Raw genomic sequence first — 57,671 nt, 5'->3', positions numbered from 1 at the left:
GATATGTGATGAAGAATGCTGTTGTTGCTCTCCAACCAGTACCACAATAGAAGTAAATGTTACTTGTTGGTTCAATTCCTGCTTTTTCCCATGTTGGAGCAATTTGATCAGCAGATTTAACAGTACCGTTCTTGTTTAATAAGTAAGCTACATCAGCACTTGTCTTACTTGATTTAGCGTAAACAGCACCTTTTGGTTCACCCTTATCTTTGATGTATGAGTAACCACTAGTCTTACCAGTGAATTCTTTCCATGATCTAGTACTTGCTAATTTCAAATCTGGATCAGCTTTTTGAAGTTTCAACATTTGTTTAGGTGTCTTAACTTCGTATTGAGCATTTGCTGGAACTTTAGTACCGAACTTCTTGGCAGCTTTAACTGACTTAGCAGCACCCTTTTGAACTTTCAAATCAGTTTTCTTCCAGCCATTGTATCCACCGTCAACGATTTTGATGTTCTTAACACCAACCCAAAAGGCAGCGAAGGCTACACGTGAAGCAGCATTGATATCAGTTGAATAGACAATCAATGTAGTCTTACTTGTAACACCATTTTTCAATAATAACTTTCTGATTTGCTTTGCAGACAACAAGTTCCATTGGTTCTTTTCAGATTCAACAGAGTTTGTGTTTACATGGATAGCACCAGGAATATGTCCCTTTTTGAAAGTAGAATCATTTCCATATGATGCTTCGAAAATCTTGTAATCTTTAACATCAGTCTTATTATTAATAACCTCATTAACATAATGTGGACTGACGAAAACTCTAGGACCATCTGTCTGCTCAGTATCATCCTTTTGTGCGTAGTACGAATCAGCGGCGTTAACTGGCTTTGCATTCGCACCAAAAATGATCAAAGCGATTGATAAAAATAATGTCGATAAGATCAACATTAATTTAGAACGTTTATTCATTTCTCTTCCCCCAAGTTGATGGAAATAGCTTTCAAGACCATTTACATCGTATTTATGATAAACAATAAATGTTATTTTCAAAAAGTATTTTAAAAAACATTTATTGCCAACGCTTTCATTATATAAGTGTATTTACATCATTACAATGTGAATTCTTTAATTTAGTGAAAATGCGATTGTGATAAATGAAAAATCAGTTTGCAAATCCCGTTATTAAGGAATTTATACAAACTGATTTATTATTTTGTAATTAATATTTAATATTGAAAATCATTATTCATTCAAATGTAAATCTGCTAAATCATTTTTCAACCGTGAAATAGGAATCTGTCCAGGTGCAGACGCTTCTCCTGCCGTTGCAAAGGTAACACAAGAGCCAAGTAATTCACCAGAAATGCGTGATATTTTACCCAGGTCTCCCATCGACATTGTAATAATAGGAAGAGTTAATTTTTTATTTGCCTCGTTTGTTGCTTCAAGTAAGGTCAAGACATCTGTACTTGATTGTGGCATTACTGCCATTTTGGCAATATCTGCACCGATTTCTCCCATGGTACTTAACCTGTTGATAATCACGTCTTTATCAGGAGTTTTGGTAAATTCATGATTACTCATTATTGTGACAATACCTGACAATCTGGCATCATCAACGATTTGCTTTATCGATGATTCATCGTGAAAAAGTTCGACGTCAATTGCGTCCGTCTGCTTAAAATCGATAATATTTTGACAGATTTCAAAATAGGTCTCGTCACTTAATTCCACTTGACCACCTTCAGAACGGGTTCTGAAAGTTGTCAACAAAGGAATATCGTTCAGATCATCTCTTAACAATTTGGCAACGTCATGCAATTTTACTTTGTTTGTTACCTCATCGAAGAAATCAATTCTCCATTCGATCAGATCCGGTCCTGCTGAAACAGCTGCTTTTGCTTGTGACAAAATATCTTTTTCATTACGACCAGTAATCGGAACAGCAATTTTTGGAACTCCCTGTCCAAGAACTATTCTTCCTAAGTTAACGCCTGACTTAGCCATTGATTTCTCCTCTTTCTGGATACATTTTATGAAAATAATAAATCATGAATATACTCAACTGGCATATCTTCACCAGTCCATAATTTGAAAGCTTGTGCTCCCTGCTCAAGCATCATCCCTAATCCATTGAAAACATGTTTCACACCAGCTTGCTTTGCGACAGTCATTAGTTTAGTTGTCCTAGGTGCATAAACCGTATCAAAGACAATCATATCAGGCCTAAACCAAGTTGGGTCTTCTACCAAAGTCAAATCCTCCAATGGTTTCATGCCAACTCCAGTTGAATCACAGTAAATAATTGAATCAGCAATTTCTTTTCTAAAGTCTTCTTTATCATCGATATCATGAAGTGTTGCCTTACAGTTTGTCTTTTCATTGATCATTTCAACGTTACGTTTAGCATTTTCCCAAATAGAATCTTTAGCATTAAATATTGAAATTTCTTTAACACCATCTAGTGCAGCTTGTACAGCAATAGCCGTTCCCGCACCACCAGCTCCAGCAAGTGTCATTTTTTCACCAATAATATTCAGATTCTCATCCTTTAGAGCCTGCATAAATCCAGTTCCATCAGTTGTATAACCAGTCAGAACACCATTATCGTTGACAATGGTATTCACAGCACCAATCATCTCTGCTGCTGGATCAAGCTTATCTAGTAATGGAATCACCTTTTGCTTATTTGGCATTGAAACATTTGAGCCTCTCATGTCCAAAGTTCTAATCGCATTGATTGCATCAGGTAATTTATCATTGGTTACGTCAAATGCGAGATAAACATAATTTAAACCCAGTTTTGCAAAAGCATTATTGTGCATTGTTGGTGACATCGAATGCCGAATTGGATATGCCATAAGCCCTATTAAAATTGTGTGACCATCAATACGTTCTGTCATAATTATTACTCCTATATGTATATATTAGTTATTTAATTATATAAATTTGCTATGTCGTTATATTTTATCTATGATGAATTTGAGGTATAACATTATGAATTTACGACATTTGATTTTCTTTAGAGAACTGGCTAAAACACAACACATGTCAAAAGCCGCTGAAAATCTAGGCATTTCACAACCTTCTTTAAGTTATGCAATGGACAATCTTGAAAAACAATTAGGAGTCCCCTTGTTTAACCGTGAAGGCCGTAATATTAAGCTATCCCGTTTTGGTGAGATTTATCTACCATACATCAATAGCGGATTAGAGCAGATCGAACATGGTAATGCCATTTTGGAACAATCCCTCAACAAGGATGAGGGAAATATAAAATTAGGCTATAACAATTCTCTTGGGCATCAATTGATTCCAAGGCTTGTTGCCGGATTTAAACAAGATGACACAGCTCAAAAAATCTCTTTTGAACTCACTAAAGAGCACGCCAATGAACTGTTTGGAAGATTAGTGGCTGAGGAATTTGATTTTGGTTTGTCAACACGCTATAAGAAATCTGAAGATAAATCAATTACTGATCAATTGACTTTCACGCCATTGATTGAGCAAGAAATTAAAGTTGCCGTGCCGATAGACCATCCCTTAGCTGATCAAACTAGCGTTTCAGTTTCAGAAATCGCTAAGTATCCACAAATATACTTTTCAAAAAACAGTGAACTCCGTCAACTTATTGATAGCATCTTCAAAAAAGCAAAATCAACTCCTAATATCAAACTAGAAGTTGAAGATGAAGACGAAGCCATCGGATTCATCCAATACTACCAAGGAATTTCTCTGATCCCGAACATGCCCCAACTAGACCAAAAGCAGATCAAGCTAATTCCATTAAAGGATAATGACATTAAGTGTCAGTACTATTTGGTTTTGAAAAATAATACATTCTTAACACCAGCAGTTACGAGATTTAAGGATTTCATTATTGAATACTGCAAAGTAAATTATACCGATAAAAATAAAATATTATAAATCATTATTTTAAGTTCGTAACTTTTCGCTAAGTTGTGAACTTTTTTTATTGAAAATTAGCTAGACGCCAATCGCCGATTTATTTCGAGTATTCAAAATCACTACCACACTACATAAAACACCAATCACCGCTATTACACAGTCAAAAACCATGATTGATCTAACGCCGTTATTGTATAAGAACCCAGTTATAACCGGGATTGTGAAAGACGATAAACCACCAGCTGTGTAATAAATACCGGTGACCATCCCTTTTCGCTTAGGAAACAACTCACTCATGATAGTCAATCCAACTTGTAATACACCACCAGCAGCCGACGCACCAACCAAAAATGATCCAATCAAAATCACAGTTGGATTCAAAATTGCGGTCATAGTTGTCAAAGTAACGAATGAAATTACGGTACTTAACAACATAATATGAGTTCCTTTAAGCAGATGTCTACTTGTCAAAATCGTGGTAATTATCACTCCAACAATAGAGCCCATACTATAAATACTGACCAAATATCTGGCATGTGCAGTATTCATATTCAAAGCCTCTTGACCATATTTAGTCAACCACTGACTTACCAAATAAAATGTCGACATTGCAATGTAACCATAAACCGTTAAAGTCACAGCATTAACCTTTTCTACAACAGATAATTTAGATTTTGAATCTTTAAATTTTATACCAGAAACATCAACGTCAACAAACTTTGCTTTTCTAATGAATAAATAATTCAATGCCAAAACAGCAGCACAGAAAATAAACGAATATCCGTACCAGAGATTGAAAGCTTCCAAAATGGTAACAAAAATAGGCAAAATCAATTCCCCAATAGATGCAAAAGCCTTTATTAACACATTAGCAGTTGTCGCATTGGTCGGAAATGTCTCCATTAAAGCCGGATACGTTCCAGAATCCAAAAATGAATTTGCCATCCCTGCTAAAATACCAAAGAAGTATGCCACATAGACATTGGGACTCAGGACAATCCCGATAAAGAATGGAATATACGTCAAAATACCCATCCTCACAAATAATTTTCGACCATATTTATCTGAAAGTAATCCAGAAAAATATAAGACTAAAAGACGTCCAAATCCCAAGGATGAAATAACCATCGCAACTTTTGCATCAGAAACATGCCATTGATCCCCAAGGACATTCATATTCTGCGCCAAAATAACAATGGCCATACCATGTATCAAATAATTCAGATAAAGATGCCAACTAAACTTAACTCGCTCCGTTCGATCCAAAACCCCACCCCTTAATAAAATCCCCGATTGCTTTTTCTATTGTAAATTATGGTTAAATTCCTTGTAATTTTAGAGAAGAAAATAGTCTGATTATTAGAATGTCTTTTACAAACATTCTTAAAACTAGCTGTTAATAACAATTAATCGGATCCACAACTATTATCGTAGATTAAAATATCTTAACAATTAATTAGAACAGTGTGAACCTTTTATTGCAATTAATTTTCATTTGACGAAAAAAAAGTAACAAATCAAGAATAGTTGATTTGTTACTTTTTTTCTAAAGAGTGTCATATAAGGACCAACAAATTTGTGTTTTATAAGTACCTTTCTTATTTCTCCCATTCAATTTTAGAAGAACTCCGTCATCTTTACTCCAATGATCAGTGATTTGAGTTGATTTCTTTCCCGGTACAACCGAAGGACCAAAATCAATCATTGGACCACTTTCCAGAAAATCAATATTGCCGGCTTTATGTTTGAAAATTAAATCGGCATCTAATTGTTGATTAGTATTTCCATCTTTGGATAAAGCCACAGCTTCCGCATAAAGCTTCCAAGGATTCCCAGTAGATCGATTATCAATAACTTCAACCTTCCAACCCTTTTTACGTCTTACTAGTTCATCCTTATAACCTTCGTTTATCTGTTGAAAATATACTTCTTCGCTTACGTCTCCAAATCGCAAATCACGGCCGACGTTATATTCTAACTTTACCGTCCTCGAACGTTCTTTGGTTTGATTATCGACAGCGTAAATTTCTAAAATATTTTGACCTATTTCAAAATTTCCTTTGTCAATTTCGATGTATGCAGCTTTTCCACGTTCTAATCCTGTAATGGTCTTTAAATTAGTTTTACCTTTAATTTTGTAGTAAAGAGTTGTATCAGGCAATGCCGTTAAATCATTCTTATTAACATAAACTGCTATCTTTTGATTTTCCTTAATAGATTGTAAATCTTGAAAATTCTTTCCTTCAGCAGGATCAGTCTTAATGGTTAACGAATTTTGCACAATATCAAATTCATGGGTATCCCCGTCTAATATCAAATATTTGCTTTCAAACCTACCATGTGCTGATCCGATATTATTTCCTAGTGTCTGAGCATTAGCATGAATCCTAATTGTAGCTGTTTTAAGTTTTGAATTCAGATTTCTTTGAAGAACATAAGTTAATTTTGAATCTTTTTGATTAAAACTATCTTGACTTATAAACTCAGTTTCTCCACCCGCATATATTACTTCAGCTGACTGAAATTTCACTTGTGATGGTAGTGTAATTAACGATTTGATTTTTTCCCAATCCTTGGGTCCATTTTGATAATTCAGCTTATAATTAAACGTCAAATCGTCACCTTCGTAAACTGACTTAACCCCATCACTAATTACCTTATTCTGCGTATCGTCTCGTATACTCGGTTCCACATTACCTGATAAGAATGAAGGTACTGATTCAAATATTATCAAGTTATTTTCAAATTCATCTCCAGTGGAACCTGTGAATCCCCATCTTAGCCTATTTGAAGCTGGCGTTTTAAAATGGGCCAGATCCACCTTAAATTTATGCTCCATAAGACTTGAATTCGGATTGAGTTTACTACCATCAATGTTCTTATCATTGAATTCATATTTTAAATTTGCATGTTTACCGTCTTCCAAATTAGTCCATGTAATAGTCATATGATGCCACGTTCCATCGGTAAATTTTCCATAAAATTGACCTGGCTTACGAGGTGCCGACTCTAAATTATAATGTTTAAACAAAAATCCGAAATCTCGTTTCTCATACGTATATTTGTCATCGGGATATTCCATATCAATATGTTGATTAGGTTGTCCTGATAACTCGTAATCAAAACTATTTCCCGCTTTGATATTTGCGGGCACACCGCCACTACCCATACCTGTATATTTGCTACCACCTAAATCCGGAAAAGTATCGAATTCAATGGCAAAACTATTTTGAATTGCTGTATTTGCTATATCTTGTTCTGTAAGATTTTTTCCCTTTACATAATCATATCCCCAGACTCCAAGAGTTTGTCCAGTTCCAACTTCACCGGTACTATATTTTCTTCTCGAAATGGCTTTTTCTTCACGAGGATCATTTTGCAATACAAATGCCATTCCGTCACCAACTTGTCCATATCCACCATTTCCAAAATACAACCACATAGACAAAGTCTGAGGTCTTTTATTTGAACTCGAGATATCAATATAATTAGGTTCCAGCTTCTCCAGTTTGTCATCTGGATTTGAATCACTCCAAATGGCCCCAGTTTGTCTTGGTCCGTCAGTTACTTGTAATATACTTGATAAACTTCGTTGAACAGAATTTCCATCCAATATCTTGGCATTATTCTCAGGAAACTCTCCAAGTTTAAAATAATCAGCAATATTCAATCCCATGGGAGCGGTGCTCAAAGCATTTTGCAAGTCCCCATTACTTGAAATATTTTGATCTCCAGATTCACTACCATCTCGTACGATAACCGGCCGTTGAACCACATAGCCTGACTTCCGCGTATTATCTGCTTTAGAATTATTAGCAATTAATGCAAAACAAAAAAAACAAAAAACAGCTATCACGCTTCCTATAAAAAATACTTTATCCTTTCTATTCTTTTTCGTAGGTTTAATTGTTATTCACTCCCGAATTTGCGAGACTTTTTCAACTAATATTATAGCTTACATATTTACTAAAAAGTGAATTTAAATTCTTATATTACGTACTAGTATATACATCAAATTACATGAATCTGGTCATATTCGAACACAAAAAAATAGAGCCCTCACGGACTCTATTTTTTATTAATCTTTATAAAATGTATCTCTAACGGCATTTGTAACTGCTATCTTAACATGAGCATACGACAATCCACCTTGAATATATAGTGAATATGGTGGTCTGATTGGTCCATCAGAAGACAACTCTATTGTTGATCCTTCGGTGAAGCTCCCGGATGCCATGATTACTTCATCTTCATATCCATCTTGATGACTTGGGATTGGATCTACGAATGAATTCATTGGTGAATAATGTTGAATGGCGGCGCAGAACTTGATCATTGGATCTGGATCTCCAAACGAGACTGTTTGGACGATATCTGTTCTTGGTGCATCCCATTTTGGTGAGACGTTCATTCCCATTTCTTCACACAAGGCTGCAGTGAACACTGTCCCTTTCAATGCTTCTCCAGTTGTATGTGGTGCTAAGAAAAATCCTTGATAGAAGTCTCGCAAATATCCCCAAGTTGCTCCTTCGCCTTTTCCTGCTCCAGGAACTGTTAATCTTGATCCCGCGCCATTAATTAAATCTTCATGTCCTACGATATAAGCTCCACTTTTGACAATTCCTGCACCAGCATTTTTGTAAAGAGAGCCGGCCATGATATCTGCTCCATAAAATGTAGGTTCTTCTAATTCTGAAAATTCTCCGTAGCAGTTGTCGACAAAAATGATTGCATTTGGCAGGATGCCTTTGACAAACTTGATCATCTTGGCAATCTTTTCAACTGTAAAACTATCACGAACAGCATAGCCACGTGATCTTTGAATTGCGACTACCTTGATATTTTTATCAGCTTTCAAATCTTTTTCGGCAGTTTGATAATCTACTGAGCCGTCCTCCAACAATTCGGTAGCTTTAAAGTTGATTCCATAATCTGTCATTGTTCCTTGGTTATCACCTGCGATACCGATAACTTCTTGAATAGTATCGTAAGGTGTTCCTGTTAGGTAATACAAGGTATCTCCAGGTCTCAACATACTGAACAAAGCTGTAGAAATTGCATGTGTTCCTGAAGCAAATTGTGGACGAACTAGTGCATCGTCAGTTTTGAAATAACCTGCATAGATTTTCTCAATTTTGTCACGACCGATGTCATCATATCCATAACCAGTCGAAGGAACTAGATCTTCCTCACCTACTTGGTTCTCTCTAAATAGGTTCAATACTCGTTGCTGTGTATATAAAACTTGTTGATCGATCTCCTCAATTTTTGGTTGGATCATATCTTCGACTTTTGCTATTTTATCACTTAAATCCTTTGGTAAATCCTCTTTCCATGACAATGCCATGTATAAATTCCTCCTCAATTATTCAGGTAACACTTCTGCTTGAACCCGAATTTTTCCCTCTTTATCTTTATTCCAATAAACTCCTTGGATTTCTGGAACGAATCCTGGAAATTGTTCGATTGCTCCAACTAACACTTCAAAATACGACTGGTCTAACTTTTGCCATTTTTCGCCGGGCGCAACGATAAACACTCCTGGTGGATATGGTAACGCTCCTTCAAGTGCAGTGCGACCCACGATTTCATCCAAATTAACTAAGGTACTCTTATTTTTCATAAATAATTTATCCGCGTGTTCTGGAGAAAACTCGTAGTCTTGCATATCTGGTTTACTAAATAGCTTCTGTTGAAGTCTAAACGTACGATTGCTGGAATAATACTCGTGCATTTCCTGACACAATTGTTTCAAAGTATATCCAGCATAACGGTCTGGGTTAGATGCTGTTAACCGTGGCATCACTTTTGATAACGGAGCATCGTTCAAATAGTATTCTTCAAATTTCAAAAATGCGTTCAATAATGTATCCAATTCTTCGTCTGTATCACCTGGTACTAGCAAGAATAGTAATGAATTCAAATCATCCTTGGCACGGATGATTCTCTGTTCAGTTAAGTATTCTGCAACGACTGGACCAGGAATCCCTCGATCTTCATATTCAGCATTCTCGATATCTATTCCAGGCGTTATAACGGTCAGTTTGAGTGGATCCAACATTACTTGACCATCAGCCACCTTCTTGAATCCATGCCACTTATCAGTTGATTTTAAGTACCAGAGATCTGGATTCGTTGCCAATTCTTCAGTCGACATATTTTCGAATCCGTCTGGAACCAAAGGTTTGAATAACTTGGAGCGTTGTAACAGTTTCTTTCGCCATTCAATACCTTGTCGCAGCGTTTTATCCCACCACATTTTATTACCCTTACCACTAGTTAGAAAGGCGTTAACAGTAAGTGATGCGTATATAGGATATGAATAGCTCGACGTTACGAATTTTAGATACGCGTTGTTGAAATGCTTGTGGTCAATGTATCTATCCTGTCCTTTTAAGTGACTATCTTTTTTCAAAATTTGCGATGTCTGTGCTAATCCTGCTTGCTGTTTATGCAGTGATTGTGTAACCAAGATACCAGGGTCGTCCGGGCCGTAATCATATGAAAGTGGTGACAAGTGTTCCATGATAGGAAGAAATTGTTCAAATCCACCCCAGGCACAATCGAATAAGATGTAATCACATAATTTACCAATCTTATCGATGATCCACTTGGCGTTATAAAATACTCCATCATACGTTTCAAGTTGTAACACTGCCAATCTAAAAGGACGTTTCGCTTTGGCTTTTTCAGGATCGACCTTTGCAATTTCAGCCCGAAGTTTATCCTCATCTAAAAATTCTGGGTCCATCTCACCAATTAAACCTAGTGGATTCCTGTCAGTTGGAATATAAACTGGTTTAGCTCCACTCATGACCAAAGCGCTGTTATATAGTGATTTGTGATTATTTCTATCGAATAATACAAGATCCCCTTCAGTCAGGGCGGCGCTGGCGCAGATTGAGTTTGAACTTGTCGTTCCATTTGTACAGAAGTAAACTTTGTCGGCGTGATATGTCTCAGCTGCCTTTTGTTCAGCATCAAGTGGTGTGCCTTCGTGAGTCATCGTATCTCCGAGTTCAGCGACAGTATCACTGACATCGGCGTACATTAAATTCTTACCAAAGAAACGATTGAATATCACCCCAGCCGGATGTTTTTCATAATATTGTCCGTTATGATGCCCCGGTGTAGTAAAACTAATTGGCTTATCTTCCGCAAAATTAATTAAGTCCGTTAAAAATTTTGGTACTGCATCGTTTTCATAAATTTCAATTTGTCTTTCAATCTGAGTTTTAACTTCTGCTTCATCCAGATCCAAGTCGACCTCGATTACAGGAACGTTCAACCCAGATTCATCCAAAAGACTGTCAGATGTTGCTTTTGCATCTGCATCTTGCCTTGAATAAACAATAGCGGCTAACTCGGAAACTTCAATATTTTTAGCTAAATCTATTTCTTCCCACTCAGTTGGAAGAAATCTATTTACATCTTTTGTGTGTGCAATTTTCAGAAAATTCATACATTTCTCCTATTTTCTTCAATTATTTTCAAATAAAACTATGCAAACGACACATTATTCCCTACAATTGTTTTGGAAATAATTTAATTATTATGCAATACCAATTATGTTACAGCTTTGATTATATATATCTGTAGAGGTACTACACAAGTGAAAATCTATACTTCTTCAATTAGCCATAAGCCTCCAAATATGAAAATGCTGATTTAATCACTTTTTCATAAATATTGGGGGAATTAAATTGAACGAATTAGAACCAACAAAAAAGCACTATCTAAAGTGGCAAGTCATCGCACTGATCGACTTTGTTACTATTATTAGTTTTGAAAATATCTTTTATCCATTTCAAAATCAGGGATTATCTGTTGTAATTTCTTGGATCTTCCTATTATTCGCGTATGTTATTCCATACGAATTGATTGTTAGTCAATTGAGTTTAACTTTCGATAACCAAAGCGGTGGTCTTGCTTCATGGGTCCGTCGTAGTAGCAGTGACCGTCTTGGTTACTGGACTTCATGGATGTACTGGGTACAGAGTGTTCCCTACATCGTTGACGTTTCCAACTCCGTCATCGTTTCATTCAGTTGGATGTTCTTAGGTAACAACACGCTAGATAAGAGAATGTCGACATTCTGGTTTGGAATGCTAACTTTCGCTATTATTTTGATTTTTATCTTGCTAGAAAATGTTTTCAAAAATTCTCTAGAAATATTGTCACTTATCGGTGGTGGCGCAATGTTCATCATGTCTGTACTTTTCGTATTGTTAGCTGGTTATTCAGTTATGCACGGTACACACATTGCTACACAACCCTTCAACTGGGGAGCATTCATGCCAAACTTTAGTTTGAAATACTTCTCAACTACCGGATTATTGATTTTCGCCATGTCTGGTGCGGAACTTGCCGCTCCATACATCGTCCAAATGCGCGATCCAAAACACGAATTTCCAAAAGCAATGTGGTTATTGGCTCTAATGACTGCCTTCCTGACTATCTTCGGAACGCTGGCACTGGCAATGTTCTTCAACGCTAACCACATCCCACATGACTTCAAAATGAATGGTCCTTACTATGCCTTCAGTTTATTAGGCCAAAGCTTGGGATTAGGAAAAATCCTGATGTATATCTTTGCGGTCGTCCAAGCAGTATTCATGATGGCTCAATTAGCAGTCTTGCTTGATGCATCCAGTCGTGTCTTTGCCGGTGATGTTGCCGACAAGTTCATGCCAAAATGGATGACTAAGAAAAATAAAAATGGTCGTCCAATTCACAGTTATATGATGACTTCTGGATTGAGTTTATTCCTATTACTTTTAACAGGTACACTTCCAAACATCAATACGATTTATAACTGGTTACTTAACATCAACGGTATCATTTCACCTTATAAGACCGCTTGGGTATTCTTCGCCTTTGTCGCTGTACGTTGGCAAACGAAGAAATTCAAATCTGATTATGTCTTTATTAATAATCGAACCGGAGCTTTACTAGTCGGTGGATGGTGTTTAGTCTTTACCTTTGTCTGTGCAACTTTAGGATTCATTCCTCAAGAAGCCAGCTTTGGCACCAAAGCATTTGATCATCAATTACTATTAAATATTATTACCGTTATCGTACTATTTGGTTTAGGATTCGTAATGCCAATAATGCGTAGACGTGAATTGAAAAAAGAAGCAGCATAATAAATAAGCCTTGGGAAAATTCCCAAGGCTTTTTCTATTTTATAGGTAAACTGAAAACAAAATTGGATTCTAACTCTTGTATCTTCCAACCCTGCTCAGTACGAATATATTTGCAATTATACTTCGCACACTCTGTCATAGTTGTCTGCTTGCCATCAATTTTAGCCTGCCAAGTAACCTGATTATATGTAACCCCATCTGCCGTATCACCGTGCAAATTAATAACACACTGACCATTTAGGTGATAGACAAATTTGAAGTCGAGACCAGGATCATTGAACATCTGATAAATATTGTCCTTACCGTTTACTTCAGCATTCACAGTTGTTTCATGAACTACTCTAAAAACAGCATCGTCTGTAAAATCCATCGTTTGACCTTCAACGTCTCCATCATCCGCACACGTCGATAATCGATTCATGATTTCTTGTATTTCCATTTTATCTGACATTTCTTGTAAATTCATATTCTCATCCCCTCTTAATTATTATTACTTGTGCTACAATTTTAATACACGTTCATTACTATTTGATGTTTTAATAAACAATTTTGTTTATTTTAAAATTAAAATAAGTTATACTGTTGCGATACGTCAAAAAGGGATAAGCTCAACATAATAGCTGACTACCACTATCACCGATCGCGGTGGTATTTTTTTTGAACAAATATACTTTGAGGGAAGTACAAGGGGGTTAAAAATGCAACTCAAGAATAAAAGATCCATTTATATTTTGATATTTAGTAACTTTTTGATTTGTTTGGGGATTGGATTAGTTATACCAGTCACTCCATTCATTAAAAATGAATTTCACTATACAACTTCTGACATGGGGGTTATGACATCACTTTTCGCTTTAGCGCAGTTCGTGGCGTCACCTATCGTTGGTCGAATTTCTGATAAAATCGGTCGTCGCCCAGTTATAGTTGTGGGTCTATTCACATATGCCATTTCTGAAGTCATTTTTGCCTTGGCAACAACCTTACCCGTCTTCAATATTTCCCGTGTAATCGGAGGATTGTCGGCAGCTATGGTTATTCCAACATCAATGGCCTTGGCTTCTGATCTAACAACCTTAAAAGAGCGTGCTAAAGTTATCGGCTGGCTATCAGCTGCCTTTAGTGGTGGTTTGATTCTTGGACCCGGTATCGGTGGAATGCTTGCCAATATCGATTACAAGACACCATTCTGGTTCGCTGCCGGATTGGGACTACTCAGTGCGTTATTTACTCAATTCTTCTTGCATGATGCAGAAAAATCCGAAGATGAGAAATCAAGAGATTTACGTGGTAATGAAAAAGGATTGGCAGCTTATAAAGCTATCATGACCGCACCATTGGTAATCCTATTTACAATGATTTTAATATCATCATTTGGACTTCAAGGATTCGAAAGTATCTATAGTATTTACGTTAACCAAGTCTTCAATTTCAACATCGGTACAATTGCATTGGTGCTAACTTTAAACGGAATAATATCGTTGATTTTACAAGTCAGCCTCTTCAGCTGGTTAGTCAACCGACTAGGAGAAATCAGACTCATTGGAATCTGTTTTGCTCTAAGTGCAATTTCAGTAGGCTGGATACTGTTCGCAAAGTCACACGTAGAAGTAATCATCGCAACATTGATCGTATTTTCTTCATTCGACTTACTCAGACCAGCCATCACAACCTTATTGACAAAAGCAGGCAAAGCTAACCAACAAGGATTGATCAACGGTATGAACATGTCACTAACAAGTGTCGGTAACATCATCGGACCACTAATGTCAGGTGCCTTAATGGACTGGAATCCTCACTCACCATATACCGTTGTAGTAGTAATTTTGCTACTGTCATTTATTTTTACATTCATTGTAAGAAAGTTCCCAGTATTGGCAACCGAAAACTAGTAGCAGAAAATTATCTAATATGATAAAATACCATGATATACAAAACACCGCCGGGTGTCATTACACTGAAGTATCTCTACAATTCCGTTAGGCCATAGAAGGAATTGTGGGGGTACTTTATTTTTTTGGAGGTATTTATGAATTGGATTTATTTACTATTGGCAGGATTATTTGAAGTAGTGTGGGCAACGACCATGAAAATGAGTCATGGTTTCACCAAACTAAATTTCACCATTATGACTATTGTAGGAATGATTGTCAGTTTCGCATTGCTAGCTCAAGCAACCAAAACTCTGCCTTTAAGTTTAGCTTACCCGATTTGGACTGGTATTGGAGCCGTCGGTTCGATCATAGCTGGAGTGATATTATTTGGAGACAAGATTTCGTTGTTGACTTGGTTCTTTATTGTACTTCTGCTGATCAGTATTATCGGAATTAAGGCCAGTGCTTAGTTTTCCGTCTCCAGGACTGAGATCACTACCCTGATTTCCGTCTCCAGGACTGAGATCACTACCCTGCTGTGCGGGACGGTCCGAGCCTTGGTCTCGTACCTTGGTTTGAAGTCTTACCATGGACCGGTAAGTCTCCAAACTCACCCGGTGGTGTAATGGCTAAAGCCATAACGCCACTCTCACAGCTGGTCCGTGTTCTCAGTCCTTCCGACTAATTTATTAGGAAACTTGAAACTAGTGTAAAAAATTTCAAACATGAAAAAGAGTTGTATCCTTTGATTCAATTGAGGATACAACTCTTTTTTCGTATGCATTTATGAATATAAATAGGACGCGGACCAAATAACATTCATCGAAAACGTTACTATGTAGCACTCGAATTCAGAACAAATCCAGTCAGGTGGCGAAGCACCACGGGGAATACGCCGTGCAATTTATCTTAGATCGGCGATAGTCCGAGTTTAGATAAAGGTTGTAAAAAAAGACCGCATTTTGGCTTTTTTTCAAGCCATGGCGTGCCCACCCCGTGGAGCGAAGCCACCAGACGGAATAATACTTAAACTTATCTTTCTTCATAATACAAAATTGCATATTGAAAAACATAACCACTAAGTCTACTATTTTCAGCAATTACTATTTAGTGGGTGATTTTATGACACAAGCACATGCTAACAGAAACCTGTTGCTAGTCGCTTTTATGTGGGGAACTAGTTATACCTTTATCAAAATGGCAATTGCGGGAAATATGCCACCATCAGTTATTAATGGATTACGTGGACTTATTTCAGCAATTTTAGTATATATATTTTTTCATAAAGTCGTTAACGACATGACATTGGAAGAACTAGAGCTTGGATCGATCGCAGGCTTATTAAATTTCGTAGTTGTCCAATTACAGTCAACAGGTCTGCAATTCACAACTTCAAGTAATAGCTCGTTTATAACTGCCACATATGTCATCTTTCTCCCATTCTTTACCTGGATATTTTTTGGAAAAACACCACCGAAAAAAATATATGTTTCAATTGTCATTTGCATGATTGGAATGCTTTTTCTGACAAAAATAATCACTAATGGATTAGAGATCCATATCGGTGATACTTTAACAATTCTGACTGCAATAGTCTTCGCCGGTCAATTAGCATATTACAGTTTCACAATGCAAAAAGTTCGGCCACAAAATATCGCATTTTTATTAGGCGCAGTCCAAGCAGTATTAGCCCTAATATATTCAACGACAATCGATCTGCAAAGACTACCCCAAATAAATTGGCAACAATCAATCATCCCAGTAATAATCCTAGGAGTAGTAGCAACTTTTGCAGCACAAGTGTTGCAAGTTTCCAGCCAAAAGTACATCGATACCGTAACCGCAGGACTAATACTAATGACAGAATCCCTATTTGCCAGCATAATCTCAGTAATATTCGGCTTCGAACCAATGACAAAACAGTTAATAATAGGTGGAACCCTGATAATAATCTCCACACTAATAGCAGAATTCGACATAAGAGGTCTAATAACAAGATACATAGTAACGAAAAAAAGAGTTCATTTCAGAAAATGAAATGAACTCTTTTGCTTCAAAAAAATAACATATTTATCAATAAAAATAGGACGCATACCAAATAACATTCATCGAAAACGTTGCTATGTAGCACTCGAATTCAGAACAAACCCAGTCAGGTGGCGAAGCCCCACGGGGAAAAACGCCGTGCAATTTATCTTAGCTCGGCGATAGTCCGAGGTTAGATAAAGGTTGTAAAAAAAGACCGCATTTTGGCTTTTTTTCAACCCATGGCGTGGCCACCCCGTGGAGCGAAGCCACCAGACGGAAGGATAGCGTCTAAACCAATCCCTGAGCCAACATAGCTTTAGCAACCTTTTCGAAACCAGCAATGTTAGCCCCTGCTTGATAATCCTTGTCCAAGCCATATTCCTTATCAGCAGCATCAGACATCTCATAGATATTTTCCATAATACCCTTCAAACGAGTATCAACATCATCAAATGACCATGACAAACGTTCACTGTTTTGACTCATTTCAAGAGCAGAAACAGCGACACCACCAGCATTGGCAGCCTTGGCAGGACCATAAATAACTTTATTAGCCTTGTAGGCAGCGATAGCTTCGGTAGTACTTGGCATATTAGCACCTTCAGCAACATACTTAACGCCATCTTTAACGATAAGTTTGGCTTCATCGCCATCGATCTCATTTTGAGTTGCGCATGGTAAAGCAATATCGTAATCGATATCTAGGTCCCAAACTGAACCTTCTGAATACTTAGCTGTTGAAATCTTTTCAGCATATTCCTTGATACGTCCACGTTCAACCTCTTTAATTTGTTGAACTGTTGCAAGGTCGATACCATTTGGATCATAAACATAACCATTTGAATCAGACACCGTTACAACTTTGGCACCCTCTTCAGTAGCTTTCTTCAGAGCATAAATGGCAACGTTACCTGATCCTGAAATCTTAACTGTTTTGCCTTTTAGACTGTCATTCTGTCCCTTGATCAAGGCATTCAAGTAGTAAATCAAACCATAACCAGTTGCTTCAGTTCTGGCAAGACTTCCACCATATTCCAAACCTTTACCAGTTAAAATACCATTTTGTGATCCATTCAAACGTTTGTATTGGCCGTATAAGAAACCAATTTCACGTCCACCGACACCGATATCACCAGCTGGAACATCCAAATCTGGCCCAATATGTTTTTGTAGTTCTGTCATAAAGCTTTGGCAGAATCGCATGATTTCTGCATCTGACTTACCTTTGGGGTCGAAATCACTTCCACCTTTACCACCACCGATTGGTAGTCCAGTAAGACTATTCTTGAATATTTGTTCAAAACCTAAGAATTTAACGATACTCAAGTTAACACTGGGGTGTAATCTCAAGCCACCTTTGTAAGGTCCGATTGCTGAATTAAATTGTACACGGAATCCACGGTTTACTTTAAATGAACCATCATCTGCTTGCCATGGAACACGGAATTGAAATGCACGTTCTGGTTCAACTAATGAACCTAAAATATTTGCTTTGATGTATTCTGGATGTTTTGCAAGTACTGGTTTCAAACTGTCCAGAACTGTAAATGCAGCTTCTTGAAATTCTGGTTGATTAGGATCACGATGCTTGATCGTATCCTTCAAATCTTTAATATAACCTTCAACGTCTGCCATATAACTACCTACCTTATTCATAGTTAGATTCTTTCAAATCATTCAATAATCCAATGTTAAAACACTTTCATCAAATTAATCAAATAAGTGAATGAATTTATTATAGCACCATATTAAAAAATATGACTTTGTATTAGAAAAAAACTAATTTAAATATGAATGCTTTTTGACAATAATTGTTGACACGGTGTCACTTTTCGAATATAGTATCAACTAATGACACAGTGTCACTTTCTTGGGAGGTACTTATGGTTTCAACAACATTCGAAAACTTGAACAAAGATAAAAAGCAAAATATAACCAAAGCACTATTAACTGAATTCTCACACCATCCCCTATCTGGTAGTAAGGTATCAAGAATCGTTGCAGAATCTGGTATTGCCAGAGGTGCTTTCTATAAGTACTTCGACGATCTGAATGATGCATATATGTATGTTTACGGTCAAGCGATGACTGGCATTCATAGCGATTTCAAACGTGAGCCAGGAATTTCATATTCACCAGAAAAATATCGTGACGAATTAAAAAGTTTCGTAGATCAAGCAAGTAACAGTGAATATTTCGATTTAATAAAAATGCACATTACGACTAACGAAGACCTGATCGAACATAACAAAATAAGTAAAGATGAAGATATTATGTTCAAGGCACATCTAGACGCAAAAACTTGGGCAATCGCTGTTTTAACTCACGAAACAATTAAATTGATTTTATTACATCCCGAGTCAAAAAAAGAACTCTTGGACAGATTTTACCAAGCTGTCTGCGACTTAAGTATTAAGGAGAAAGAATAATGTTTTTAGCACTCAAAGAAATCAAACATGAAAAATTAAGATACAGCCTTATTATCGCAATGATTGTCTTGATCAGTTATTTGATTTTCGTTCTGACAAGCCTCGCACTTGGATTAGCAAACGAGAATACTGAGGCAATTGATTCTTGGAACGTCCGTAGCATTCTGTTGAATAAAGACTCAAACATCAGTTTAGGACAATCGACAATTACAAATGAGCAAGCAGATGACATCAATCTGACCAAAAAGGATGCATACGTTGGTTCTGCCTCAGTTGTTGCAAAATCTTCAGGTCATTCACAAATTTCTTCAACTTATTTGGGATTAGATAAAAATCAATTTATCGAAAATAACCTCAAATTATCCAGCGGTCATAAAGTTAGAAATGATAAACAAATTGTCGCTGATGAAAAGTTTAAAGATAGCGGTTATAAATTAGGTGACAAAGTTAAACTCGATTCTTCTTCGGGTAAATTTACAATTGTTGGTTTCACCAAAAACGCCAAACTAAATGTTGCCCCTGTGTTGTATGGAACATTATCTGGTTGGCAAACTCTTAAGGGAATGGGATCAACAATGAAGGCCAGTGCGGTCGTTTCTAAAAACACAAAAGTGGATAATTCCAATTCAAACTTGAAAACATACAGCATCAATACATTCATTGATAAACTACCTGGTTACACTGCTCAAAATTCAACTTTCACCTTTATGATTGCCTTTTTGATGATCATCTCACTGATAGTCATCGCGGTGTTCTTATACATTTTGACGATCCAAAAACTACCAAACTATGCAGTTTTACGTGCACAAGGAATCCCCGCAAACGTCTTAGTTAAGACAACGATTTTCCAATCGATAATTTTAGTTTTGGCAGGATTAATTATTGGAACTATCTTGACGGTGTTAACGGCGTTACTGATACCAACGAGCGTGCCAATGAATTTCAACTTCCCAATGCTCTCGCTTGTAGCGCTTGGACTAATAATAACTAGCATTCTAGGGGCAATAATTCCGGTCAGAACTATTCTTAAAGTAGACCCCGTAACTGTGATTGGAGGATAAATTATGACAGCAATCGAACTACACGACATCAATAAAGAATTCGGCAGTGGCTTGAGCCGTGTCAAAGTTTTAAACAACGTTAATTTCAAAGCGAATAAAGGCGAACTGGTATTGGTTCTTGGTCCATCGGGTTCCGGTAAAAGTACCTTCTTAACAATCACTGGCGGACTTCAAACTGCTACCTCTGGCGACGTTACCCTGGATCAGAATAATATCAGTAAAATTTCAAAACGTGATATGGAAAATTTTCGATTGAATAAAATCGGTTTCGTGTTGCAAGCTTATAATTTAGTACCCTATTTGACCGTCAAAGAGCAATTTAAATTAGTAGATAAGGTCAAAAAATCTCATAACCTGGATAACGAACAACTAATGACTTTGCTAAAAACTCTGGAAATCGATGACCTCATCAACAAATATCCGAGTGAGTTATCTGGTGGCCAGAACCAACGTGTTGCAATCGCCAGAGCACTCTACACCGACCCAGAAATAATCTTAGCCGATGAACCGACTGCATCCCTTGATACTGGACGTGTAGACGAAGTTGGCGAATTATTACAATCACTGGCTAAACAACAAAATAAAGCAGTCGTCGTTGTTACACATGATCTTCGATTAGAAAATTATGCCGATCGTATTTATGAAATCATGGATGGTAGCATGACCGAACGTGTAAATTAAAGAGAAACCATTGCGGTTTCTTTTTTTTATAATAATAGTGGACAAAGTCCACCAAATGATTATAATGGACTTTGTCCACTAAAAGGAGAAATTATGTTATCACTTGAAGAAATTGCCACCATTCGTTCTTTTAATAGGAAATACACAACCGTCTTAGGACTGTTGAACCGACAAGTTTTTGATACCACGCTGAGTTTTACAGAAGCACGAGTTCTTCAAAAAATTGCTGAAATACCAAACATCTCACCTAAAAACATTGCCAACAATTTGGGATTGGATCCCAGCTACACTAGTCGGATTTTGAAAAAGTTAAATAAGCTAGATTTGGTTAACATCGTTGCCTCTTCTGTCGACGCTAGGTCTAAAATACTTTCATTAACAGCCGATGGAGAAAATCAGGTCAAGATTTTGGATGAGGATTCAAATATTCAAATCGAAGACTTGATTGCTGATCTTAGTCCTGCTGAACAGACTGAGTTATACCAATCATTCTCAACAATCGAAAAGATTCTATTTAATAAGGAGCACTAATCCATGTGGGAAGTAAAACAATTTAAAGATTTAACCAAAGATGAAATTTTCCAAATGTACAAACTGAGATCTGAAGTATTCGTAGTTGAACAAGACCGATTGTACCAAGACGTTGACGACATTGATTTAACTGCTTACCACCTACTTAATCTAGAAGATAATATTTTGAAAGCTTACGCACGTATTTTTCCAGAAGATGATCACATATCTTTTGGTCGTGTGGTCGTATCTAAACAAAAACGTGGAACTGGAATGGGTGGAAAACTAGTTAAAAAAATACTCGTGACTATCAAAAATGAATTTCCAAATCAGAATATTGAGATTCATGCTGAGGACTATGTCCAACACTTCTATGAGAAATTCGGTTTCAAAAGAATTGGTGAAGTTATAACTTTCAATAATTCTCCTCATGTCAAAATGGTTCTAAAAAATCAGCCTGCTTTGAAACACTGATATCAAGCTATTCATTTATCTATACTGTAATGATTCCTATTTAATAACGATTAATATCTATTGAAATATTCACAAAAAGATATATCATTAAATATAGATACTCGAAAGGAGATTATTTATGTTTATTAACAAAGAAATACCCGACTTTAATGTCAAAGGTTATCAACAAGGTGAAATCAACGATTACACTAAAAAAGACTTGTTAGGAAAATGGTCAATCATTTTCTTCTACCCTGCAGACTTCTCATTTGTATGTCCTACTGAATTAAGCGACCTACAAGATGATTATGCAGAGTTCCAAAAATGCAACGCTGAGATTTATTCAGTTTCTGTTGATAGTCAATTTTCACATAAGGCATGGGCTGATGCTACTGATACCATCAAGAAGATCCAATACCCAATGCTTTCTGACCAAACTCATCAACTTTCAAATTACTTCGACTTACTTGACGACGAAAGTGGTCAAGCATACCGTGGTGTATTCATCGTAAATCCTGAAGGTATCATCAAATCATACACAATCAACGCAATGGGAATTGGTAGAAACGCCGATGAAATTCTCAGAACATTGCAAGCTGCACAATTTGTTGCCGAAAATGGCGATGACGTTTGTCCTGCAAACTGGCATCCTGGTGACAAAACAATCAAGCCTTCAACTGACTTGGTTGGTAAAATCTAATTTAATCCAAACAAAAACTCTGATGTTAATAAACATCAGAGTTTTTTTGTTAATTGGTAACTTTTTTCAATCAAATTAGCTAGTTCTGTTTTTGATTCGATTTCCTGAATATCGACCGTCAACCAATGTATCTTGTCAAAGTGTTGACCTTGCAAAATATATGGAACGGCTTCGATCAAATCCGATGCCACTGATGGATTGGCTTTTAAATCTACAAACAGTTTGTCATCTTTAACGTAAACTAAAGCAAATATCTTTTTACTATCTTTATGGCGAACGGCGTGAAATATCATTTTATTACGGGTAAATCCATTAAACGGTTCATCCACACTAACATCCCTGTCTTCACTGATAAACTTGATCAATTCTACTTCAGTTAATTCCATCCTCAAGCAACTCCTCGATAGCACTTATGACCTCAAGTCTAACCCACCTATGATTGAGTATTCAAGTTTACCAATCTTAGCAGCACCAACTTTATTGTGATCGTTTCCGTAATCCATTTGCCATAAATGATTGTCAGTTTGAATATGATTTTCTGTGCAATAGGAATTAAGCATTTTTAATCCGTGTACGATACCTTCCCCAGTGTTTTCCACATAAATACTGATATACTTTCCGCCGTCCTTTTTCATTACTGGGATAAAAACTTGTTTTGAGTCAACGATGGTTTCTTTCAGAATTCTAAACCCTGCATCTGCATATCCGCTTGGATTTGTGACTGGTAAATCTGTTAAGAATCCCGAATCGCCCGTATCCATAACTGCCAATGAATCAAGCTGCTTATAAAATTCAGCAAACAATTCAGCAATCTCCTCTTCGGTGCAAGAGACAGTTTGACGTGAACACCAAAAGAATTTATCAAAGTTTTTTGTAATCATAGGTTGATATAAAACTACGTTCTTATCAACAGGTTTCTGTTCCAAACGTTGATCAATGACTGTTTGAATGTGCTCTAATTCATGAATTTTAGTTGAAACCCTCTCTTGTGCGCCTAACAATTTATCTGAAGTGGTTTCTTGTGAATTCTTGATTTCTCTAATTTCTTCGACCGACATCCCCAGCTTTCTTAGTCCGAGAATAAACATTAAATCATACAGCTGGTTGTATTCATAGTACCGATAACTTGCGTCTGTTTTTTCCGCAGGCGAAAACAAACCTTGTTCATCATAATAAATCAGCGTTCTTCGAGTAGTACTGGCCAACTTTGCCATCTCACTTATCTTTAACATTTAAACTCTCCTTTCAAACTGTGACGTTTCGTTACATTACTAATATTATCATTTATTAATTGGATCTTACATTAATCATTTGAAACAACAACTTGTCCTAGTGGACGATTCTTCTCCATTACGTACTCATGAGCATCCTGAATCTGATCGAGCTTGAATACTTTGGCAATTGGAATTTGTAAATGATTCTTGTTGATCAAGTCAAACATTTCATTTACTAAATATTGATCAACGTTAGTCGAATCGTAAACTGTCGCAAATTTTCCGGCTAAGTTTGTGAATGGATCAAATTCCTTCCATATCCACTCACCATTTACCATTCCAACCAAACTGTAGAATCCACCTTGGTTTACGTGTGACAATGTATCGACAGAAGCTGATACACCAACTAAATCGATGGCATTATCATACCTTTTATCAGTTTGAAGCTTGCCATCTTTATCTAAGATCACATCATTGGCACCCATTTTTGTGAGTTCTGGTTCACGTGCAGATTGTCTAGTAGTGCTGCCAACTGTGAGTCCCATAGCTTTTGCTAACACTAACGCAGCCATGCCGACACCAGTTGTACCACCACGAACTAATAATGATTGTCCTTTAGCCAAGTGCATTGATTTCAAAGCACCAAATGCTGTATAAAATGTTTCAGGAATACTTGCCAGTTCAGTCCATGAGCCATCAAAATCGACTGGATAAACGAAGTTATTTGGAATCAATGCATATTCTTGATAACTTCCATCAAAGGCACGACCTAATCCACCATTGAATGAAACAACCTTTTGGCCTTTTTTCAGATTACTGTTTTCTGCTGGTTGATAAACTTCACCAACAGCTTCAACGCCAATTACTCGTGGAAACTTAACTGATGGAGAACCGCCTTCACGTGTCAACACTTCGTATCTATGAACTGTGAATGCATGAATTTGGATAACCGTCTCATCTTTAGTTGCTTCTGGAATTGGACGTTCCTTAATGTCTAAAACCTCTGGCCCACCGGCTTTTTCAATAACTACTGATTTCATATTTATTACCCCGCTTTATTTATTAACTGACACAAGCATAAACTGTACCGTAACGTAACAGTCAAGTTATTATCAAATAAATTATTATTGACTGTCACCAAACGTTATAGTTTACAATTAAATAGTCGTAGCAATTGGAAATATTTTTCCAATGTTAAAATGAAATTAACTTTAATTATAAGAAGGTAAATTATGGGAATTAGGCATAAGAACTATATTCCGGATAACATCGAAGTTCGCGGAGCAAATGCCAATAACTTGAAGAATCTTGACATTGACATCCCACTGAATTCATTCGTCGCTATCACCGGGGTTTCAGGTTCAGGTAAATCTTCATTAGCAATGGATACCATCTACTCTGAGGGGGCAAGAAAGTATCTTAATGCGTTATCAACATACACACGTCGTCGAATCACCCAAGTCGGTCGTTCAGATGTTCGTGAAATAAAAAATCTACCATCAACAATTGCATTAAGACAACGTCCTACTGTTCCTGGTGTGCGTTCGACTGTTGGTACCATGACTGAAAGTCTGAATATTTTGAGATTAATGTTTTCACGTCTAGCTTCAGTTGAATGTCCAAATGGGCATCGACTCGATCCTACTTTAAAAATTTCTGAAATGATGGACTTACCTGGTAATGACGATGAGATGGGTATGATAACTTGTCCTACTTGTGGGGTCAAATTCATGGTCTTCGGCGCTGAAGATTTCGCCTTTAACTCAACAGGTGCTTGTCCTGAGTGCGAAGGTACAGGAGTTACCAGAGTATTGGACCAAGCCAAAATAATTCCTGATGAGACTCTTTCTATTAAAGATGGAGCTATTCGTTCATGGCGTCTACCTGGTCGCTCGCTTCAACAATCACTAGCCGAAAAACTTGGAGTCAGAATTGACGTTCCATTCAAAGATTTGAATGATAAGGAAAAAGATATCATTCTCCATGGAAAAGGCGTTAAGCGTGAATTGATCGTGCCCACCTCCAGTGGTAAAGCCTTTAAACTAAATTCTCTATACGAAAATGCTTTTGCTGCCGTCGAGCACAGTTTAAAGACTGCCAAAAATGAAAATACTTTAAAACGTCTCTCGAGATTTTATGACATCAAACCCTGCCCAGTCTGTCATGGAAGCCGTTTTGATCCTAAACTATTCACTAACCAATTAGTTGGCAAAAACATAGCTGAAGTCAGTTCATTAACAATCAGTGAACTCCAAAAATTTGCTCAACAAATTCTGGATTGGTTACCTGATGAAATGCAGTCACTTGGCAAGAATTTAGTTAACGAATTACTTGATCTTCTTTCACCAATCGATGATTTGGGACTAAATTACCTTTCATTGAATAGAGCTGGTAATAGCCTTTCAACTGGTGAATTGCAACGTATCCAGCTTGCTAGAACAATTCGCAATCAAATGACCGGCGTTTTGTATGTGCTGGATGAACCAAGTGTCGGATTACATGCGGCCAATGTAAATGGGTTGATCAAAATTCTCAAAGAACTAGTCCGTTTAGGAAATTCATTGATTGTTGTTGATCACGATACCAGCATTATTGCTGCCGCCGACTACGTTATCGAAATCGGTCCCGATTCTGGTGCTGATGGTGGCCGCGTTATTACGGAAGGGACCGTTGACGAGATCAAGAAAAACACCAACTCAGTAATCGAACCTTACTTGACTGGTACCGGCAATATCATCAGTCACAAACCTTCCAAAGACATCTTTGAAAAAGGAGAAATCAGTGTTGGCATCAGTGACCGCTTTAATATTCACAACATGCATGCTAAATTCGCCAAAGAAAGACTTAATCTAGTTTCTGGTATGTCTGGATCAGGTAAAACTACTTTGATTTTCGACAGCCTTATTCCTGCCTTGAAGCATGAAATTGATGGCGATCCAATGCCAAGTTATGTCAATGAAATCGATTCGGGCAATATCAAAAATGTGGTCACAGTCGACTCAGTACCAATCGGTAAAAATGTCCGTTCAACTGTCGGTACCTACACAAAAGTTTTCGACGAGATTCGTAAATTATTTGCCAAAACAGACGCTGCCAAAGCTAAGCATTTTACTGCCAGTCATTTCTCCTACAACAACAAGGAAGGTGCCTGCCCTAACTGTGGTGGTACCGGTGTAATTACCCTTGATATCCAATACCTGCCGGATATGGTGGAAACTTGCCCTGTCTGTAACGGTGACCGTTTTAAGAAGGATATTCTTGAAATAAAATGGAATGGGAAAAACTTGGCAGAAATATTAGACATGTCAGTCAAAGAGGCAATTCCATTTTTCAAAGATGACACTCGTATCCATAACATCCTTGAAGTACTAGATAATATTGGACTAAGTTACTTAAAACTTGGTGAAAGCACCCCTACTCTGTCAGGTGGAGAAGCTCAGCGTTTAAAGCTAGTAACTTATATGAAGAGAAATCAAAAAAACCAATTATTTATTTTCGATGAACCAAGTGTCGGATTACATCCAAAAGATGTTTCAGTTTTGATCGATGTAATGGACCAATTGATTGAAAACCATGCGACAGTAATTGTCATCGAACATGATTTAGATTTAATTTCAAACGCTGATTACATTAATGACCTCGGCCCTGAAGGCGGAATAAACGGTGGAAAAATAATTGCCACTGGAACTCCTAAAGATATTTGTTACAATAAAGAAAGCGTTACCGGAAAATATTTGAACCAACATTTGAATCTTTTTGGGTTACTCTAAAAATATTGTTTTAAGGGGAGAGTACAATGAAAATTAATGCAAAATTAGCTATTGTTTCTACCGCATTGGCATTATTTAGTATCGGAATCACGACAAATAACGCTTCTGCAGCAGCTAAGGCTAAAAACATGGTTTCTGTGGAAAAAGAAATCAAGAAAGCTTCACCAAAACACCCGATCATTTTTTCACATCGTGGTAGTCCATATAATAGTCCCGAACATAGTTTTGCTGGTTATGACCATGCAATCAAAGATGGTAGCCAATTTATCGAACAAGATGTTTGGCTAAGTAAAGATGGAAAACTTTACGTAACTCATGACGATAATTTGAAACGTACAACTGGACACGACATCAACGTTTCCACTTCTACTTCAAAGCAATTAGATAAAGTTAAATTAAGAAACGGTGAACCAATTCACCAACTAAAGAATGTTTTCGATCACTATAAGAAAAACGTTCATTACATCATTGAAGCTAAGAAGAATGATGGTGACAATACTGATACTGAAAAAGCACTTGCTACACAATTAGATAAATCAAAGATGAACAACAACGTTATCGTCCAAGATACTGATGTTAATGGTATCGAATTGATGCACAGCTTCAAGAAACAAAAAGATGTTCCATTCTTATGGTTAATGGAAGCTAGTGGCGAGGATCAATATCTTCAAGAAATTAAAGGTGCTCCTAAGTACATCAAGTTCTTATCACTTGATGCTGAGCAAGCTACTCCTGCTATTATGAAGGCAATCAACAAGCGTGGTATGCTTTCTGATTTATGGACTATTAATACTTACAACGATACTTATAATGCTGTTAAGGTTGAAAAGACAGATAGTTTGTTTACTAATAATACCAAGGAAACGAAGCATTTGGTTGACGATTGGAAATAGTGTTTGTCGTTGACTGCCGTCTGGAGGTTCCGTACTGAGGGGTCGTCACGCCATGGGCAAGCCAATGAGCCTCAGTACGGTCTCATTTGCTTGCCTTCTTCTAATTCAGGCTATTCGCCTTCATAAGAAGAATCTCACGGCGTTTTACCCCGCTGTACTCCACCTCCAGACTAGATTGGTGAAAAATAAATTTCCAATCTAGTTTGGCTTCGTTAGGTATCTGCTCCTTCTTAATAGAAGTGAATTCATTAATACACACAAAAAAGGTTCAATTCAAAGTATTGAAAATACAATGAATTGAGCCTTTTTTTCTGCATTTTATTATCTACTATTCATAGTCGCCATCATTTTTCTTAAATTTGTCCCGATTCTTCTCGAAAAATTCTGCGTACACTTTTACTTCAGGTAATTCATACCACTTCTTTATTTTAACTGGCACGGAATCTAAATCGTAGATTTTTGCGTAATCTAATGATAATAGAAATGGTGAATGTGTGGCAATTATGAACTGACATTTGAAGAATCTTGCACTATCATTTATAAATTTTACTAGTTCTTGTTGTTTTGCTGGTGATAAGGAATTTTCTGGTTCATCTAATAGATAGAGTTGATTTTCTTTAATTCTTTCCGCGAAGAAATGCATTGCGCTTTCTCCATTTGATCTTTCAGTTACATTTTTCTGGAGGTGTTCGCGTGCATATCTTGATTGAGTTTTTCTTCTCATTTCGATGGTCTTCTTTAATTCATCATAATCATCTAAACTTCGAAATTTGAAGTCACCATATTTATGATCCAGATAATCTTCAAAAATTTCTTCTCGGCGATTATCAATTCCTTGATTCAAAGCACGTAAATTCAACATGTAATTAAAAATTTCATCACTGGTAATCATTGAAGAATTCTCAGGTAACAATTTATGTGCGGTATACGAACACATCCCTAAATAATTTTCAAAAAAGCGGGCACGATTGTATAAAGTCCCACGTTGCAAACGAAGTTTCTCAGCAATAATATTCAACAAAGTAGATTTACCAGATCCGTTATCACCATAAATTATCGTGACAGGTTCAAATTCAAAATGATTGATTTCCTTGTTGGGAAAAATTTGAAACGGATAATAATCAGAGGATGCTCGACTTTTAAGGAACCGAAAAAAATTCCATTCCCTATCTTCATCAGGCAAAGTAAAATCTTCTAAATAAATCATCAAGTCACCCCCAACAATAGTTGTTTTAATCATACCAAATGTGTTCCAAAAAAAACGAACCCAGCTCATAAATTAAATGAGTTAGATTCGCTAACTTGTTTTTAAATATTTAAGAAATAAGAATAGTAACCTCTCCATAAATAAAAAATGTGGAGTTTCAGTTACTACATTAACAAAATTGGACCACTATCTAGTCTGGAGGTGGAGTACTGCGGGGAGCCAGCCGTGAAATGTATCTTAGCTCGGCATGGGCCGAGGTTAGATACAGGTTGTAAAAGTAGACCGCGTTTTGGCTACCTTTTCAACCCATGGCGTTCCGCCCCCGCAGTACGTAACCTCCAGACGGCAGTCAAAAACTATTAAAAATCAGTAGTATCGGGATCCGTTGCAACTCCAGCCAATCCATGAAGTCCATCAATAACCTTCATATCTGCATCAGAAACTTCGAAATCAAAAATATCCGTATTTTCTTTAATTCTGTCGGCGTGAACTGACTTTGGAAGTGGTAAGAAGCCATGTTGTAATGACCAACGTAATACTAGTTGAGCAACAGACTTGCCATACTTAGCAGCCATATCTTTCAATTCTGGGACTTGGAAAATTTTACCTGTGCCAAGTGGGCTATATGCCTCACTCAACATCCCGTGTTCATTGTTATATGCAACAACATCTGGTTGTAAATCACTAGGATTCAAGAAGATTTGGTTGACCATTGGTGCGACTGTGGCTGTCTTCAAAATTTCATCCATGTGGTGTTGTCTGAAGTTTGAAATACCGATTGCTCGTGTCTTTCCTTCTTTTAACAACTCTTCCATCGCACGCCAAGTTTCGGCATTAACTTCTTTCCAGTTGTCACGGAACTTAACTGGATTTGGCCAGTGGATCAAATATAGATCAACATAATCTACACCTAATTCTGACAATGACTTATCCATGGCTTTCTTAGTTGATTCATAGCCATGATCATCGTTCCAAAGCTTGGTTGTTAAGAACAAGTCATCACGTTTGATACCTGATGCTTTGATTCCTTCACCAACGCTATCTTCGTTACCATATGCGGCAGCAGTATCAATGTGATGATATCCAGCTTCAATGGCTGATTTAACACTTTCCTTGGCAACTTCTCCATCTGGAGTTTGCCATGTACCGAATCCTACGATAGGAATTTCGACACCATTACTAAGCTTGTATGTATCAGTTAAACTGTTCAAATTTGTCATATTGTACTCCCTCTCAAAAGTTTACTCATTAATCATAACAAAATGCTTAAAATTTTAACAAAATTATGGCACGCTTTTCCTCATGACCAATCAAAAACTTTTGAAATTAATTGTTGTGGTTATATGCCAAAACAGTCAATGGAGCGAAAATCACAACTACTAATAATCCAAATAACAATACAAGTAAAGCTTCGTGTGTCAATGTTCCGGTCGCTAATATCTGACGGATTGCTGTAATGACGTAAGTGATTGGATTCATGTATGCCAAGAATCTCATTACGCTATTTAATGAATGAATGGGAATAAATGCATTTGATACGAAGGTCAAAACTAACATAATCATTAATGAAAAACTTTGTACGGTCGATGCGCTTTTTGATAGTAGGCCTAATAATGCGAAGATCCATGACATTGACCAACCTGTAAATACTGCTAATAACGCACAAACTAGAACGCTACCAAAACCTGTTTCTGGTCTCCAACCTATTAAGTATCCAGTTGCTAACGAGGCTGTTGCAGCAATCACTAATCGTAAAATATCAGCAAAAAGTTGTCCAGCTAATGGTGCAATGTGAGCCATTGGTAATGATTTGAATCTATCGTAAATACCTGAATCTAAATCTTCTCTAATTTGTGAACCTGAGCCTGATGCTGCCGACAACATTGCTTGCATCAATATTCCGGGTACGATGGTTGGTAAGTATGCTTTGACACTTCCTGAAATTGCTCCACCAAATAGGTAACCAAACATGATCATAAACAAAACTGGTTGAATGATTACGTCCATGAGTCTGTCGGGATCATGAATCGTCTTCAATAAATTGCGGTAAGCCATGGTACTTGTATTCATTATGATGTTTCCACTGTGTTTTTGTACGTCCATTTTTCTTTCTCCTACTAATTAATTTTTACCAACTGTTAAACTCATGAAGACATCATCTAAAGACGGCTCTTCAACGACTAGATGACTGGTTGAAATATTGTCCTCATCCAAAGCATTTAAAACGGCAACTAATTGATTCTTTTTATTTAAAATCAAATCAACTTTGTTATCAGTGACTTTAGGGTTCAAAGAAAATTGTTTATTCAACATATTTTCTACTTCCTGGATTTTTCCATCATCATCGACAACGAATTTCAACTTAGTACCACCAACGCATTGTTTCAGTTCTTCAGGTGTTCCAATTTTTACAAGTTTCCCATGATCGATAACAGCAATCCTATCTGCCAATTGATCAGCTTCATCCAAATATTGTGTAGTTAAAATAATTGTTGAACCTTGTTTTACAAGTTGACGAATGGTTTCCCACATTTGTAATCTGGTCCGTGGATCAAGCCCGGTAGTTGGCTCGTCCAAGAATATTAATGCTGGTCTCGTTATCAAACTGACTGCCAAATCAAGTCTGCGTCTCATACCTCCTGAGAAGTCTTTCAAATTCTTATCGGCAGAATTCTCTAATGAAAATTCACTTAATAGTTCTTCGGTACGTTGCTTTGATTGTGCTCTGGTCAATCCATTCAGCCTGGAAAAAATCATCAAATTCTCTCTGGCAGTGATATCTTCGTCAACAGATGCGTATTGACCAGTCAAACCAAACATCGATCTGGCGTCCTTACCTTCTTTGGCTGTGTCATGCCCAAAGATTTTGATAGTCCCTGAATCCTGTTTTAACAATGTGGTTATCATTCTTAAAGTAGTCGTTTTACCGGCACCATTAGGACCTAACAGGCCAAATACTTCACCAGGTTTTACATCGAAAGAAATATCATTGACGGCGATATTATCACCGAACTTCTTAGTTAAGTTTTTTATTTCAATTGCATTTTCATTTGTCATAAGTATTGCCTCTTACTCATAATTTTTAATCAGGCTACCTGATTAGTTTCGATTATAAGGGCACCTGATTAATTAATCAAGTACCCTGTCTTTATTTTTTCAAAACAATCAGTATAATGATTCTTGGAGGCTGATCTCATGCCAAATATAACTAAACAAAAAAATGCAACAAGTAAACTCATTGAATTCAATATGGTTCGTCATATTGCTGAAGATGCCACTCGATTAGGACATTCCGACTACGATGACAATCAACCATTATTCAAGGGTCAAGGTAAAATCCTATTAGCCCTTTCACAAGAAGATGGACTTTCCCAAAAAGAATTGGCTGACAGATTAAATTTAACCGCCCAATCCACGGCCGAATTTGTCGGTAAACTGGTCAAAAAAGGTTTCGTCACTAAGGAAAAATCTCAACAAGACAAACGAGTTGTGATTATTAAGATAACTGATTCAGGTAGAGAAAACGCGCAAACTGCTACGGCTGAAATTCCCGATTATATAAAATCTCTCACTGATGAAGAACTTGATCAGCTTTCAGCGTTATTCACCAAAATCAATGCCAACTTATATGAACAGATAAAAGCTACCAATCCTACTTGGTTCAGTAAATTCCACAAAACAGTCACCGACACGGTTCGTGATTGGTTTCTATAAACAAAAAGTGTCCTCTGAGAACAATTCTCAAAGGACACTTTTTTTACATAATATATTTTTACTTCTCGATCCCTTTTCCAGAATACTCATCGATCAGGATTTGTTTCAATTCTGCAATCAATGGTTCTTTTGGATTAGCGAAGGAGAATTGATCTGCGAATGCTAATTCTGATAAGTCTTCAAGTTTTGCATCAAATTGTTTTTTATCGATCCCGTTATCTTTAAGACTTAATTTAACCCCAACGGAATGTGCTAATTCAACAATTTTAGCAATCAAGGCTTCTTTTAATTCTTCATTTGTAGTTCCTTGTAATCCGATGTATCTAGCGATTTGCGCGTAATCTTCATCGGCTCTGAAATGCTCATATTTTGGCCACATAGCGATTTTTGTTGGTTGCTTAAAGTTATACCTAATAACCTGTGGCAATGAAATGATGACTCCTAATCCATGTGATACGCCAAACTCGTTGTTCAAGACATCAGCTAGTGAATGTCCAACACCTGCAAAGGCATTTCCGAATGACATCCCTGCTAACGTTGAAGCATTGTGCAATTCACCCATTGCATCGACATCGCCATTGTAGGCTTTTTGTAAATTATCAACGACAAGTTTGAAAGCCTGCATTGCATATGGTCTGGTGTAATCAGAAGCCATATTTGAAACGAAGGACTCAACTGCGTTGTTCAATACTTCTAATCCAGCGATGGCAACGATATTCTTTGGCATTGATTCAATGAATTGTGAATCAATAATTGCTACATCAGGTGTCAAAGCATAATCTGCAATTGGATATTTAACTTGTGTCTTAGAATCTGTAATTGTTGAGAATGGTGTTACTTCTCCACCAGTTCCAAAGGTTGTTGGAATAGCAACGAATTGAGCTTTTTCTGGCTTAGGGAACTTGTAAGTACGTTTTCTGATATCGATGAATCCTTGCTCAGCTCCGAATAAGTCAACATCTGGATGTTCGTAGAATAACCACATATCTTTAGCGGCATCCATTGTAGATCCACCACCAAGTGAGATGATTGTATCAGGCTTGAAGATATTCATTTGAGTAACTCCACGTTGGACCATATCTGTTGATGTAACTGCTTCTACATCAGAAAATAGTGAATATTCAACTTCATGTTTTCTACGTTTTAATTCATCCAAGATCGTATCGATATATCCAAATTGAACCATCACTGGATCACAGACGATGAATGCTCTGTGGATACCTTCCATGTCTTCCAAGTAACGTACTGAAGTCTTTTCAAAGTATACTTTAGGTTGTTTGATCCATTGCATGTTATTTCTCCGTCTGGCAATCGTTTTGATGTTAAGTAGATCGAATGACGATACGTTGTGAGAAATTGAATTCTTACCCCATGAACCTGTTCCTAAAGTAAGTGAAGGAATCATTTCATTATAAAGATTTCCGATACCACCGATTGCTGATGGTGTGTTGACCAAAACTCTAGATGCTAACATCTTCACACCATATTCTGTGGCTAACTTTTCATCCATGGTATGAATTGAAGCAGTATGTCCAAGACCACCATAATGTAATAATGCATCTGCTAATTTTAAGGCTTCAGCGTGATCCTTTGATTTATAAACTGAGATAACTGGTGAAAGTTTTTCTCCAGATAATGGCTCTTTTGAACCAACTTCTGAAATCTCTACACCGATTACTTTGGTATCTTCTGGAATCTTGATTCCAGCTAATTTAGCAATTTTTAAAGCTGAAGCACCAGCAATTGGTCCTTTAACACCACCAGTTGGTGTAAACATTGCATCTGCTAATGCCTTATGTTCACTCTTTTTGATAAAGTAAACTTTGTTCTTTTCCATTTCTTTTTTAACTTCTGCGTAAATATCTTTATCTACGATGGCACTGTTTTCTGAAGCACATACCATTCCGTTATCAAATGTCTTTGAGAGAACGATATCATTTACGGCACGACGGATATTGGCTGTTTTTTCGATATATGCAGGTCCATTACCAGGTCCAACACCAAGTGCAGGTTTACCTGTTGAGTAGGCTGCTTTGACCATTCCGGGACCACCAGTAGCAAGAACACTTGCGACTCCATCATGATTGATCAAATATGAAGTTGCTTCCAAACTTGGTTTTTTGATCCATTGAATAATTCCATCAGGTGCACCGGCTGCAATTGCTGCATCTCTCATTACTTTTGCGGCAGCAACTGAACAATTTTGTGCTTGAGGATGGAAACCAAAAATAATTGGATTACGTGTTTTAACAGCTATCAATGATTTGAAAAGAGTAGTTGATGTTGGATTAGTAACAGGTGTTACACCAGCTAAAACTCCCAGTGGTTCTGCGACTTTGATCAAGCGGTGTTCTTTGTCATCTTCAATGATACCAACTGTCTTGTCACGCTTGATTGAATGCCAAATCTCTTCAGTCGCAAACATATTTTTGATGACCTTATCTTCAGTAACACCACGGTCAGTTTCTTCATGAGCTAGCTTGGCTAACTTTAAACTAGCATTCAATCCGGCAATTGCCATTTGATGAACGATATGATCAACTTGTTCCTGAGTATAATCGTCCATGATTTTTAAAGCTTCATGAGCTTTAGCAACCAAGCCATCGATCATTGTACTGACATTTTCTTCATCGGTTGTTTTCTTGTTCTCTTTTAACATTGTAAATCCTCCAAAACATTTTATAGTTTGTTAAATTCTTCACGTTATTTATTTCACAACCTATAATATCACGGAAAAAAATTAGTACAAGTATTTTCACTCAAAAAATGTAAATTAATCTTATGAATACGTTTTCATTAACATAATTATTATTATGTGTTGATTGAAGCCCCGCAACATAGTGATTTAATATTAACGGTTTGTAAACGGTTACATTATTCTTACATTTGAATTGTTCAAAATCACTAGTGTTATATTTCACAATATAGACTAAAAAAAGAGTGATGATCGATGATCATCACTCTTTTGATATTTAATTATTTTTCAGTAGCTGCGATTTTATCTTCGTATTTGTTTACGATAGCATTGATCAAATCTTCATCCTTCAAACCTGTAACTTCAGTTACAACTTCTTTAGGTGTTTTTTCGCTAAGTTTCTTTTGAAGATCGACACTCTCTGAATCTTTAGGTTCATCAAATGTTAACATCATTCCTACTGTATCCAAAAGTACGCTATAGTCCAAATTACGTTCCTTTAGTTCACGAATAGGACGGATAAATCTTTCGTCATATCCTAACTTACGAATTGGTGTACGACCAACTCTAAGAATATCATCTGAAATATATTTGTTTTGGAAACGACTCAAAATCTTGTCTTGATATGCTTTGTGTTCTGCAGGGTCAAAGTTCCACTTGTGAATCAATAGATCACCAGTTTCCTTCAAAGCACCCTTAACTTGGTCTAAGACCTTGTCATCTTGGATGGCATCACCAATTGTCTTATAACCAAGATATTCTCCTGTATAAGCAACTGTGGCGTGTCCTGTATTAACTGAGAACAATTTACGTTCGATGTATGGTTGTAAGTCTTTAACATATACAACTGAATCTAGTTTGATTTCTGGATGTTTCATTTGTGATTCATCAACGACCCATTCCTTGAATGGTTCAACTGAAACAGCCAATGGATCTTCGTGATGTTGGATTGGCACGATACGGTCAACGGCAGCATTAGGGAATCCGATATATTCATCAGCAAATTTCTTATCTTCGTCTGAAAGGTGTTTGTATACTTCACCTTTCAAGAATTGACTACCACCGATCATGTTTTCACATGCTAGAACATCCAATGTAGTTGTGTTGTTGTTTGCTTTACGTGCACTGATTCCTTGAGCAATCAAGTCAGCGATGAATGGCAAAATCTTTGGTCCAATAGCTGTTGTGACCATATCTGTATTTTGAATAGCTTCGACAACTTTTTCTGGATTGTCTTTGTTATTGATACCATCAACATTTTCAACATGAATCTTCTTGTGACCTTCTGCGGCTAGTTCAATATCATATTCATGACGTGAATCTAGTGCGTCAATAATTGTTGAGTTAACATCAACGAAATGAATTGAAAATCCGTTTGATGCTAATGTTTCTCCAATAAAACCTCTACCAATATTACCTGCTCCAAAATGTACTGCGTTGTTCATCCTAATCAACTTCCTTCAATAGATTAATAACTTCATCTTCTGATTGAGCATCTGCTAGTTTTTCGACATTTGTAATGTCACTGCAGAATAATGCAATTGATGATAGTAATTGCAAATGCTCACCATTCAAACCTGCGATACCAAATACAACGGTAACTAATTTTTCATCAGCTGGATCATCACTGAAGTCAACACCCATTGGATATTGAATAATTGAGATACCAGTTTTCTTGATGAATTTTTTACCATCCTCTGTACCATGAGGAATAGCTATGAAATTACCCATATAGACTGAAACGTCACGGTTTCTATCTATCATTGAGTCGATGTATCCTGGTTCAACATATCCGTTGTCAACTAACGTTTGACCGGCTTGTTTGATTGCATCTTCTTTAGTTTTTACCTGTTGATTCAGCTTGATAAGGTTCTTATCTAAAGCCTTCATCACGTCACTTCCAATCCTCTTGTTTAATTACTTCTAAAAATAACTTGGCTATCAATTGTTTGACCTGACTGCTGTTTCCCTCTTGATACGTCTGTAAATTTAATTCGTTATCTATGATCGAGCTAGAAATACTTCCTAGGATCGTACTGCTGAACTCTGTTACGTCTTTTGGTGCGACCATGAATAGACAACGTTTCAGTTCCATACTTTTTTGGTCCATCCCTTTGATAAGAATCGCAGTGGATAAATCATAAATTGCAAAGAATGGCTTTCTGACACCTTCATTAGTGGTATGGATCAATGCCATCGTCGTTCCTGGTAGTCCAACGGGAGCCTTCTGCATTCTCTGATACAGCGCAGTCGCTACCATATCTGGATCAGAAACAATTTCTGGTCTTAATCTACGTGATAGTAAAAGCAATGTTTGTTGTAAGTTGAACATACGATTATCGATTTTTTCAACAGCAACACGATCAAGAATTTGATGTGCATCTGCCAAATGCTCGTATAAATCATCCAACTCACCTAGTGCATTTTCACTATCAATAAATAAAGGCTTACTCTCACGGACCTCGACCACTCCGAACCTATCACTTAGAAATGTTTTGATTTCTTGTATTTCATTTTTCAATAGCAAGGGTGAAATTACTTTATAAGGTAATTTGAATCCAGGTAGAAAAATCGTAGACAGGATAATATCAAATTTTTTCAAATCTAAATGGTTCAATTCAGCAACTCGAGATACATGATAGTGGCTGATTTCTGGAACAGTTTTCTTCAATCTACTTTCCAAAACTTTGGCAGTTCCAATTCCATTCGCACATACAACTAATGCTGAAATTGGTTTAGCTTGCCGCTGCTGTTCAAACGATGAAGCAAAGTGAATCAAAATATATGCTGCTTCACTATCTGAAACTTGATCATCGAAAACATCATTAGCAGCCTTTTGGACTTGCTGATAAAGTTCCGGATAATTATTGGTAACATTTTGTAAGACAGGATTATTTATCTCAGGCAAACTGGAAACTTGTCGTTTTAAAGCAGTTCCAATATGTGCCATCAAGTCTTCAAACAACGTATCATCAGTCTTGAAATCATATCCAAAATCTGTTGAGACTTGTTGGATCAAACTTCGTACTGAATACGAAAGCTGTAAGTCATAATCATCTTGCAAAATATTATTTGATATCGAAAAACTCATTCCTTGAATTTGTTGAGCCATAAACTCTAGCTCCATTAAAGAAATACGATTACGGATCTCTTCATCAAATTCGTTGTATAAATCAATTGCCACTCGTTGATATTTGAAGATGGAACTTTTATCAACTTGTTTGAATTCCCCTACTAATTTATTGTTCTCAATTCTTTTAGCAGAGACTGTCAAAATAATCAGCAATTGTTTTAGCTGACTATCAGACAAATTTGTAAAATCACTTTTAACACGACTTTGTATCGCCTTGTTTGCTTGTTTTAATAGATGGAAATCTAATAGATTTATAAAATACTGTGAACTGTTTGACGAGATAGTCTTGGGGTTATCAAGATGGTTAACGAATTCGAAAAACTCGTATTCGTTGATCTCACTCGATAATATTCCACTCAACACTCGACGAACGTTACTTTCCTTACCTTCAACCAAAATACCCTTAGCTTTGATTCGAGAAAGAGTGAGTTCATACTCATTGAATATTGGCTCAATTGTTTTCAAATCTTGCGTTATCGTTGTGGCACTGACCTCAAATTCATCTGCCAATGCTTGCGTAGTAACAATATCCTCAACTGTTAAAAGCTTACATACGATTGCACTCTGTCTAGTCGCAACAGAAGTTAAAATAGTTTGATTGTTTGAACCCGTCAGGACCTTGCGCAATTCCTCGAAACTATCTTCGCTACCAACGAGATGATATAACCCGTCCATCTTTGTAAGCTGGATCGCCAAACGAGCAAGTGTAGTTTCCAAACTAGACAACTCACGGTAAATAGTTCGACGACTAACGTTTATACCTTTAGTTAAGTCGGAAATGTTTAATCCTTGTGGATTTCTAAGTAAAAGTAATGTTATCTCTGATTCACGATTTGATAAATCCATCTATTTTTTCATCCCTGCAAAATTTATTTCATTTCAGAAATAAGTTTATCATACTCAGGGGCATCCATTAGATTATCAACAACGAGAACTTGAACGTTCTTGAATGATAACTTGATACGTTTTGCAGTATCACGACTAGCAATAACTAGGACAGAATCTTCATCGTCAACTTCACCAACTGAAATATGTTGAACTTTAACATTTTCAATTCCGGCTTTCTTCATATTGTCTTTGAAGATCGAACGACCCATTGTTGCTGATCCAACGTTTTGATCATGATGGATAAAGTCAATTGTGTGAATCTTTGTAACATCGATATTTTGTAAACTATCGTCCTCTTTAGCAACTTCTTTCTTATCAGTAGTTGCTGTTTCCTCGGGCTTTTCTGTTTCTGTAGAACCTGATACTTCTTTAGTCTTCAAACCAGCAACGATTTCATCGTACTTAGGTGAATTCAAGAAGTTTTCAACTGCAACGTGCACAGCTGATGGAGTCTTAGTTAATGCTCGGTCAGCTAATTCGTCTTGTGTAACAACTAGTAGGCCTTGCTCATCTTTCAAATTGTTAATAGCTGTATTTGTAACTGATAAGTCCAAACCAGCTTTCTTAACTTTATCTCTCAAAATTGAAGCACCCATTGCTGATGATCCCATTCCGGCATCACAGGCAAAGATAATATGGTTAACTTCATTTGCTGTTGCTAAAATTGCTTTGGCATCATCTGTTGATGCTTGTGTACCTGATGCGTCTGCAGAAGCTTGTCCTTTAGCTGATGCTTTTTCACTAGACAAGGCTGCTTGACTAGCAGCTAAGTCACCATCTTCAGATTTATCTCGTTTCAAAATTACCATTGAAATCAAGAATGAGACGACGGTTGCTGCTGTGACACCGACTAAAATACCTATGTAATTCCCGATACCTTTCGGAGTCATTAATAGGATAGAAATGATTGAACCTGGTGAAGGTGAAGCTTTCAAACCTGATCCAAAGAGACTAAACATAAATGTACCTGTAACACCACCACCGATAACTGATAAGAACAATGCTGGTTTCATAAGTACGTATGGGAAGTAGATTTCATGAATACCACCAAAGAAGTGAATAATGGCAGCACCTGAAGCACTACTCTTGGCTGTTCCTTTACCAAAGAACATAAATGCCAACAATACTCCAAGACCTGGACCTGGATCTGGTTCTAGCAAGAATAGAATTGATTTACCAGCTTCAGCAGAAGCTTGAATTCCAAGTGGAGTTAGAATACCTTGATTAATTGCGTTATTTAAAAATAGGATTTTTGCTGGTTCAATAACCACGTTAGCTAGTGGTAATAAGTTATGAGCAATGATCCAGTTAACACCTACAGCTAAAGCTCCTGATAATGTTGAAACCAATGGTCCGATTCCGAAGAATCCGATGATGGCTAAAATCATACCTAGAATACCGGATGAGAAGTTATTAACTAACATTTCAAATCCTTGTTTAGTTCTAGGTTGTGCCCATGCATCAAATTTCTTGATACACCAGCCACCTAATGGACCCATTACCATGGCACCGATAAACATAGGAATATTAGTACCAACGATAACACCCATTGTGGCGATTGCACCGACGACACCACCACGGTGACCGTCAACTACATTACCACCTGTAAAACCGATCAATAATGGTAATAAATAAGTAACCATTGGTGTGATCATCTTGGCTAGTTCCTTATTAGGTAACCAACCTGAGGCCATGAATAAAGCTGTAATAAGTCCCCAAGCAATGAATGCACCGATGTTCGGCATAACCATTCCGGAAAGTTTGCTACCGAAACGTTGTAACTTTGTCTTTATAGAAGTCTTTTCTTTAGTTTCTGACTTCTTCTCAATATTGGAAGTTGCTTCCATATATTTGACACCCCTTTCAAGCACTTTAACCGCTTACAAGAATTAGTGTATACGCTTTCTAAAATCTCATCAACGAGAGCTTTGGCACAAAATTCTATGACAAAGTTTTGTCTAGACCAAAATTTTGATGAAAATCTTGACAGAATTACTGAAAGAAATTATAATTGGACTATACCAAAGTTAAAGAGCTTTTAAATTTGAAAGGGGAATTACATCGATGAAAGTAATCGTAGCAAATAACAATGACGTAGCCGGCAAAAAGGCTTTTGAATTAATTAAGGAAGAAATGGACAATGGTGCTAAGGTACTTGGCCTTGCAACAGGTTCAACTCCAGTTTCAATGTACAAATATATGGTAAACAGTGATGTTGATTTTTCAGGAATGACATCAGTTAACCTTGACGAATATGTAGGCTGTGCACCAGATGACGAACAAAGTTACCGTCACTTCATGCAAGTTAACCTATTTGATAAGAAACCATTTGCAAAAACATTCGTACCTGATGGTTTAGCAAAGGATCCAGAAGAAGAAACAAAACGTTATAACAAAGTGATTGCTGACAACCCAATCGACCTTCAAGTATTAGGTCTTGGTCGTAATGGTCATATCGGATTCAACGAACCAGGTTCTCCTTTCGATGTAGAAACAAGAAAAGTTCCATTAACTGAATCAACAATTGAAGCAAATGCACGTTTCTTCGACAACGAAGAAGATGTTCCTAAGTTTGCTTACTCAATGGGAATTGGTTCAATTCTTAAGAGCAAAAAGATCATTCTTATGGCTTTCGGTACAGAAAAAGCTGACGCTGTTAAAGGAATGATTGAAGGTCCTGTTACTAACGAATGCCCTGCTTCTGTTCTTCAACAAAAAGATGATGTAACAGTTATCGTTGATACAGACGCTGCTAGCAAGTTGGCCGATTCTTCTATTGATGAAAAAATCAACTAATTGTTTTGATTTAAGCTTCCGTTCACTTCGATGTGGATGGGGGCTTTTTTGTTTGTTTTGCTATGGACTTCCGCCTGAAGGTTACAAACCAAGGGTCGTCACGCTGTGGGCAAAAGGCAAGCCTAAAGGCGGTCTTGCCTTATTGCCTTCTTCTAGCTCCGGCCTTTGCCGGACCAAGAAGAATCTCACTGCGTTTTGCCCTTGGTTTTCCACCTTCTGGCTAGATTGTTAACATAAAAAATTGAGTCACTTCGTTCCTCCCTGCTGCATGGATGCATTTAGTTGATTTTGGGGGGTTGTTTATCCCACTTCGACTTGAAATTGGTGAACTTGTTTTTACTGCAAAATTACGACAAAAAAAGAGTTGAGAACCAAAATATCAGTTCCCAACCCCGTTCTGTTTACATTTACTATTTCAATAATGAATTGACTCGCTTGTCTAGATGGAGAAGAAAATCGATTTGGACTCAGTAGCGACATTTCACTAAATGTGCTTCGCACATTTAGTGAAAGAGTAAGCTTTAAGATGATTGCGTTTTGTGCAATTAGCTTAAAGTTGCTCCACTACGTTCCCTTCCTCAGTTGTTCGTTGGCGTAGCCAACATTTCAGAAGGTTGCGCACGCGCCGTAGGCGACGTACGTTCCTTAAAGTAAAATCGATTTGCATCCGGAATCGGCATCAAACCATCCTACTCAAGCAATTTCTTTCCACCGAAGAATACTGCACCACCTATAACAGAAGCGATTAAGGTCAGCTTAAAAATAAATTTTAGAAATTTTTTCATAATAAATACCTCACCTGAAATAATTTTTTAACGGAACATTGTCTTTGTTGCACGTGCCATTATCTTTGGATCCTTCTCGTAATGATGCATTGGTGTCATCTGTGATAATGGAATTCCTAAGAATGTGTAAACGGCTCTTTGAGCTGCACGATATGAATACTGCTCTGTAAATACCATATCGAATGGTTGCTCACAGAATTGGCTAATGAATGCTAAGTTCTTGCTGTGCTTTGGAACTACATCTGGACGATCTCCTACTGCACGTTGGTTGAACAATGCGCTGGCATATGGCATGTAAACTGGAATACAGTTGACGATGCTCTCTTTGATTTCATCCATGTGATTACGGATATTATCCTTGGCTGGATCAACTGATGCTAATTGTCCTAAGAACTCGTCTAGAACTTCTTCACCTGTCATTTCGATAACTGGTTTTTGAACAAAGTCACCGTTTCTACGTGGATACATGAAGTAGCCCCATAATACTGTTTCATTTGGTTTTTGTGCGTGGAAATGTGGTTGATGGTGAACAACGATTGACATTAATGGTGAACTGTCGATCCAAGTATTCAATGCATTACCTGGTTGTTGCTGTGTAATTCTAGCGATGTTTTCCAAAAGCAAATGGTTGTTTGTTGTAATTGTGAAACTGTACCATTCACTTTGAGTTCTGTCGTTGAAGAATTTATCAGGTTGTCCTAATGAATAGAACTTGCTTGCTGCTTTCTTCCAAAGCATGGCACTTGGAGCATATTCCATATTTTCGACAATTGGTTTGTCCCAGTCACCGATAGATGAACTATCAGTGATTGACCCATTAGTGTCGAAGACCATATCGTTTTCGGCAATATCAATGTGTCCTTCTTTATTATCGTTATCGACTTCTTCGTATTTGATTCCGGTAACAACAATATCGTCTTGCAATGCTGTGTCCTTGAATTCGAGATCTGTTACTTTACGGTTATTAATAAATGTAACTCCACGATCTTCCAAGTATTTACGCATTGGTAAAATTAAACTTTCATATTGGTTGTAAGGAGTTCTTGTTACACCTTCCAAAGTATTGATTCTGGTAAATTCAAGAATCATACGGTTCATGTAACGACGTAACTCCATGGCAGAACTTGCACGTTTAAATGCAAATGTTGTTTGCCACATGTGCCAGAAGTTCGTGTTCCAGAAATGAGGAGTACTACTCTTGAACCACTCTTCAATACTGATATTATTCAATTTCTCCTCGTCTTTTTCTGGCATCAACATCAATTTAGAAAGCAACATACGCTCCTTATTATTGAATTGCATATGTCTATAATTATCTTTACCAGGATTGATTCTTGGACCGTTTCGATCAATCAAACGTCCAACATCATGTGTTGGATGTGCGTGGTCAAAATTCAAAATATCGTCAGTTACTGTTTGGCCAGGATTGTCGAGTGAAGGCACAGATCTCATTAAATCCCATAAGTTTTCGTATGTTTCCTCATTAAGCATACGTCCACCTTTTGCTAAGAATCCTTTAGAATTGGATAGTGCTTGATTACTATATTCATCTTGATAGTCTGCCACCGCAGCACCATCATTGGCACCGTGCTTTTCCAGACCCATCATTGTAATTTGGTCACCCTTAAATCCACCGTCTCTGATCAAGTAAATTCCGGCAGCTAGATTACCGACACCTGTACCGATCATATATGCTTTTCTTGTCATAAAGTACACTCCCTTTCGAGGTATCTCTTTCAAGTAAAATATAATCAATATTTTTATGAATGTAAAGGCTTTCAATAAATAAAAAATTAAAAAGTTAAAAGTATGTACTTTATTTTTTGATTTTTGTATTTTTGGACAAAATAAAAAAGATTCGACATTTTGTCGAATCTTTTGTTTATTTAGATAATCTTAAAACATCACGGACAATCATCAATTCTTCATCAGTTGGAACAACTAGGCATTCGATAGCTGAGTCGTCAGCACTGATTTTACGCAATCCTTTACCATTTTCGTTTGCGTCTGAATCAACTTTCACACCCATGTATTCAAACTTCTTCATGATTAAATCACGGATCCATGAATTGGCCTCACCCATACCTGCAGTGAATAGGAGAACATCAACTCCACCCATTAGTGCAATATATGAGCCAACATATTTAACTATTCTGTTAATAAAGATATCAATTGCAAGTTGTGAACGTTTGTTTTCGTCCTTAGTAGCAATTAAATCACGCATGTCAGGAGATACCCCTGAAATACCTAGTAGACCAGATTTGTTATTCAAAATATCGATCATGTCTTGAGGATCTGACAACTTGAGCTTGTCCATCAAGAATGCAAATAATGAAGGATCGAGGTCACCTGAACGACTACTCATTGTGATACCAGCTAGTGGTGTGAATCCCATTGAAGTATCAACTGATTTTCCACCTTGAATAGCATCGATCGAAGCACCACTACCTAAATGCATTGAGATAATTCTTAAATCTTCGATTGGTTTACCTACAAATTCAGCAGCACGTTTTGAAACGTACTTGTGACTTGTTCCGTGAGCACCAAATTTACGAACTCCGTATTTTTCGTAGTATTCGTAAGGAATACTGTATAGATAGTTAACAGGATCCATTGTTTGATGGAATGATGTATCAAAAACAGCAACTTGTGGCACATCTGGTAGGATATCTTGGAATGCCTCAATACCGACTGCTTGACCAGGATTATGTAATGGAGCAAACTCTGCCAAATCCTTGATTTGTTGTAGAACTTTTGGAGTTACTAATGCTGAGTCTTTGAAAATATCTCCACCGGCAACTACACGATGTCCAACACCAGTTATTTCAGAGTAATCACTAATGATGTTAAGGTCTAACAAAGTCTTCAACATCTTATTAACAGCTGTTTTGTGGTCAGGGATATCTCCGATTTCACTAGTCTTTTGTCCATTATATTTTACTTTGAATTCAGAGTCTGAAAGTCCTAGTCGATCGACCATACCTTCTGCTATTACAGTTTCATCAGGAACTGAATAAAGCTTCCATTTCAAAGTTGAACTACCTGAGTTAACTGCGATAATTTTTGCCATTTTCGTCACCTATCCTTTAAAGTTATTACTTGCCCAATCTCTAACTTGATTTCTAAATCCTTCAAATTCCTTAACATTGTCAGTTCCTGGGATTGTTCCCATGAGAACGTTAGATGCCTGCTGTGCTTTACCACCATGTTTTTGCAAGACTACAATTGCCTTTTGAGCTTCCTTCGAAGCAAACAAATTGCCTGGTAAATCCAACACTGCTTGCAAATAAACATTAGAAACCATCCAAGCTGAAAGTTTCTTAGCTTGATCTGTTTGGAATATTGCTGATGGAACTATAAAAATACCAATTCCACCATCATTCAAATTATTCATTGTTTGTTCTATCAACAAATGATGAGCATAGGAATGTCCCTCATCTGCCTTGGTCTCAAATTTAGCCGCATTGTCGTCAACTGGATAATATCCAACTGGTAAATCAGCGATAGCATAATCGATATCAGTGATTTCCCATTCAGCAATTCCATCTTGATGATAAGCATCCAAATTCAAATTCATCACTTCAGAAAATGATTTAGCTAAACCAACTAAAGTCTCGTCATTGTCAATCCCGGCAGCGTTGATTTCAAAGTCACCCGCCAAATTCAATTGATCAATAAATTCTATCAAGAGGTTTCCAGTACCAATAGTAGGATCAATTAAATTGATTTTCTTTTGACCACTTGCGGTCAAAATCTCGAAAGCAATCAAGCTTGCAATCAATCCAATTGTATCTGGAGTCATTAGTTTATTTACTTCAACTTTATCCAATCGTTGTGCTTGAATAATATTGACAGTAATAGCTTGTTTTAACTGAAGCTGCGATAAATTCACGGCCTTGATTTGTGAATATAGTTTTTCTAACTCTGCAACAGATTTTTCATCAGGTGCACCATTCTCTACATAAACCTTGCCATCAGCTAGATTCGTCAATGTTTCCGCTAAGGCATCTGTGTAGGTGCTACTCAATGATTTCTGCAACAAGGTCGAAGCTTGGTTCACAAGGTCATAATAATCTTGCATTTCATTATCTTCTGACATTAAACAACCTCTTTACACATGATATTAAAATTTTAACGTTGATATTAACTTTATTCAAGCGTTTTCATCTTCCAAAAACTTTATATTAGCGGAATTATTCAATTCAGTTCTAATTTTCTGCTTATACCGTTCATCTAGGACCTGATAGTTATGAATCGTTTGTTGAAATCTTTGGTCAGCATACAAAATAACCATGATAGAAATTGTAAAAATAATAATCGTATTTAACAGGACAGTTCCACTTCTTTTATTCTTGAAATTGAACATTTGTAAAATACATTTCCGTTACGATAGCTTGTTTATTTGTGATTTTAAACATTAGATTGTTTCCTATTCTTGAAATTTTGAAGTTAGATAATTTACCAATGATCGGTGAGAATCCACCACCCACGGTCGTCCTTTGAATGACGTTATTACCATTTTTCATTTGAAAATATTTAATAGTATAAGTATTATTTTTTACATCGCTCTTGTGGTAAATCATTTTTTGAGAATCCATTTTGACCACGGTTATATTTGCAAATTCATTTTGAAGCTTCTCATTAATAACGTGCCACCGAATATTTTCACTACTATTGATAACCTTTACCTGATCAAATATTTTTAGACAACTTTGCAAGATACCAATCGTAATTGCTGCTACGAATAATGCTAAAACAGCCTCACTCAACATAAAACCTTGACGCCTACTTTTTAACTTCAAATGATTTACCATCTTGTCCCATGACTTTCAAACCAGTTTCATTTTGAGAAAATTGATACTTATTTCCACCGATGATCATAATGTGCGGAATAGACTTCCCTTTGAGATGCAATAACATAACCTTATGTGCACTAACTCGAGACTCCCAATGATTGATAGTCTGCCGTTCTTGTCCAATGGTTATTGCCAACGTTGCAATGATCAAAATTGATATTACAAAAGAAACTAAGGAATCCAAAAGTAAAAATCCTCGTCGTTTAACCAGCAATCAAAACACCCCAATCCATCTGAACAGTATATTTGTATCTCCTTTTGCTGTTTGTTGAGTCAAAATAAATCGTTTTTGGCGAAGTCTCACCGGATTTGTGCACTTCTAGGTGTTTTGAATTCCCTTTCAGTGTTTCTGGAACCTCTATAGTAGTAGTGCGATTATCGAAAGAAAATATCACCTTAGCTTCCGAAAAGTCTACATAACATCTTTTATTCGTTAAAAAGCTAGAGTTTAAAATATTTTGCCAGTCATCTTCAAATCTTCTGAAGAACATAGCTTCCTCGGTTTTCTGTTGATAATCTTTAACTTGAAGTGTACCAATGGTAATTAGCAAACAAGTAATAAATAAAGTTAAAACCGTCTCTACTAGTGTAAAACCCCTACTTTTTTGACGCTGAATTAATATCATCAACTACCCTGCCGTTTTTAACAATCAACTGTAACTTGTCAGCCTTATCATGCTGTTTTTGGGTAATTAATCCGTTCTTTTGCAGCGACTCTAATGAATCAATTTTAGACGTTTCAGACAAGTCAACCTGTGTCTGTAATGTAGTTCTAAAAGCTTCGTTTGAATTCTCAGTAGCTTTATCTTTTTGTTGACTCAAATTGGGCAATATCAGTAACATCAACATCCCTATAATAAATAGCACAATCACCATTTCAATCAGTGTAAATCCCTTTTTCTTACGACTATTAATTTTTTTAAACATATTAATTCATTCCTTTCATCATTCCATAGACTGGTAGAAGTATCATCAGATAGGTGACCAATATGACTATGGCAATTACGCCAAACAATATTGGCTGGACCATTCTCAATAACTTCTTCAATAATTGTTGTGTTTCTTCAAATTTTAATTGTGACATTAACAATAAATCTTGTGACAATTCTGACATGCCTCCGCCGAGTGAAATTATCATATCCAACTCCACTGGCAAAAGTTTTTCTTGCTTGATATATTCTCGAATTGATTTTCCTTTGTTCAAATCTTGCAATATCATCGTTGCCAAAACATTCTGGATCGAGCCTGACTTAAACTTTTGATTCTGCAAACAAATCGTTCGTAATGATAAGCCATTTGAAAGTTGCATTCCCCATCATTGTAAAATGGAAAATTGATAAAAGCTTCGATAGCATTTACCAACTACAGGTAGTTTTATAAGTATCTGGGCTCGCTGATATTCTGTTTTCCTCCTCAAATGAAAAATGAATCCTGCTAATCCAAAAACTAGTGTTGCTACAACTATTGCAATAACTCGAACTATCAAATCCAGCATTGCCGTATCTCCACCACTACTAAATTGTGGCATTATGAAGGCTTTCATCCCGATGATCATCAAGATCAAGAATCCGAGTATAAATACTAGATAAGTCATTAATTCTTTCAACTTAGATTGCTGTTTGGCTTTAGCTTTTAAAATCGCTCCGCATTGAACAATGGTTCCTTGTAAGCCACCATTCATTTGCGATATCACTAATTGATTTTCTATTACCGGGGATAGTTTTAGATGTCTCAAAGCTTGGGTGATCATCAATCCTTGTTGCAAATCAGAATATATATTTTGAAATATATCCTGTGACTTGTCCAAATAGCTCATACACTTGATTGCTTGATTCAATGAGAATCCATTTTGGAGTAGTTTGCCGATCAGTAGCAAATAATCTGATTGTTGTTTGGTAGTAATTTTATTACCCGTGAATAAATTCTTGGAAAACTTCTCCATTAATGATTCCTTTTTCTTGCGCATTTGTTAACATATCACTCCAATGATTATCCGGTGTCCCATCTCTCAAGAAGTCATCTATCGCATGATTATTGAGAAAATCTGCGAATAACTGTAAACGTTCTTCAAATGGTATCAACCTCTGATAGGTTATCAAGTTAACAGCATTCTTGATTTCAAACTCTGAAATGCCAAATTGCAGCAATCTCTGAATTACCGAATACTTGGATTTGCCATGTATCGTTGTCATCACTGTATAACCACATAATGCTGCCTGAACCGCTTGTTGAGCAGTCTGTTTGTCACGTATCTCACCGATGATCAATACCTCAGGACGATGCCGCAAACTGGTCTTGATCAGTTCTTCATAACTCATCCCTGTATCTTGGTTAACTTGCAACTGTAAAAAGCTTTCTTCAACGATTTCGATGGGGTCTTCAATACACATAACTTTTTTGTAGCGACTCAGATGCCGACCTAACGAATACATTAATGAAGTTTTTCCTGAGCCCATCGGCCCCGAAAAAATCATCATCCCTTTTTGATTAGATACTGGAATCAGTTTATTCAGGACATCAACATCTGATTGCGAAACATTCTCTTGTGGATAAATCAGACGAATGACCATTGATTCTCGATCCAGGAAATCACCGACTGACGAGATCCTAATGTGAATCTCAGTGCCGTGATATACATAGGTAAAAGAACCTTTTTGTGCCCTTCGTCTCTCTGATATATCTAACCCACTATTGAACTTCAAGAAATTCATAACTGAAAATGTCTCATCGTAACTTAATTCGGCAACTACATAATCAGTCAAACTATTCTTAGCCTCAATCGTGTATATTTCCCTCTTCGGAAAAAAGTAGATATCGGAAATCCGATTGGCACATGCTTCAGTTAATAAATTTTGAACCATTGTTTCTGCTGTCATATTTTTCACTCCTTTCTTAAAATTACGCAAAAAAAGACCAGAAACTTTAAAAGTTTCTGGTCTTTTATTTATTCACGATTATTCGTCGTCATCGTCAGCTGCTGCTGTATAAACTTCTGAAACATCATCGTCGTCTTCTAGTTGATCGATCATGTGTTCAAATTGTTCTTGTTTGTCCTCTGGTACTGGTGTTGTATTTTGAGGAATCATTGTTAATTCAGAGTTAGCTAACTCATAACCTTTTTCAATTAATCCATCACGTACAGCTGCAAATTCTTTTGCATCTGTATAGATTTCATAAACATCATCTGATGTTTGTAGGTCATCTGCGCCAAGATCCATGATATCAAGCAATACTTGATCTTCGTCTTGTGTGTTCTTTGTACGATCTAGAACGATATATCCTTTACGATCGAACATGTAAGCAACAGAACCTGATGAACCCATGCTACCTCCGTTACGAGTAAACGCAACACGTACTGAAGAAGCTGTTCTGTTCTTGTTATCTGTTAATGCTTCAACTAAAACTGCAACTCCACCTGGAGCATAGCCTTCATATGTAACTTCGTCGTAGTGTTCTTCACTACCACCTTCGGCTTTATCTAAGGCACGTTTGATGTTGTCCTTAGGCATGTTAGCTGCACGAGCTTTATCTACAATTAAACGAAGGGCAGCATTACTGTCTGGATCGGCACCACCCGATTTTGCCGCCATGAATAGTTCACGTGATAATTTTTGGAAAATCTTTCCACGCTTAGAATCTTGGGCATTTTTTCTACCCTGGATGTTATGCCATTTTGAATGTCCTGACATTTCTGCTTCCTTCTTTCACTTTTATTAGTAAACCGCCTAATATAATATCAAATATAGGCTGTTATATCAATACTCCATTGAGAATGGATGTCGCTTTTTATTATGTTTTTTTATCAAGAAAACCACTAAAACAGTTATTAATATTGCAACTAAAGCTCCAAAGCTGTCGAGTATGACGTCGGCAACTAACGGAGAACGCCCACCTGTCAATCCTTGATGGAATTCATCGAAGGCTGCCAGACCAGTTGCTGCCATCCATGGAACAAATATTTTCAAAAAATTATTCTTATAAAAGTATGGTGTATAAAGCCAAGCATAAAAATAATCCTAATAGAAAATAAGTCCCAAAGTGTGCACCTTTACGAATAAAGAATTCGACAAAATTGTAATATCCATCATTTTTTATCGACTGAAATTTTCCACCATAGTTAAAACCTATTTGATTGAAAAATCCCAACATTGGTTTACTAGAACCTAAATGTCTTTCCAAAAAAGGTACTGAAGTTTGTTGCTTGTAAGTCATGGATGAACTGATAAATAATACCAATTCAATGGCCGCAACTACTATCCAGTACCATTTTTCTTTTTGCTTAAGAGATTTATTCATCCTCTTGCTCCCATTTGATTTCGGAATTGAGTTTCTTAGCTTCCTTAAAGTAAGTTGAGTAATACGATGATTGAATTGCCCAGTAATATACGAAAACTGAGACAACTAAAATTATAACAAAGTCGAGTGGATATCTGATAATTCCTAATCCACCAAAGTCGGTACTACCTAACCAGGATATTATAGATAAGAATATCAAATGACAAACGATCCATAAACTTGCATACATCTTTGGCTTCAATTCTTTGAATCCACGACGATAGTCAAAGACTACATAGATAGGAAGACCAATGATAATAATTGCAATAACTTCTACAGTTGTTGGGAACATTGCCCAATAAATTGCCAAACTGATCAATGAGAAAGCTAATGGTGCTAAAATCTGCATCCCTCTGACACGAGTTGGACGTTTGAAATTAGGTGCCATTTTTCTCAAGCTACCAGCAACAACTGGTCCTGTAAGAAGTGAGATCAATGTTGTAGCTGAAACAACACGAGAAAGTAAGGTCCAGTTCTTGAACATCAAAATCATGATGAAACTAACGATAAAATCAATCAACAAGGCAATTCTTGGTGATGCGTATGGATTGTTGGTGTTGGATAAAAACTTCGGCATATGACGATTTTTTGGCATTGAGGCCAATGATTTACTTGCTGAAGCGGAGAATGCTAGTCCACTACCAAATGGAGAAACAAAAGCTGTGAAGTAAATCAAAGTTGAAAGCCAATATAAATTCAGCATAATTGCTAAATCAGCATATGGTGAGTTGAAATTAAGGTGACTCCAACCTGCTGCTACAAGTGAATGTGGCAATGAGCCAATGAAGACAACCTGTAATGAAATATAAATTACAGCACTGATAAATAGTGAAATGACGATCCCACGGCGAATATTGATATGTGGTTTCTTGATATCATTACCTAAATTGATAACCGTCTGGAATGCGACATAAGAGAAAATAATACCGGCACTACTGATAGCTAAGAATATTGATGAAGTACCATTTGGCATAAACTCATGCATGTTACTTCCCATATTTCCAAAATCAAAATGAGCACTGATCAGCGCAATCATAGTGATAATTGGCACGAAAATTTTGAAAATTGAAACAAGATTGTTGAATCTAGCCATAATCGTAACTGACCAGAAATTGATAAACATGAAAACCAGCAACATAATGGTTGCTGCAAAAATACCTCTTACTGAAAGTTGATCTCCATTCATTAAACTTCCAGTCCATTTTGCCCATTCCCAAGGCCACGAACTCATATATTGAACAGAAGCAACTGATTCGATCGGCATGATTGCCAATAGTGATAACCAATTTGCCCAAGACGAAATATGACCTAGAAGGGAACCGTGAGTATACATAGCAAATCTACTCATCGCCCCATCCTCAGGGAACATCGTTCCGATTTCAACATAAACTATTGCGATAATAAATACTAAGATGGCACCGATGGTCCAAGATAAGATGGCTGCTGGTCCTGCAACTTTTGCTGCTTGTGCAGAACCGAACATCCAACCTGATCCAATGATGGCACTCAAGCCAAACATGACCGTAGAAAATAATCCTAACTTCTTTTTATTCAAGTTTCCAGACCTTCCCAAATCCATTTATTAAATCAAAAAGGAGCCTCTTCCTCAAGAGACTCCTGACTATTAAAAAAATCTTTCTAATAGATTACCTAATCCCATAAGTAATATTACTCATATATTATATAACTTTGTTAGCGTTATCACAAAAAGAGTTGAAAAAAATTTATACTTTTTTGGCACAAAAAAAGATGACACTTTCCGTAGGTGTCATCTTTTTATACACAATATGTAGGTTTTTAAAAAAATAGTCACAATTACAGATTATCGCTAAGTTCAAATCTTCATATCACTAACCTTCTAATCTATTATGTCGTTTCTTTTTCTCATGATATTCTTTCTAAATCTTTACAAAGTGATGAGTTCTCTTCATCTGGGTCAATATTTTCGGTTTCACCGGCATTTTTTGTATATGCCATATAATTATAAGATTGTCGAACACGCTTAAAAGTTAGTTTGGGAAATGGCCCATAAAAGAGAGTACCAAACAGCGGAAACATGAAGATCCAATACATATAAGGTATGGGAATGAACACTATGTAAGTAAAGCCATAACAAAACACCATTAGTAGTATATTTACCATAAAAGCATTTGTTTTTATTTTGATTCGATGTGTGTTTGGAAACTTATTGATCATAGGAATCTTGTGCGCCTGATACAGTTCAGACAAACGTATAATCGCAAATGAAAGAATAATGCCAACTAGAATTGCTCCCCAAATGCCAAAAAAGTATGAGAACGCATTCTCTAACATTACGTTTAAATCAGTGAAATAACCCAGAGCAATAATAATTGCTAAACCTATTACAGCAATTCCAGATATGCTTGTAGGCTTTTCTTGTCGAAGTTTATCAACAAGTACTGGACTCACTTCTTTCAACACCCGCGTGTTTACTGGAAGAAGAAAGTTGTAAAAGCCGTATCTTGGTGAAAAGTTGTTTACAATAAAACATCGACCATCCTGTAACTCAATTAAATAATTTGGACCGTTATTTTTCATAGGATATGCCTTTAAAGGCGACCATTTATCAGATTCCACTCAATGTACCTCTCACCATGTTTATTCAACAGCCGCTTAACTTCTGAATTTCATTAGAAGTAGTGTCATCCAGTGGCTATAATTATTTATTTCAAAAAATAAATATATCAATAATTTATTGCATGCACAACTCTGCCATATTTAATAACTGCAGCTTTAACCAACTCACGCGGTATAAATTTAAGCACAAAAAAAGATGACACTTTCCGTATATGTCATCTTTTTGTTCTTTTGAGGAAGAACTATTTTAAAGAATAATTATTCAACGGTAACACTCTTAGCGAGATTACGAGGTTGATCAACGTTGTTTCCACGAGCCAAACTTGCATAGTATGCAATCAATTGTGCAGGAACAACACTGACGATAGGTGAAATCATTTCGTTGATTTCAGGGATGATAACTTGGTCACCCTTTTCAGCATATTGCTTGCTTGCAATAACTAATACGTGGGCTCCACGAGCAGCAACTTCTTGGATGTTACCACGTGTATGAGCCGCACCGACACCATCATTGATATATGCGAAGACTGGAGTGTCTTTTTCGATCAATGAGATAGTACCGTGTTTCAATTCACCGGCAGCAAATCCTTCTGAGTGAATGTATGAAATCTCTTTGAGTTTCAAGGCAGCTTCTAGTGAAAGTGCGAAGTCGATACCACGTCCAATATAGAAGGCATCATTCTTACCTTTGAGGTAGTCATCAGCAATCTTCTTGAATTTATCTTTTTCATCAACGATTGTTTGGATAGCGTTAGCAGCAAGTGCCAATTGTCCTTGTAGATCAAGATCTTGAGCAGCTTTGACACCTTTCAATTCACCCATAGCTTTAGCAAGTACAGCTTCAACGGCGATGTTTGCTGTGTAAGCCTTTGTAGAAGCAACGGCGATTTCTGGTCCAGCTAATAGTTCCATTGTGTATGTAGCTTCACGTGACAATGTTGAGTTAGGAACATTTGTCATAGTCAAACTGTGGAAACCAAGTTCATTTACTTTAACAAGAACTTGTCTACTATCAGCAGTTTCACCACTTTGTGATAGGAAGATAAAGAATGGTTTCTTTGAAAGTTTTGGCATATGGTAACCAAATTCACTAGCTAATTCAACGTCAACAGGAACGTCAGCTAAGTTTTCAAAGATATCTTTACCAACTAAGGCAGCATGGTAACTTGTACCTGCAGCAACGATATATAGACGATCAGCATCAGCAACGTCTTTCAACATCTTTTGATCAACGTTGATCTTCTTGCCGTCAAAGTAATGTGATGAAATCTTTCTCATAACAGCTGGTTGTTCATCAATTTCCTTCAACATGAATGTGTCGTATGTACCCTTTGAAATATCACTGGCATCAAGTTCAACTCTGTATGAATCACGAGTAACTTTCTTACCATCAAGTGTACTGATATTAACGCTATCTTTCTTCAAGATAACAACTTCACCATCATGAATCTCAACGAAATCATGTGTGCTGTCTAGCATAGCAAAGGCATCTGAACAAATTACGTTAAATCCTTTTCCTAAACCAATAAGTAAAGGACTCTTGTTCTTAGCAACCAAGATACGATCTGGTTCTTCTTTGTCGATCATAGCAAAGGCATATGAACCTTCGATAAGTGAAAGTGCTTTTCTGAAGGCAGCTTCTGTTTCCATACCTTCTTTAACAGCAAAGTAGTCGATCAATTGAACGGCAACTTCTGTATCTGTTTGACTGACAAATTTAAAGTCACTTAAATATTTTGCTTTAAGTTCAGCATAGTTTGTAATAACACCATTGTGAACAAGATAGAAGCGGTTATCTTCTGAATAGTGAGGATGGGCATTAGCAACTGATGGTTCACCATGAGTTGCCCAACGTGTGTGTCCAATACCAATGTCACCAAGAACGTCTTTTCCAACTTCTTTTTCAAGGTCACTGATTTTACCTGTTTCTTTTACAAGGAAGTCATTTCCTTTTTCATTATTTACATAAATTCCGGCTGAATCATAGCCACGATATTCTAGTTTTTCAAGTCCATTTAATAAGATGTTAGTTGTATTATCGTTACCAACTAC

At 36.8% G+C, this 57,671-nt stretch carries 50 protein-coding genes and 1 pseudogene (2 of these 51 only partly in view); 15 read left to right on the top strand and 36 right to left on the bottom strand.

Annotated features, from left to right (window positions below; all coding sequences use genetic code 11):
* The 3 genes from EKM63_RS04230 to EKM63_RS04220 all read right to left on the bottom strand — a co-directional run.
* Nucleotides 1-916: the 5' portion of a sulfurtransferase gene (locus tag EKM63_RS04230; protein WP_164504901.1), read on the bottom strand. Its footprint begins 134 nt before the window's first position; only the first 916 of its 1,050 coding nucleotides appear in the window; its start codon is at nt 914-916; its stop codon lies off the left edge, out of view.
* Between the two features lie 273 nt (nt 917-1,189).
* Nucleotides 1,190-1,954, bottom strand: coding sequence for a type I 3-dehydroquinate dehydratase (gene aroD / locus EKM63_RS04225; RefSeq protein ID WP_125704034.1), 765 nt, complete (start codon nt 1,952-1,954; stop codon nt 1,190-1,192).
* 26 nt (nt 1,955-1,980) lie between these two features.
* Nucleotides 1,981-2,850 carry a shikimate dehydrogenase gene (locus tag EKM63_RS04220; RefSeq protein WP_125704032.1) on the bottom strand — a complete coding sequence of 290 codons (870 nt, stop codon included), beginning with the start codon at nt 2,848-2,850 and terminating at the stop codon, nt 1,981-1,983.
* A gap of 94 nt (nt 2,851-2,944) precedes the next feature.
* On the opposite strand from EKM63_RS04220, the gene EKM63_RS04215 reads away from it, so the two are divergent.
* Entirely contained in the window at nt 2,945-3,874 is a 930-nt protein-coding gene (locus EKM63_RS04215) for a LysR family transcriptional regulator (RefSeq protein WP_125704030.1), read from the top strand.
* A 60-nt stretch (nt 3,875-3,934) separates the two neighbouring features.
* On the opposite strand, the gene EKM63_RS04210 is transcribed toward EKM63_RS04215, so the two are convergent.
* The 4 genes from EKM63_RS04210 to EKM63_RS04195 all read right to left on the bottom strand — a co-directional run bounded on the left by EKM63_RS04210 (nt 3,935) and on the right by EKM63_RS04195 (nt 11,318).
* On the bottom strand, nt 3,935-5,122 hold the full coding sequence (locus EKM63_RS04210; protein ID WP_125704028.1) for an MFS transporter: 1,188 nt from the start codon (nt 5,120-5,122) through the stop codon (nt 3,935-3,937).
* A gap of 280 nt (nt 5,123-5,402) precedes the next feature.
* On the bottom strand, nt 5,403-7,712 hold the full coding sequence (locus EKM63_RS04205; RefSeq protein ID WP_125704026.1) for an L-type lectin family protein: 2,310 nt from the start codon (nt 7,710-7,712) through the stop codon (nt 5,403-5,405).
* Between the two features lie 222 nt (nt 7,713-7,934).
* On the bottom strand, nt 7,935-9,203 hold the full coding sequence (locus EKM63_RS04200) for a methionine gamma-lyase family protein (RefSeq protein ID WP_125704024.1): 1,269 nt from the start codon (nt 9,201-9,203) through the stop codon (nt 7,935-7,937).
* A gap of 18 nt (nt 9,204-9,221) precedes the next feature.
* On the bottom strand, nt 9,222-11,318 hold the full coding sequence (locus EKM63_RS04195; protein WP_125704022.1) for a putative ornithine decarboxylase: 2,097 nt from the start codon (nt 11,316-11,318) through the stop codon (nt 9,222-9,224).
* Between the two features lie 241 nt (nt 11,319-11,559).
* Between EKM63_RS04195 and EKM63_RS04190 the strand changes: the two genes are divergently transcribed.
* Nucleotides 11,560-13,002, top strand: a complete 1,443-nt coding sequence (locus EKM63_RS04190) for an APC family permease (protein ID WP_125704020.1) — start codon at nt 11,560-11,562, stop codon at nt 13,000-13,002.
* Nucleotides 13,003-13,036: 34 nt separating this feature from the next.
* On the opposite strand, the gene EKM63_RS04185 is transcribed toward EKM63_RS04190, so the two are convergent.
* On the bottom strand, nt 13,037-13,468 hold the full coding sequence (locus tag EKM63_RS04185; RefSeq protein ID WP_125704018.1) for a nuclear transport factor 2 family protein: 432 nt from the start codon (nt 13,466-13,468) through the stop codon (nt 13,037-13,039).
* Between the two features lie 232 nt (nt 13,469-13,700).
* Here EKM63_RS04185 and EKM63_RS04180 point away from each other — a divergent pair, with 232 nt between their 5' ends.
* From EKM63_RS04180 to EKM63_RS04170, 3 genes are all read left to right on the top strand, one after another.
* Nucleotides 13,701-14,891 carry an MFS transporter gene (locus tag EKM63_RS04180; RefSeq protein ID WP_125704016.1) on the top strand — a complete coding sequence of 397 codons (1,191 nt, stop codon included), beginning with the start codon at nt 13,701-13,703 and terminating at the stop codon, nt 14,889-14,891.
* A 137-nt stretch (nt 14,892-15,028) separates the two neighbouring features.
* On the top strand, nt 15,029-15,343 hold the full coding sequence (locus tag EKM63_RS04175; RefSeq protein WP_125704014.1) for a DMT family transporter: 315 nt from the start codon (nt 15,029-15,031) through the stop codon (nt 15,341-15,343).
* 652 nt (nt 15,344-15,995) lie between these two features.
* The gene (locus EKM63_RS04170; protein WP_125704012.1) at nt 15,996-16,910 is read left to right on the top strand and encodes a DMT family transporter; all 915 of its coding nucleotides are present in this window, start codon (nt 15,996-15,998) and stop codon (nt 16,908-16,910) included.
* 279 nt (nt 16,911-17,189) lie between these two features.
* Here EKM63_RS04170 and gdhA read toward each other — a convergent pair whose 3' ends face one another.
* Entirely contained in the window at nt 17,190-18,536 is a 1,347-nt protein-coding gene (gene gdhA, locus EKM63_RS04165; protein ID WP_125704010.1) for an NADP-specific glutamate dehydrogenase, read from the bottom strand.
* A 248-nt stretch (nt 18,537-18,784) separates the two neighbouring features.
* Here gdhA and EKM63_RS04160 point away from each other — a divergent pair, with 248 nt between their 5' ends.
* The 6 genes from EKM63_RS04160 to EKM63_RS04135 all read left to right on the top strand — a co-directional run bounded on the left by EKM63_RS04160 (nt 18,785) and on the right by EKM63_RS04135 (nt 22,735).
* The gene (locus EKM63_RS04160) at nt 18,785-19,330 is read left to right on the top strand and encodes a TetR/AcrR family transcriptional regulator (protein ID WP_125704008.1); all 546 of its coding nucleotides are present in this window, start codon (nt 18,785-18,787) and stop codon (nt 19,328-19,330) included.
* Complete coding sequence (locus EKM63_RS04155) at nt 19,330-20,391, top strand: ABC transporter permease (RefSeq protein WP_125704006.1); 1,062 nt, start codon at nt 19,330-19,332, stop codon at nt 20,389-20,391. The genes EKM63_RS04160 and EKM63_RS04155 overlap by 1 nt, the downstream gene beginning before the upstream one ends.
* 3 nt (nt 20,392-20,394) lie before the next feature.
* On the top strand, nt 20,395-21,072 hold the full coding sequence (locus EKM63_RS04150; protein ID WP_125704004.1) for an ABC transporter ATP-binding protein: 678 nt from the start codon (nt 20,395-20,397) through the stop codon (nt 21,070-21,072).
* Between the two features lie 93 nt (nt 21,073-21,165).
* On the top strand, nt 21,166-21,603 hold the full coding sequence (locus EKM63_RS04145; RefSeq protein ID WP_125704002.1) for a MarR family winged helix-turn-helix transcriptional regulator: 438 nt from the start codon (nt 21,166-21,168) through the stop codon (nt 21,601-21,603).
* 3 nt (nt 21,604-21,606) lie between these two features.
* Nucleotides 21,607-22,056: a GNAT family N-acetyltransferase gene (locus EKM63_RS04140; RefSeq protein ID WP_125704000.1), complete on the top strand. Its 450-nt coding sequence runs from the start codon at nt 21,607-21,609 to the stop codon at nt 22,054-22,056.
* Between the two features lie 118 nt (nt 22,057-22,174).
* Nucleotides 22,175-22,735, top strand: a complete 561-nt coding sequence (locus EKM63_RS04135; protein ID WP_125703999.1) for a peroxiredoxin — start codon at nt 22,175-22,177, stop codon at nt 22,733-22,735.
* 35 nt (nt 22,736-22,770) lie between these two features.
* Here the strand turns inward: EKM63_RS04135 and EKM63_RS04130 are convergent, their stop codons facing one another.
* From EKM63_RS04130 to EKM63_RS04120, 3 genes are all read right to left on the bottom strand, one after another.
* Nucleotides 22,771-23,121, bottom strand: coding sequence for an MmcQ/YjbR family DNA-binding protein (locus tag EKM63_RS04130; RefSeq protein WP_125703997.1), 351 nt, complete (start codon nt 23,119-23,121; stop codon nt 22,771-22,773).
* Between the two features lie 24 nt (nt 23,122-23,145).
* Nucleotides 23,146-23,967 carry a MerR family transcriptional regulator gene (locus EKM63_RS04125; protein ID WP_125703995.1) on the bottom strand — a complete coding sequence of 274 codons (822 nt, stop codon included), beginning with the start codon at nt 23,965-23,967 and terminating at the stop codon, nt 23,146-23,148.
* A gap of 71 nt (nt 23,968-24,038) precedes the next feature.
* Nucleotides 24,039-24,989, bottom strand: a complete 951-nt coding sequence (locus EKM63_RS04120; RefSeq protein WP_125703993.1) for a zinc-binding dehydrogenase — start codon at nt 24,987-24,989, stop codon at nt 24,039-24,041.
* Nucleotides 24,990-25,181: 192 nt separating this feature from the next.
* Between EKM63_RS04120 and EKM63_RS04115 the strand changes: the two genes are divergently transcribed.
* Nucleotides 25,182-27,719, top strand: coding sequence for an excinuclease ABC subunit UvrA (locus EKM63_RS04115; RefSeq protein ID WP_125703991.1), 2,538 nt, complete (start codon nt 25,182-25,184; stop codon nt 27,717-27,719).
* A 26-nt stretch (nt 27,720-27,745) separates the two neighbouring features.
* Complete coding sequence (locus tag EKM63_RS04110) at nt 27,746-28,612, top strand: glycerophosphodiester phosphodiesterase (RefSeq protein WP_125703989.1); 867 nt, start codon at nt 27,746-27,748, stop codon at nt 28,610-28,612.
* Nucleotides 28,613-28,940: 328 nt separating this feature from the next.
* On the opposite strand, the gene EKM63_RS04105 is transcribed toward EKM63_RS04110, so the two are convergent.
* The 4 genes from EKM63_RS04105 to EKM63_RS04090 form a co-directional block, all read right to left on the bottom strand.
* Complete coding sequence (locus EKM63_RS04105; protein ID WP_125703987.1) at nt 28,941-29,819, bottom strand: AAA family ATPase; 879 nt, start codon at nt 29,817-29,819, stop codon at nt 28,941-28,943.
* 359 nt (nt 29,820-30,178) lie between these two features.
* Entirely contained in the window at nt 30,179-31,039 is an 861-nt protein-coding gene (locus EKM63_RS04100) for an aldo/keto reductase (protein ID WP_125703985.1), read from the bottom strand.
* Nucleotides 31,040-31,145: 106 nt separating this feature from the next.
* Nucleotides 31,146-31,922 (bottom strand): ABC transporter permease, encoded by a 777-nt coding sequence (locus EKM63_RS04095; RefSeq protein ID WP_125703983.1) that lies wholly within the window; start codon nt 31,920-31,922, stop codon nt 31,146-31,148.
* Nucleotides 31,923-31,940: 18 nt separating this feature from the next.
* On the bottom strand, nt 31,941-32,876 hold the full coding sequence (locus EKM63_RS04090; protein ID WP_125703981.1) for an ATP-binding cassette domain-containing protein: 936 nt from the start codon (nt 32,874-32,876) through the stop codon (nt 31,941-31,943).
* A gap of 138 nt (nt 32,877-33,014) precedes the next feature.
* Between EKM63_RS04090 and EKM63_RS04085 the strand changes: the two genes are divergently transcribed.
* Nucleotides 33,015-33,533, top strand: coding sequence for a MarR family winged helix-turn-helix transcriptional regulator (locus EKM63_RS04085; protein WP_125703979.1), 519 nt, complete (start codon nt 33,015-33,017; stop codon nt 33,531-33,533).
* A 58-nt stretch (nt 33,534-33,591) separates the two neighbouring features.
* On the opposite strand, the gene adhE is transcribed toward EKM63_RS04085, so the two are convergent.
* From adhE to EKM63_RS04060, 5 genes are all read right to left on the bottom strand, one after another.
* Complete coding sequence (gene adhE / locus EKM63_RS04080; RefSeq protein WP_125703977.1) at nt 33,592-36,192, bottom strand: bifunctional acetaldehyde-CoA/alcohol dehydrogenase; 2,601 nt, start codon at nt 36,190-36,192, stop codon at nt 33,592-33,594.
* A 317-nt stretch (nt 36,193-36,509) separates the two neighbouring features.
* The gene (locus EKM63_RS04075) at nt 36,510-37,673 is read right to left on the bottom strand and encodes a mannitol-1-phosphate 5-dehydrogenase (RefSeq protein WP_125703975.1); all 1,164 of its coding nucleotides are present in this window, start codon (nt 37,671-37,673) and stop codon (nt 36,510-36,512) included.
* Nucleotide 37,674: 1 nt separating this feature from the next.
* Nucleotides 37,675-38,118, bottom strand: coding sequence for a PTS sugar transporter subunit IIA (locus tag EKM63_RS04070; protein ID WP_125703973.1), 444 nt, complete (start codon nt 38,116-38,118; stop codon nt 37,675-37,677).
* A 4-nt stretch (nt 38,119-38,122) separates the two neighbouring features.
* Nucleotides 38,123-40,207 (bottom strand): BglG family transcription antiterminator, encoded by a 2,085-nt coding sequence (locus EKM63_RS04065; RefSeq protein ID WP_125703971.1) that lies wholly within the window; start codon nt 40,205-40,207, stop codon nt 38,123-38,125.
* A gap of 23 nt (nt 40,208-40,230) precedes the next feature.
* On the bottom strand, nt 40,231-42,096 hold the full coding sequence (locus tag EKM63_RS04060; protein WP_125703969.1) for a PTS mannitol transporter subunit IICBA: 1,866 nt from the start codon (nt 42,094-42,096) through the stop codon (nt 40,231-40,233).
* 217 nt (nt 42,097-42,313) lie between these two features.
* Here EKM63_RS04060 and EKM63_RS04055 point away from each other — a divergent pair, with 217 nt between their 5' ends.
* Entirely contained in the window at nt 42,314-43,045 is a 732-nt protein-coding gene (locus EKM63_RS04055; protein WP_125703967.1) for a glucosamine-6-phosphate deaminase, read from the top strand.
* Nucleotides 43,046-43,857: 812 nt separating this feature from the next.
* Here the strand turns inward: EKM63_RS04055 and EKM63_RS04050 are convergent.
* The 15 genes and pseudogenes from EKM63_RS04050 to glmS all read right to left on the bottom strand — a co-directional run.
* On the bottom strand, nt 43,858-45,537 hold the full coding sequence (locus tag EKM63_RS04050; protein WP_125703966.1) for an oleate hydratase: 1,680 nt from the start codon (nt 45,535-45,537) through the stop codon (nt 43,858-43,860).
* Nucleotides 45,538-45,712: 175 nt separating this feature from the next.
* Nucleotides 45,713-46,900 carry an acetate/propionate family kinase gene (locus EKM63_RS04045; RefSeq protein ID WP_125703964.1) on the bottom strand — a complete coding sequence of 396 codons (1,188 nt, stop codon included), beginning with the start codon at nt 46,898-46,900 and terminating at the stop codon, nt 45,713-45,715.
* Nucleotides 46,901-46,909: 9 nt separating this feature from the next.
* Nucleotides 46,910-47,929: a class I SAM-dependent methyltransferase gene (locus EKM63_RS04040; RefSeq protein WP_125703963.1), complete on the bottom strand. Its 1,020-nt coding sequence runs from the start codon at nt 47,927-47,929 to the stop codon at nt 46,910-46,912.
* A 247-nt stretch (nt 47,930-48,176) separates the two neighbouring features.
* Nucleotides 48,177-48,632: a ComGF family competence protein gene (locus tag EKM63_RS04035; RefSeq protein ID WP_164504900.1), complete on the bottom strand. Its 456-nt coding sequence runs from the start codon at nt 48,630-48,632 to the stop codon at nt 48,177-48,179.
* A complete protein-coding gene (locus EKM63_RS04030; protein ID WP_125703959.1) occupies nt 48,616-48,900 on the bottom strand; it encodes a hypothetical protein in 285 nt (94 codons plus the stop codon). Before EKM63_RS04030 ends, EKM63_RS04035 begins: the two co-directional genes overlap by 17 nt.
* The gene (gene comGD / locus EKM63_RS04025; protein ID WP_125703957.1) at nt 48,890-49,312 is read right to left on the bottom strand and encodes a competence type IV pilus minor pilin ComGD; all 423 of its coding nucleotides are present in this window, start codon (nt 49,310-49,312) and stop codon (nt 48,890-48,892) included. Before comGD ends, EKM63_RS04030 begins: the two co-directional genes overlap by 11 nt.
* The gene (gene comGC, locus EKM63_RS04020) at nt 49,284-49,613 is read right to left on the bottom strand and encodes a competence type IV pilus major pilin ComGC (protein ID WP_125703955.1); all 330 of its coding nucleotides are present in this window, start codon (nt 49,611-49,613) and stop codon (nt 49,284-49,286) included. The genes comGD and comGC overlap by 29 nt, the downstream gene beginning before the upstream one ends.
* 1 nt (nt 49,614) lies before the next feature.
* Complete coding sequence (locus tag EKM63_RS11420) at nt 49,615-49,995, bottom strand: type II secretion system F family protein (protein ID WP_225418251.1); 381 nt, start codon at nt 49,993-49,995, stop codon at nt 49,615-49,617.
* A gap of 6 nt (nt 49,996-50,001) precedes the next feature.
* Nucleotides 50,002-50,628: a type II secretion system F family protein gene (locus tag EKM63_RS11415; protein ID WP_225418250.1), complete on the bottom strand. Its 627-nt coding sequence runs from the start codon at nt 50,626-50,628 to the stop codon at nt 50,002-50,004.
* On the bottom strand, nt 50,594-51,562 hold the full coding sequence (gene comGA / locus EKM63_RS04010; RefSeq protein ID WP_125703953.1) for a competence type IV pilus ATPase ComGA: 969 nt from the start codon (nt 51,560-51,562) through the stop codon (nt 50,594-50,596). Before comGA ends, EKM63_RS11415 begins: the two co-directional genes overlap by 35 nt.
* A gap of 78 nt (nt 51,563-51,640) precedes the next feature.
* Nucleotides 51,641-52,375 carry a YebC/PmpR family DNA-binding transcriptional regulator gene (locus EKM63_RS04005; RefSeq protein WP_125703951.1) on the bottom strand — a complete coding sequence of 245 codons (735 nt, stop codon included), beginning with the start codon at nt 52,373-52,375 and terminating at the stop codon, nt 51,641-51,643.
* A gap of 66 nt (nt 52,376-52,441) precedes the next feature.
* A pseudogene (locus EKM63_RS04000) lies at nt 52,442-52,982 on the bottom strand (VanZ family protein).
* A complete protein-coding gene (locus EKM63_RS03995; RefSeq protein WP_318530629.1) occupies nt 52,975-54,576 on the bottom strand; it encodes an APC family permease in 1,602 nt (533 codons plus the stop codon). Before EKM63_RS03995 ends, EKM63_RS04000 begins: the two are co-directional and overlap by 8 nt.
* A 329-nt stretch (nt 54,577-54,905) precedes the next feature.
* Nucleotides 54,906-55,619: a hypothetical protein gene (locus tag EKM63_RS03990; RefSeq protein ID WP_125703947.1), complete on the bottom strand. Its 714-nt coding sequence runs from the start codon at nt 55,617-55,619 to the stop codon at nt 54,906-54,908.
* A gap of 258 nt (nt 55,620-55,877) precedes the next feature.
* On the bottom strand, nt 55,878-57,671 hold the 3' portion of the coding sequence (gene glmS / locus EKM63_RS03985; RefSeq protein ID WP_125703946.1) for a glutamine--fructose-6-phosphate transaminase (isomerizing). It continues 18 nt past the right edge of the window; only the last 1,794 of its 1,812 coding nucleotides appear in the window; the start codon falls outside the window, past its right edge; it ends in the stop codon at nt 55,878-55,880.

Source organism: Companilactobacillus mishanensis (assembly GCF_003946505.1).
In the GTDB taxonomy this organism is placed as follows: domain Bacteria; phylum Bacillota; class Bacilli; order Lactobacillales; family Lactobacillaceae; genus Companilactobacillus; species Companilactobacillus mishanensis.
Note: the sequence above shows the minus strand (reverse complement) of the source record. Positions and strands in the feature narration are given on the sequence as shown.

Excerpts from the sequence above, each read along its gene's own strand:
- aroD (WP_125704034.1), bottom strand. The coding sequence starts at position 1,954 with ATGGCTAAGTCAGGCGTTAACTTAGGAAGAATAGTTCTTGGACAGGGA.
- EKM63_RS04220 (WP_125704032.1), bottom strand. The coding sequence starts at position 2,850 with ATGACAGAACGTATTGATGGTCACACAATTTTAATAGGGCTTATGGCA.
- EKM63_RS04215 (WP_125704030.1), top strand. The coding sequence starts at position 2,945 with ATGAATTTACGACATTTGATTTTCTTTAGAGAACTGGCTAAAACACAA.
- EKM63_RS04200 (WP_125704024.1), bottom strand. The coding sequence starts at position 9,203 with ATGGCATTGTCATGGAAAGAGGATTTACCAAAGGATTTAAGTGATAAA.
- EKM63_RS04195 (WP_125704022.1), bottom strand. The coding sequence starts at position 11,318 with ATGAATTTTCTGAAAATTGCACACACAAAAGATGTAAATAGATTTCTT.
- EKM63_RS04185 (WP_125704018.1), bottom strand. The coding sequence starts at position 13,468 with ATGAATTTACAAGAAATGTCAGATAAAATGGAAATACAAGAAATCATG.
- EKM63_RS04180 (WP_125704016.1), top strand. The coding sequence starts at position 13,701 with ATGCAACTCAAGAATAAAAGATCCATTTATATTTTGATATTTAGTAAC.
- EKM63_RS04175 (WP_125704014.1), top strand. The coding sequence starts at position 15,029 with ATGAATTGGATTTATTTACTATTGGCAGGATTATTTGAAGTAGTGTGG.
- EKM63_RS04170 (WP_125704012.1), top strand. The coding sequence starts at position 15,996 with ATGACACAAGCACATGCTAACAGAAACCTGTTGCTAGTCGCTTTTATG.
- gdhA (WP_125704010.1), bottom strand. The coding sequence starts at position 18,536 with ATGGCAGACGTTGAAGGTTATATTAAAGATTTGAAGGATACGATCAAG.
- EKM63_RS04160 (WP_125704008.1), top strand. The coding sequence starts at position 18,785 with ATGGTTTCAACAACATTCGAAAACTTGAACAAAGATAAAAAGCAAAAT.
- EKM63_RS04155 (WP_125704006.1), top strand. The coding sequence starts at position 19,330 with ATGTTTTTAGCACTCAAAGAAATCAAACATGAAAAATTAAGATACAGC.
- EKM63_RS04150 (WP_125704004.1), top strand. The coding sequence starts at position 20,395 with ATGACAGCAATCGAACTACACGACATCAATAAAGAATTCGGCAGTGGC.
- EKM63_RS04145 (WP_125704002.1), top strand. The coding sequence starts at position 21,166 with ATGTTATCACTTGAAGAAATTGCCACCATTCGTTCTTTTAATAGGAAA.
- EKM63_RS04140 (WP_125704000.1), top strand. The coding sequence starts at position 21,607 with ATGTGGGAAGTAAAACAATTTAAAGATTTAACCAAAGATGAAATTTTC.
- EKM63_RS04135 (WP_125703999.1), top strand. The coding sequence starts at position 22,175 with ATGTTTATTAACAAAGAAATACCCGACTTTAATGTCAAAGGTTATCAA.
- EKM63_RS04130 (WP_125703997.1), bottom strand. The coding sequence starts at position 23,121 with ATGGAATTAACTGAAGTAGAATTGATCAAGTTTATCAGTGAAGACAGG.
- EKM63_RS04125 (WP_125703995.1), bottom strand. The coding sequence starts at position 23,967 with ATGTTAAAGATAAGTGAGATGGCAAAGTTGGCCAGTACTACTCGAAGA.
- EKM63_RS04120 (WP_125703993.1), bottom strand. The coding sequence starts at position 24,989 with ATGAAATCAGTAGTTATTGAAAAAGCCGGTGGGCCAGAGGTTTTAGAC.
- EKM63_RS04115 (WP_125703991.1), top strand. The coding sequence starts at position 25,182 with ATGGGAATTAGGCATAAGAACTATATTCCGGATAACATCGAAGTTCGC.
- EKM63_RS04110 (WP_125703989.1), top strand. The coding sequence starts at position 27,746 with ATGAAAATTAATGCAAAATTAGCTATTGTTTCTACCGCATTGGCATTA.
- EKM63_RS04105 (WP_125703987.1), bottom strand. The coding sequence starts at position 29,819 with ATGATTTATTTAGAAGATTTTACTTTGCCTGATGAAGATAGGGAATGG.
- EKM63_RS04100 (WP_125703985.1), bottom strand. The coding sequence starts at position 31,039 with ATGACAAATTTGAACAGTTTAACTGATACATACAAGCTTAGTAATGGT.
- EKM63_RS04095 (WP_125703983.1), bottom strand. The coding sequence starts at position 31,922 with ATGGACGTACAAAAACACAGTGGAAACATCATAATGAATACAAGTACC.
- EKM63_RS04090 (WP_125703981.1), bottom strand. The coding sequence starts at position 32,876 with ATGACAAATGAAAATGCAATTGAAATAAAAAACTTAACTAAGAAGTTC.
- EKM63_RS04085 (WP_125703979.1), top strand. The coding sequence starts at position 33,015 with ATGCCAAATATAACTAAACAAAAAAATGCAACAAGTAAACTCATTGAA.
- adhE (WP_125703977.1), bottom strand. The coding sequence starts at position 36,192 with ATGTTAAAAGAGAACAAGAAAACAACCGATGAAGAAAATGTCAGTACA.
- EKM63_RS04075 (WP_125703975.1), bottom strand. The coding sequence starts at position 37,673 with ATGAACAACGCAGTACATTTTGGAGCAGGTAATATTGGTAGAGGTTTT.
- EKM63_RS04070 (WP_125703973.1), bottom strand. The coding sequence starts at position 38,118 with ATGAAGGCTTTAGATAAGAACCTTATCAAGCTGAATCAACAGGTAAAA.
- EKM63_RS04065 (WP_125703971.1), bottom strand. The coding sequence starts at position 40,207 with ATGGATTTATCAAATCGTGAATCAGAGATAACATTACTTTTACTTAGA.
- EKM63_RS04060 (WP_125703969.1), bottom strand. The coding sequence starts at position 42,096 with ATGGAAGCAACTTCCAATATTGAGAAGAAGTCAGAAACTAAAGAAAAG.
- EKM63_RS04055 (WP_125703967.1), top strand. The coding sequence starts at position 42,314 with ATGAAAGTAATCGTAGCAAATAACAATGACGTAGCCGGCAAAAAGGCT.
- EKM63_RS04050 (WP_125703966.1), bottom strand. The coding sequence starts at position 45,537 with ATGACAAGAAAAGCATATATGATCGGTACAGGTGTCGGTAATCTAGCT.
- EKM63_RS04045 (WP_125703964.1), bottom strand. The coding sequence starts at position 46,900 with ATGGCAAAAATTATCGCAGTTAACTCAGGTAGTTCAACTTTGAAATGG.
- EKM63_RS04040 (WP_125703963.1), bottom strand. The coding sequence starts at position 47,929 with ATGTCAGAAGATAATGAAATGCAAGATTATTATGACCTTGTGAACCAA.
- comGD (WP_125703957.1), bottom strand. The coding sequence starts at position 49,312 with ATGATATTAATTCAGCGTCAAAAAAGTAGGGGTTTTACACTAGTAGAG.
- comGC (WP_125703955.1), bottom strand. The coding sequence starts at position 49,613 with ATGTTTAAAAAAATTAATAGTCGTAAGAAAAAGGGATTTACACTGATT.
- EKM63_RS11420 (WP_225418251.1), bottom strand. The coding sequence starts at position 49,995 with ATGCAACTTTCAAATGGCTTATCATTACGAACGATTTGTTTGCAGAAT.
- EKM63_RS11415 (WP_225418250.1), bottom strand. The coding sequence starts at position 50,628 with ATGGAGAAGTTTTCCAAGAATTTATTCACGGGTAATAAAATTACTACC.
- comGA (WP_125703953.1), bottom strand. The coding sequence starts at position 51,562 with ATGACAGCAGAAACAATGGTTCAAAATTTATTAACTGAAGCATGTGCC.
- EKM63_RS04005 (WP_125703951.1), bottom strand. The coding sequence starts at position 52,375 with ATGTCAGGACATTCAAAATGGCATAACATCCAGGGTAGAAAAAATGCC.